Origin of the sequence: Streptomyces sp. SID5643 (assembly GCF_009872555.1) — a bacterium.
In the GTDB taxonomy this organism is placed as follows: Bacteria; Actinomycetota; Actinomycetes; order Streptomycetales; family Streptomycetaceae; genus Streptomyces; species Streptomyces iakyrus.
This window is the reverse complement of the sequence record NZ_WWIC01000356.1, coordinates 1-57,393: the sequence shown is the minus strand read 5'-3', so window position 1 is coordinate 57,393 and position 57,393 is coordinate 1. Positions and strand designations below refer to the sequence as shown.

General features: G+C 71.0%; 50 protein-coding genes and 1 tRNA gene (1 of these 51 only partly in view). 24 read left to right on the top strand and 27 right to left on the bottom strand.

Annotated features, from left to right (window positions below; all coding sequences use genetic code 11):
• Nucleotides 1-307: the 3' portion of an SsgA family sporulation/cell division regulator gene (locus GTY56_RS37890; protein WP_161369795.1), read on the top strand. Its footprint begins 59 nt before the window's first position; only the last 307 of its 366 coding nucleotides appear in the window; its start codon lies beyond the left edge, outside the window; its stop codon occupies nt 305-307.
• A gap of 18 nt (nt 308-325) precedes the next feature.
• On the opposite strand, the gene GTY56_RS37885 is transcribed toward GTY56_RS37890, so the two are convergent.
• The 4 genes from GTY56_RS37885 to GTY56_RS37870 form a co-directional block, all read right to left on the bottom strand.
• Nucleotides 326-1,993 (bottom strand): penicillin-binding transpeptidase domain-containing protein, encoded by a 1,668-nt coding sequence (locus GTY56_RS37885; protein ID WP_161369794.1) that lies wholly within the window; start codon nt 1,991-1,993, stop codon nt 326-328.
• Nucleotides 1,994-2,095: 102 nt separating this feature from the next.
• On the bottom strand, nt 2,096-3,724 hold the full coding sequence (locus GTY56_RS37880; RefSeq protein WP_161369793.1) for a penicillin-binding transpeptidase domain-containing protein: 1,629 nt from the start codon (nt 3,722-3,724) through the stop codon (nt 2,096-2,098).
• A gap of 604 nt (nt 3,725-4,328) precedes the next feature.
• Nucleotides 4,329-4,964: a DUF6313 family protein gene (locus GTY56_RS37875; protein WP_161369792.1), complete on the bottom strand. Its 636-nt coding sequence runs from the start codon at nt 4,962-4,964 to the stop codon at nt 4,329-4,331.
• 322 nt (nt 4,965-5,286) lie between these two features.
• A complete protein-coding gene (locus tag GTY56_RS37870; protein ID WP_161369791.1) occupies nt 5,287-7,035 on the bottom strand; it encodes a phospholipid carrier-dependent glycosyltransferase in 1,749 nt (582 codons plus the stop codon).
• Nucleotides 7,036-7,146: 111 nt separating this feature from the next.
• On the opposite strand from GTY56_RS37870, the gene rsmI reads away from it, so the two are divergent.
• The 11 genes from rsmI to GTY56_RS37815 all read left to right on the top strand — a co-directional run bounded on the left by rsmI (nt 7,147) and on the right by GTY56_RS37815 (nt 21,155).
• Nucleotides 7,147-7,995, top strand: coding sequence for a 16S rRNA (cytidine(1402)-2'-O)-methyltransferase (gene rsmI, locus GTY56_RS37865; RefSeq protein WP_161369790.1), 849 nt, complete (start codon nt 7,147-7,149; stop codon nt 7,993-7,995).
• Between the two features lie 282 nt (nt 7,996-8,277).
• Entirely contained in the window at nt 8,278-8,694 is a 417-nt protein-coding gene (locus GTY56_RS37860) for a hypothetical protein (RefSeq protein WP_161369789.1), read from the top strand.
• A gap of 79 nt (nt 8,695-8,773) precedes the next feature.
• On the top strand, nt 8,774-9,667 hold the full coding sequence (locus tag GTY56_RS37855) for a TatD family hydrolase (protein ID WP_161369788.1): 894 nt from the start codon (nt 8,774-8,776) through the stop codon (nt 9,665-9,667).
• Between the two features lie 119 nt (nt 9,668-9,786).
• The gene (locus GTY56_RS37850) at nt 9,787-11,262 is read left to right on the top strand and encodes a ubiquitin-like domain-containing protein (protein ID WP_161369787.1); all 1,476 of its coding nucleotides are present in this window, start codon (nt 9,787-9,789) and stop codon (nt 11,260-11,262) included.
• A gap of 128 nt (nt 11,263-11,390) precedes the next feature.
• A complete protein-coding gene (rsmA, locus tag GTY56_RS37845; RefSeq protein WP_161369786.1) occupies nt 11,391-12,281 on the top strand; it encodes a 16S rRNA (adenine(1518)-N(6)/adenine(1519)-N(6))-dimethyltransferase RsmA in 891 nt (296 codons plus the stop codon).
• Entirely contained in the window at nt 12,278-13,177 is a 900-nt protein-coding gene (locus GTY56_RS37840; RefSeq protein ID WP_161369785.1) for a 4-(cytidine 5'-diphospho)-2-C-methyl-D-erythritol kinase, read from the top strand. The genes rsmA and GTY56_RS37840 overlap by 4 nt, the downstream gene beginning before the upstream one ends.
• A gap of 67 nt (nt 13,178-13,244) precedes the next feature.
• The gene (locus GTY56_RS37835; protein WP_161369784.1) at nt 13,245-14,459 is read left to right on the top strand and encodes a HEAT repeat domain-containing protein; all 1,215 of its coding nucleotides are present in this window, start codon (nt 13,245-13,247) and stop codon (nt 14,457-14,459) included.
• 71 nt (nt 14,460-14,530) lie between these two features.
• Entirely contained in the window at nt 14,531-16,336 is a 1,806-nt protein-coding gene (locus GTY56_RS37830; protein ID WP_161369783.1) for an ABC-F family ATP-binding cassette domain-containing protein, read from the top strand.
• 191 nt (nt 16,337-16,527) lie between these two features.
• On the top strand, nt 16,528-18,288 hold the full coding sequence (locus GTY56_RS37825) for a BamB-related PQQ repeat family beta-propellar protein (RefSeq protein ID WP_161369782.1): 1,761 nt from the start codon (nt 16,528-16,530) through the stop codon (nt 18,286-18,288).
• A gap of 70 nt (nt 18,289-18,358) precedes the next feature.
• The gene (locus tag GTY56_RS37820; protein ID WP_161369781.1) at nt 18,359-20,248 is read left to right on the top strand and encodes a BamB-related PQQ repeat family beta-propellar protein; all 1,890 of its coding nucleotides are present in this window, start codon (nt 18,359-18,361) and stop codon (nt 20,246-20,248) included.
• 226 nt (nt 20,249-20,474) lie between these two features.
• Nucleotides 20,475-21,155: a helix-turn-helix transcriptional regulator gene (locus GTY56_RS37815; RefSeq protein WP_079128989.1), complete on the top strand. Its 681-nt coding sequence runs from the start codon at nt 20,475-20,477 to the stop codon at nt 21,153-21,155.
• A 277-nt stretch (nt 21,156-21,432) separates the two neighbouring features.
• On the opposite strand, the gene GTY56_RS37810 is transcribed toward GTY56_RS37815, so the two are convergent.
• Complete coding sequence (locus GTY56_RS37810) at nt 21,433-21,750, bottom strand: hypothetical protein (protein WP_161369780.1); 318 nt, start codon at nt 21,748-21,750, stop codon at nt 21,433-21,435.
• A gap of 18 nt (nt 21,751-21,768) precedes the next feature.
• A complete protein-coding gene (locus GTY56_RS37805; RefSeq protein WP_161369779.1) occupies nt 21,769-23,448 on the bottom strand; it encodes a sodium:solute symporter family protein in 1,680 nt (559 codons plus the stop codon).
• A 164-nt stretch (nt 23,449-23,612) separates the two neighbouring features.
• Here GTY56_RS37805 and galT point away from each other — a divergent pair, with 164 nt between their 5' ends.
• From galT to galK, 3 genes are read left to right on the top strand one after another with little or no spacing between them, the layout of a single operon-like run.
• On the top strand, nt 23,613-24,674 hold the full coding sequence (galT, locus tag GTY56_RS37800; protein ID WP_161369778.1) for a galactose-1-phosphate uridylyltransferase: 1,062 nt from the start codon (nt 23,613-23,615) through the stop codon (nt 24,672-24,674).
• Nucleotides 24,671-25,633 carry a UDP-glucose 4-epimerase GalE gene (gene galE / locus GTY56_RS37795; protein WP_161369777.1) on the top strand — a complete coding sequence of 321 codons (963 nt, stop codon included), beginning with the start codon at nt 24,671-24,673 and terminating at the stop codon, nt 25,631-25,633. Before galT ends, galE begins: the two co-directional genes overlap by 4 nt.
• 26 nt (nt 25,634-25,659) lie before the next feature.
• Nucleotides 25,660-26,823 carry a galactokinase gene (gene galK, locus GTY56_RS37790; RefSeq protein ID WP_161369776.1) on the top strand — a complete coding sequence of 388 codons (1,164 nt, stop codon included), beginning with the start codon at nt 25,660-25,662 and terminating at the stop codon, nt 26,821-26,823.
• Nucleotides 26,824-26,883: 60 nt separating this feature from the next.
• Here the strand turns inward: galK and GTY56_RS37785 are convergent, their stop codons facing one another.
• The 3 genes from GTY56_RS37785 to GTY56_RS37775 form a co-directional block, all read right to left on the bottom strand.
• Complete coding sequence (locus GTY56_RS37785; RefSeq protein ID WP_161369775.1) at nt 26,884-27,906, bottom strand: hypothetical protein; 1,023 nt, start codon at nt 27,904-27,906, stop codon at nt 26,884-26,886.
• Nucleotides 27,894-28,532, bottom strand: a complete 639-nt coding sequence (locus tag GTY56_RS37780) for a hypothetical protein (protein ID WP_161369774.1) — start codon at nt 28,530-28,532, stop codon at nt 27,894-27,896. Before GTY56_RS37780 ends, GTY56_RS37785 begins: the two co-directional genes overlap by 13 nt.
• 119 nt (nt 28,533-28,651) lie before the next feature.
• Nucleotides 28,652-29,110 (bottom strand): GNAT family N-acetyltransferase, encoded by a 459-nt coding sequence (locus GTY56_RS37775; protein ID WP_202511269.1) that lies wholly within the window; start codon nt 29,108-29,110, stop codon nt 28,652-28,654.
• 307 nt (nt 29,111-29,417) lie between these two features.
• On the opposite strand from GTY56_RS37775, the gene GTY56_RS37770 reads away from it, so the two are divergent.
• Nucleotides 29,418-30,185: a LuxR C-terminal-related transcriptional regulator gene (locus GTY56_RS37770; RefSeq protein WP_161369772.1), complete on the top strand. Its 768-nt coding sequence runs from the start codon at nt 29,418-29,420 to the stop codon at nt 30,183-30,185.
• Here GTY56_RS37770 and tamR read toward each other — a convergent pair.
• On the bottom strand, nt 30,144-30,641 hold the full coding sequence (gene tamR / locus GTY56_RS37765) for a MarR family transcriptional regulator TamR (RefSeq protein WP_161369771.1): 498 nt from the start codon (nt 30,639-30,641) through the stop codon (nt 30,144-30,146). The two genes, GTY56_RS37770 and tamR, sit on opposite strands and share 42 nt — an antisense overlap.
• A 127-nt stretch (nt 30,642-30,768) precedes the next feature.
• Here tamR and GTY56_RS37760 point away from each other — a divergent pair, with 127 nt between their 5' ends.
• Nucleotides 30,769-31,599 carry a trans-aconitate 2-methyltransferase gene (locus GTY56_RS37760; protein ID WP_161369770.1) on the top strand — a complete coding sequence of 277 codons (831 nt, stop codon included), beginning with the start codon at nt 30,769-30,771 and terminating at the stop codon, nt 31,597-31,599.
• Between the two features lie 55 nt (nt 31,600-31,654).
• Here GTY56_RS37760 and GTY56_RS37755 read toward each other — a convergent pair whose 3' ends face one another.
• On the bottom strand, nt 31,655-32,332 hold the full coding sequence (locus GTY56_RS37755) for a TetR/AcrR family transcriptional regulator (protein ID WP_033312080.1): 678 nt from the start codon (nt 32,330-32,332) through the stop codon (nt 31,655-31,657).
• The gene (locus GTY56_RS37750) at nt 32,329-33,342 is read right to left on the bottom strand and encodes an acyl-CoA desaturase (RefSeq protein WP_161369769.1); all 1,014 of its coding nucleotides are present in this window, start codon (nt 33,340-33,342) and stop codon (nt 32,329-32,331) included. The genes GTY56_RS37755 and GTY56_RS37750 overlap by 4 nt, the downstream gene beginning before the upstream one ends.
• Nucleotides 33,343-33,636: 294 nt before the next feature.
• Between GTY56_RS37750 and ppc the strand changes: the two genes are divergently transcribed.
• Complete coding sequence (gene ppc / locus GTY56_RS37745; protein WP_161369768.1) at nt 33,637-36,369, top strand: phosphoenolpyruvate carboxylase; 2,733 nt, start codon at nt 33,637-33,639, stop codon at nt 36,367-36,369.
• Between the two features lie 66 nt (nt 36,370-36,435).
• Here the strand turns inward: ppc and GTY56_RS37740 are convergent, their stop codons facing one another.
• From GTY56_RS37740 to GTY56_RS37705, 8 genes are all read right to left on the bottom strand, one after another.
• Nucleotides 36,436-37,128, bottom strand: a complete 693-nt coding sequence (locus GTY56_RS37740) for an LPXTG cell wall anchor domain-containing protein (RefSeq protein WP_161369767.1) — start codon at nt 37,126-37,128, stop codon at nt 36,436-36,438.
• 137 nt (nt 37,129-37,265) lie between these two features.
• On the bottom strand, nt 37,266-37,769 hold the full coding sequence (locus GTY56_RS37735; RefSeq protein WP_202511268.1) for a hypothetical protein: 504 nt from the start codon (nt 37,767-37,769) through the stop codon (nt 37,266-37,268).
• Nucleotides 37,770-37,811: 42 nt separating this feature from the next.
• A complete protein-coding gene (gene pth, locus GTY56_RS37730) occupies nt 37,812-38,414 on the bottom strand; it encodes an aminoacyl-tRNA hydrolase (RefSeq protein WP_033312077.1) in 603 nt (200 codons plus the stop codon).
• A 69-nt stretch (nt 38,415-38,483) separates the two neighbouring features.
• Nucleotides 38,484-39,080, bottom strand: coding sequence for a 50S ribosomal protein L25/general stress protein Ctc (locus GTY56_RS37725; protein ID WP_161369766.1), 597 nt, complete (start codon nt 39,078-39,080; stop codon nt 38,484-38,486).
• Between the two features lie 187 nt (nt 39,081-39,267).
• Nucleotides 39,268-40,248 carry a ribose-phosphate diphosphokinase gene (locus GTY56_RS37720; RefSeq protein ID WP_033312075.1) on the bottom strand — a complete coding sequence of 327 codons (981 nt, stop codon included), beginning with the start codon at nt 40,246-40,248 and terminating at the stop codon, nt 39,268-39,270.
• A 135-nt stretch (nt 40,249-40,383) separates the two neighbouring features.
• Nucleotides 40,384-41,832, bottom strand: a complete 1,449-nt coding sequence (gene glmU, locus GTY56_RS37715; RefSeq protein ID WP_161369765.1) for a bifunctional UDP-N-acetylglucosamine diphosphorylase/glucosamine-1-phosphate N-acetyltransferase GlmU — start codon at nt 41,830-41,832, stop codon at nt 40,384-40,386.
• Between the two features lie 134 nt (nt 41,833-41,966).
• Nucleotides 41,967-42,039, bottom strand: a tRNA-Gln gene (locus tag GTY56_RS37710).
• Nucleotides 42,040-42,053: 14 nt separating this feature from the next.
• Nucleotides 42,054-42,914 (bottom strand): hypothetical protein, encoded by an 861-nt coding sequence (locus GTY56_RS37705; protein ID WP_161369764.1) that lies wholly within the window; start codon nt 42,912-42,914, stop codon nt 42,054-42,056.
• A 168-nt stretch (nt 42,915-43,082) separates the two neighbouring features.
• Between GTY56_RS37705 and GTY56_RS37700 the strand changes: the two genes are divergently transcribed.
• Nucleotides 43,083-44,381, top strand: a complete 1,299-nt coding sequence (locus GTY56_RS37700; RefSeq protein ID WP_161369763.1) for a sensor histidine kinase — start codon at nt 43,083-43,085, stop codon at nt 44,379-44,381.
• Nucleotides 44,382-44,402: 21 nt separating this feature from the next.
• On the opposite strand, the gene GTY56_RS37695 is transcribed toward GTY56_RS37700, so the two are convergent.
• Nucleotides 44,403-44,897, bottom strand: a complete 495-nt coding sequence (locus tag GTY56_RS37695; RefSeq protein ID WP_161369762.1) for an SUKH-3 domain-containing protein — start codon at nt 44,895-44,897, stop codon at nt 44,403-44,405.
• 82 nt (nt 44,898-44,979) lie between these two features.
• Nucleotides 44,980-45,582: a YwqJ-related putative deaminase gene (locus tag GTY56_RS37690; RefSeq protein WP_161369761.1), complete on the bottom strand. Its 603-nt coding sequence runs from the start codon at nt 45,580-45,582 to the stop codon at nt 44,980-44,982.
• Nucleotides 45,583-45,979: 397 nt separating this feature from the next.
• On the opposite strand from GTY56_RS37690, the gene GTY56_RS37685 reads away from it, so the two are divergent.
• From GTY56_RS37685 to GTY56_RS37670, 4 genes are all read left to right on the top strand, one after another.
• A complete protein-coding gene (locus GTY56_RS37685; RefSeq protein ID WP_161369760.1) occupies nt 45,980-46,984 on the top strand; it encodes an SMI1/KNR4 family protein in 1,005 nt (334 codons plus the stop codon).
• Nucleotides 46,985-46,992: 8 nt separating this feature from the next.
• A complete protein-coding gene (locus GTY56_RS37680; RefSeq protein ID WP_161369759.1) occupies nt 46,993-50,010 on the top strand; it encodes an SUKH-4 family immunity protein in 3,018 nt (1,005 codons plus the stop codon).
• Between the two features lie 177 nt (nt 50,011-50,187).
• Nucleotides 50,188-50,649, top strand: coding sequence for a carboxymuconolactone decarboxylase family protein (locus GTY56_RS37675; protein WP_161369758.1), 462 nt, complete (start codon nt 50,188-50,190; stop codon nt 50,647-50,649).
• A 150-nt stretch (nt 50,650-50,799) separates the two neighbouring features.
• The gene (locus GTY56_RS37670) at nt 50,800-51,684 is read left to right on the top strand and encodes a cellulose-binding protein (protein WP_161369757.1); all 885 of its coding nucleotides are present in this window, start codon (nt 50,800-50,802) and stop codon (nt 51,682-51,684) included.
• A gap of 125 nt (nt 51,685-51,809) precedes the next feature.
• Here the strand turns inward: GTY56_RS37670 and GTY56_RS37665 are convergent, their stop codons facing one another.
• The 5 genes from GTY56_RS37665 to GTY56_RS37645 all read right to left on the bottom strand — a co-directional run bounded on the left by GTY56_RS37665 (nt 51,810) and on the right by GTY56_RS37645 (nt 56,576).
• On the bottom strand, nt 51,810-53,390 hold the full coding sequence (locus GTY56_RS37665; RefSeq protein ID WP_202511277.1) for a sodium/solute symporter: 1,581 nt from the start codon (nt 53,388-53,390) through the stop codon (nt 51,810-51,812).
• Between the two features lie 29 nt (nt 53,391-53,419).
• Nucleotides 53,420-53,869, bottom strand: coding sequence for a DUF485 domain-containing protein (locus GTY56_RS37660; protein ID WP_161369755.1), 450 nt, complete (start codon nt 53,867-53,869; stop codon nt 53,420-53,422).
• A 191-nt stretch (nt 53,870-54,060) separates the two neighbouring features.
• Nucleotides 54,061-54,363 (bottom strand): hypothetical protein, encoded by a 303-nt coding sequence (locus tag GTY56_RS37655; RefSeq protein ID WP_161369754.1) that lies wholly within the window; start codon nt 54,361-54,363, stop codon nt 54,061-54,063.
• A 187-nt stretch (nt 54,364-54,550) separates the two neighbouring features.
• On the bottom strand, nt 54,551-55,060 hold the full coding sequence (locus GTY56_RS37650; RefSeq protein ID WP_161369753.1) for a GNAT family N-acetyltransferase: 510 nt from the start codon (nt 55,058-55,060) through the stop codon (nt 54,551-54,553).
• 22 nt (nt 55,061-55,082) lie between these two features.
• Nucleotides 55,083-56,576 (bottom strand): MFS transporter, encoded by a 1,494-nt coding sequence (locus GTY56_RS37645; RefSeq protein WP_161369752.1) that lies wholly within the window; start codon nt 56,574-56,576, stop codon nt 55,083-55,085.
• 470 nt (nt 56,577-57,046) lie between these two features.
• On the opposite strand from GTY56_RS37645, the gene GTY56_RS37640 reads away from it, so the two are divergent.
• Nucleotides 57,047-57,393 (top strand): ATP-binding cassette domain-containing protein (locus tag GTY56_RS37640; protein WP_161369751.1); only part of this gene is annotated, 347 nt, incomplete at its 3' end.

Below are 57,393 nucleotides of genomic sequence, written 5' to 3'. Positions count from 1 at the left end.
CGTCGACGAGCTGGAGGCGGTTCCGGTCACCCTGCGGTACGACCCCGACCACGACCCCCGGAAGGTGCGCATGGCGCTGCCGGGAGCCGCGGGAGGCGAGTGGGTGTTCAGCCGCGATCTGCTGGAGCAGGGGTTGCGGGCCCCCGCCGGGAGCGGCGAGGTGCGGGTGTGGCCGTGCGGACGGGTGCAGGTCGTGGTGGAGTTCCACTCCGCGCAGGGAGTGTCGGTGGTGCAGTTCGAGCGGCAGGCGCTGCTGCGGTTCCTGCGGCGGACCTACATGGCCGCCGCGGAACCCGTGACGCACTGACCTCGGGGCCCGGGGGGTTCAGCCGCCCGCCTTCAGCAGGGCCGCCACGATCGGACCAGCCGTCGAACCGCCGTGCCCGCCCTGCTGGACCACGCCCGCGGCGGCCAGGTCGCCCCGGTAGGCCGTGAACCAGCCGTTCGGCTTCTTCTGCCCGTCGACCTCGGCGGACCCGGTCTTCGCACCGACGTCGCCGCCCACCCCGGACATCGCCTCCGCGGCCGTGCCGTACGCGGCGGTGTACGCCATCAGCTCACGCAGCTGGGACAGGGTGCTCGCCGGCATCGTCCGCGCGGCCTTCGCCAGCTTGCGCCCGTCCACGTCCGGGGAGACCAGGTACGGCTGGTGGAAGGTGCCGGCCTTGACCGTCGCCGACACCGACGCCATGTTCAGCGGGTTCATGCGGACCCCGCCCTGCCCGATCAGCGAGGCACCCATCTGGGCGGCCGACTGCACCGGCACCGCGCCGTCGAAGGACGGCACCCCGATGGCCCAGTTGTTCAGCCCCAGGCCGTAGACCTGCTGGGCTTCCTTGGTCAGGTCGTCGTTCTTCAGCTTCGGGGCCTGGCTGATGAAGGCCGTGTTGCAGGAGCGGGCGAAGCTCGCCTTGAACGTGCCGTTCTTGATCTGGAACTTGTCGTCGTTCTGGAACTTCCAGTGGCCGTACGTGAAGTACTTGGGGCACGGGTGCTTCTTGTCCGCCGAGGCCAGGCCCTTCTCGATCAGCAGCGAGGAGGTGATGACCTTCATCGTGGAGCCGGGGGCCAGGGAGCCCTGGAAGGCGGTGTTGAAGCCGGGGGAGGCGTTGGCGGCGGCCAGGATCTCGCCGGTCGACGCCCGCAGCAGGACCACGGACGACTTGGCCTTCTTGGCGACCTGCTGCTCGGCGGCCTTCTGGAGGGCCGGGTCCAGCGTGGTCTTCACCGTGCCGGGCGTGCCCTCGCTCAGCTCCAGCAGGGTCTTGTCGGAGAGGTCCTTCGCCTCGGCGGCCTTCCCGCGCACCACCCGCAGTTCGATGCCGGCCTTGCCGCCGGCCTCCTTGCCGTACTTCTCGCGCAGGCCGTCCAGGATGGGGCCGATCGAGGCGTACTTCTGCTTGGTCAGTTCGCCGCCGTCGCGGTCGAGCGCCTTGACCGGGGGCGTGCCCGCCGCGCCGGTGACCAGGGTGTCGCCGTCCCGCAGCTCCGGGTGGACGACCGCCGCGTGCCAGTCGACCAGCGGCTTTCCGTCGGAGGCGCGGCGTACGACGGTCAGGGCGCTCTTGTACGCCAGCGGCTTGTCGGTGCCCTTGTAGGACACGGTGCCCTTGACGGAGAAGGGCACCTTGTCACCGGTGGGCCTGCCCGGGGTGAGGGTGACGTCCTTGATGTGGGCGTCCTTGGTGTAGCCGGTGAGCAGCGACCGGGCCGCGGAGGTGTCGTCGGTGGCCGCGGCGGCCCGGTCGATCTTCTGGGACTGCCAGGCGGTGAGGAAGGCGCGGGCGGTGGTGGTGACCTCGGATGGGGACAACGGGCCGGTCTTCACCTCGGCCTTCTGGTCCGCCGCCCGGGTCCCGTCGTCGGCGGCGGCACCACCGCCGTACAACGCGTAGGCACCGGCTCCGGCGCCCACCACGACCACGGCGATCATCCCGCCGATCACGGCGGGACTGGTCTTCCGTCGCTCGGCGACGCGCCTTCTGTTGCCCACTGCTGTCCGTTCCTCCGAGATTCCCAGGGTCCCCGTCGCCCTCAGCCGTCCCATGTCCCAACGACGGCCACCACCCTAGAGTCCCGTGCGGCGGAGGTGAGATCAGCCACCTGTTCGTAGCACGGCTGCGACAATCGGCCCGGCCGCGTCGCCGCCGTGGCCGCCCTCCTCGGTCATGGCCGCCGCCGCGATGTCACCCCGGAATCCGGTGAACCAGCTGTTGGACCTGGCGTTGCCGTCGACCTCGGCGGAACCGGTCTTGGCGCCGATGTCGCCGCCAAGACCGGCCATGGCCTGCGCGGCGGTGCCCTGCGTGGCCGTGAGCCGCATCATCTGCTTGAGCTGGGCGGCGGTGCTCGCCCGCAGGCCCCGGGCCCGGGCCAGCTCCCGGCCGTCCAGCTCCGGCGACACCAGGTAGGGCTGGCGGAAGGCGCCGGTGATGGCGGTCGCGGTGACCGAGGCCATGTTCAGCGGGCTCATCTGCACCTGGCCCTGCCCGATGGCGCCCGCCGCCCGGTCCGGCCCGTCGACGGCGGGGACGCTGCCGTCGAAGGAGGCGATGCCGGTCTTCCAGTTGTCCTGCCCCAGCCCGAAGCGCTCCTCGGCCTCCTGGGTCAGCGAGGCGTCCGTGAGCGGCTTCTCGTCGATGAGTTTGATGAAGGCGGTGTTGCAGGACCGCATGAAGCTGTTGGAGAGCGTCGCGCTCTCGTCGGGCTTCATGTCGGTCAGGTTCTTGAACGTCTGGCTCTGCCACACGGCGGTGTCCGGGCAGGGCGCCGGGCCGTTCATGGAGGTGACGCCGTTGTCGATGAGCATCGCGGCGGTGATGATCTTCATGGTGGAGCCGGGTGCCGCCTCGCCCTGGAAGGCCGCGTTGAAGCCGTCCGTGCGGTTGTTGGCCACGGCCAGCACTTCGCCGGTGCTGGGCTTGACGGCCACCACCGACGACTGGGCGAACCGCTTGACCGCCATCTCGGCCGCCGTCTGTGCGCCCGGGCTGATCGTCGTCGTGAGCTTGCCCGGCCTGCCCTTGGCGAGGGTGAGCAGCGGAGTGTCGGGAGCACCGTTGCCGGTGTGCCGGACGACCAGCTCGACGCCGGGGGTGCCGCCGGCCTTCTCGCCGTACTTGTCGCGCAGGGCGTCCAGGATCGGTCCCAGGGAGGGGTACTTCTCCTTCGTCAGCTCGGAGCCGTCGCGGCCCACGGCCTCGATGGGCGGCGTGGCCGACTGCTCGGTGACGAGGGTGTCCTCCTTCTTCTTCAGCTCGGGGTGCACGACGGACGGCTGCCAGTCGACCAGCGCCCGCCCGGTGGTCAGCCCGCGCACGACCTTCAGCCGGCTCCGGTAGCTGAGCGGCTTGGACTTCCCGTCGTAGGCGACCTTCGCCCTCACCGTGTACGGCACGGTCGTGCCCCGGGCCGCGCCCGGCGTGATCTTCACGCCGGTGATGTGCGCGTCCTCGCCGAAGGCGGTGAACAGCTGCTCGGCGGCGCCGTCGTTGTTCGTGTACGAGGCCGCCGTGGCGGCCGCGCCCTTCTCCCAGGCCGAGAAGAACTTGGCCGTGGTCTCCTCGACCTCGTCCTTGTCGGGTGGCCCCGACTTCTTCTCCGCGGCCACCCCGCCCCCGTCACCGTCGAGCGCGCTCACGAGGTTGTAGGCGCCGTGTCCGGCCCCGCCCACCATCACCGCGAACACCCCGCCTATGACGGCGGCTTTGACCCCCTTGCCCATGGCTGGACCCCTCCCCGTTGAGCCTCACGCGGTCCTTTGAACGCGTTCAGAAGGCTCGGTGCCGGGGGCACTCTATGCGTAAGCGGTTACTGCCGGGGCAAGAGTTTCGATTCTTGACCGAACGCGGATCACACCCACGTATCCAGCCACATCCGCGCCCGCCAGTCGTCCAGGGGATCACCCCAGGCGGTGCGTTCGAGTCAACCGGATGGCCTCAGCCTCTTCGCGGACCGCGAGGTGGTCGGAATGGGTCGTCAGGGTTGCGAGGGCCGCTGGGTTCGTCTGGAGGCCTTGGCAGGAATGGCAGCGGTTCCATGCCCTCCGAGTGCGACCAGGTGCGATATCGGGCTGCAGCCTCCATGAGGGTGCCCACCCTCCAGTCTCGTTCTGCTGGCCGGAAGTGCTCGGGCTCCACCCCGGCGACCTCGAGCAGGTCGAGCAGCATCCGAGCGATCAATGGCTGATCAAGGTGTTCCTCAACATCCTCCGCGCCCCAGCGGATCAGCGTTTCCGCAGCTCGTGTAAGGCCCTCGGTGCTTGCTGCCGGGAAAGCCAGTGCCAGCGAAGCTCGCACGATCTCCACGGCGTCATCTGATCGCACGGCTCACCGCCTCCTCTCGCAGACAATGCAGACCCCGTAACTGCGAGCCAAGACGCGCAATGTCATCTTTGTCGTGTTCTGTACCTGGCGCAGGCACTCGTGACGGTCGAGATGGGCGTACTGCTGGGTCGACATGGCGTCCCGGACGAAGACTTCCCAGTGATCCTGTGCTCTAGACCAGTCGTTGCGATGAGCCACTCGCACCCAGGCATCAACGAAGTCCTGCTGTGCGACGGAACCGTGAAAATAGGCGGTCAGGTCATCGATGAGCCCGGGGAGGCGGAGGCGCTGGCGCACCTTACGCTGCCTGAAGAGGGTGTGCGTCGAGATCGACTTCGCCCGGCTGATGCGCTCGGCGATCACGTGCCCCGCGAATCCACCGATGATGGCCGGCACAAGGAGCCAGCCGATGAGCGACGCGAACCACAGCAGGACATGCTGCGGGGCGTCGATCAGGGCGAAGGCCCGGTATACCCCACTGGGGCTCTCCGCTCGGGCAGCGAAGACGTACAGCACGCTCAGGCAGGCGGCCATCGGGAGCCCCCAGTCCAGAACCCACTGGGTGACACCCTTGAGCGCCTTCCGTGAGCGCCAGGCTCGACGAAGCCGCCTGACAAAACGCTGGCGTCCGGGTGGCAACTTCAGGTGACTCGGAATCGGGATGGGTCCCCCCAGCGGCAACTGTTCCCCCCGTGGCCGTCATCACGCAGTGTCGGCCTCCCGGCCGCCTGTATTGAACTTGATGGATTCTGCCGCAGAGTGGGTCCGCCTACACGGTGGTTCCCGGAGGTCGTGAGGGTCCCGCATCAGCCGTCGCGCGGTCCGCGCATCTGTCGACGTCCGGCACGGGGCCGTCGTCAGCCGCCCGAGGGTGGCCCGCGCAACAGTGATCGACGACCAGCAGGCCACGGGCACGTGGCCGTCGAGGTCTGCTGCCGCGCCCCGGCGAGTGTCCGCCCCGCTAAACCCACGTATCCAGCCACATCCGCGACCGCCAGTCGTCGATCGGGATGGCCTGGCCCGTGTACAGCGGCCAGAAGTAGATGAAGTTCCAGGTGATCAGGAGGACGAGGACGCCCGCGGCGGTGGCGCCCGCGACGCGGCGGGTGTCGGTGGAGCGGGGTGGGCCGATGATCGCGCCGAGGAGCATCGCCACCGCCAGGCACAGGAACGGCAGGAAAACGACGGCGTAGAAGAAGAAGATCGTGCGCTCCTGGTACATGAACCAGGGCAGGTAGCCGGCCGCGATGCCGCAGGCGATGGCCCCCGCGCGCCAGTCACGGCGGAAGAACCAGCGCCAGAGCACGTAGAGGACCGCGAAACAGGCGACCCACCACAGCAGCGGCGTGCCGAGGGCGAGGACCTCGCGGGCGCACTTCTCACCGGCGTCGGCGGGGCAGCCGTCCTTGCCGGGGGCCGGGGACTCGTAGAAGTACGACACCGGGCGGCCGAGGACGAGCCAGCTCCACGGGTTGGACTGGTACGTGTGCGGCGAGGACAGTCCGACGTGGAACTCGTACACCTGGTGCTCGTAGTGCCACAGGCTGCGCAGCCAGTCGGGCAGGAACGTCCAGCTGCCGCCCTTGCCGCTGGTCGCGGCCCAGTTGCGGTAGTAGCCGCCGGAGCCGTTGGTGGCGGAGAGGATCCAGCCGGTCCAGGACAGCAGGTAGGTGACCAGGGCGACCGGGACCGTGGCGAGGAAGGCGAGGCCGGTGTCGCGCTTGAGGACCGCCGTGTACGGGTGCCGGGCACCGGCGACCCGCCGCGAACCGACGTCCCACAACACCGCCATCAGGCAGAACGCGGCCAGGATGTAGAGGCCGTTCCACTTCGTGCCGATGGCCAGGCCCAGCATCAGGCCCGCCGCCCAGCGCCAGGGGCGCAGTCCCAGGCGGGCCGTCTCGGCCGTGTGCCGGTCGGGCCGGGCCCGGCCGTCCTCGTCCAGCGGCAGCGCGGCGGCGAGTTTCGCGCGGGCCCGGTCGCGGTCGACGAGCAGACAGCCGAACGCGGCCAGCACGAAGAACATCAGCACGCCGTCGAGCAGCGCCGTGCGGCTCATCACGAAGTGCAGGCCGTCCACCGCCATCAGCGCGCCCGCCAGACACCCCAGGAAGGTGGAGCGGAACAGGCGGCGGCCGATCCGGCACAGCAGCAGCACGGACAGCGTGCCGAGCACGGCCGTCATGAAACGCCAGCCGAAGGGGTCGAACCCGAACATCAGCTCGCCGAGCCCGATGACGTACTTGCCGACCGGCGGGTGCACGACGTAGGCCGCGTCCGACGGGAGCGGGACGTGCCCGCCCGACGACAGGACCAGGTCGTTGGCCTTCTTGTCCCAGTTGAGCTCGAACCCGCGGTGGATCAGCGCCCACGCGTCCTTGGCGTAGTACGTCTCGTCGAATATCACCGCCCTGGGGCTGCCCAGGTTCCAGAACCGCAGCACCCCCGCCAGCAGCGTGACGAGCAGCGGGCCGATCCAGCCCGACCAGCGCACGAGCCGGCCCGCGAGCTTGTGCGGGACACCGAGCGCCGCCCACAGGCGCGTAGAGGGCTCGGTGTAGGGCGGCACCAGGCGGTCACGGACGTCGTGGGCGTCGCTGCTGGGCTGCCCCTGGTAGCCGAAGCGGCGCAGCCGCTGCTGCCAGGACGGCCGCTGGTCGAGCGGCGCCTGGCCCTGCCGGGTGTCCGTGGAGGACGCGGTACTGGTCACCGCGCCATCGTAGGGAACCGTTCTGTGTGAGTCCCGTGCATGGCCGGTATGCGTCCGCATCCTCCGCCCCTGGGAGGAGTCCGCCCCCGCCGCCCCTGGGAGGATGGAGGCGTGATCGGAACCCTCGTACTCGCAGGCACCCCCATCGGCGACATCGCGGACGCCCCGCCCCGGCTCGCCGAGGAACTGGCCGGAGCCGATGTGATCGCCGCCGAGGACACGCGGCGGCTGCGCCGGCTGACCCAGGCGCTCGGCGTCACGCCCCAGGGGCGGGTCGTGTCGTACTTCGAGGGCAACGAGTCCGCCCGGACGCCGGAGCTGGTCGAGGAGCTGGTGAGCGGGTCGCGGGTGCTGCTCGTCACGGACGCGGGAATGCCGTCCGTGTCCGATCCGGGCTACCGGCTGGTCGCCGCCGCGGTCGAGCGGGACGTGCGGGTCACCGCCGTGCCCGGGCCGTCCGCGGTGCTCACCGCGCTCGCGCTGTCCGGACTGCCGGTCGACCGGTTCTGCTTCGAGGGGTTCCTGCCGCGCAAGGCGGGGGAGCGGCTGGGGCGGCTGCGGGAGGTCGCCGGGGAGCGGCGGACGCTCGTCTACTTCGAGGCTCCCCACCGGCTCGACGACACGCTGGCGGCGATGGCCGAGGTGTTCGGGGCGGACCGGCGGGCCGCGGTGTGCCGTGAGCTGACCAAGACGTACGAGGAGGTGCGGCGGGGCGGGCTCGGGGAGCTGGCCGCGTGGGCCGCGGAGGGGGTGCGCGGGGAGATCACGGTCGTCGTGGAGGGCGCGCCGGAGAAGGGGCCCGAGGAGGTCGGTCCCGAGGAGCTGGTGCGGCGGGTCCGGGTGCGGGAGGAAGCGGGGGAGCGGCGCAAGGAGGCGATCGCCGCGGTGGCGGTGGAGGCCGGTGTGCCGAAGAGAGTTGTCTTCGATGCCGTGGTCGCCGCGAAGAACGCGGCTCCCTAGTCGGGTTCGGGGTGGGGGCCGGGGTGCTTGACGGGTGCGCGTTGTGTGGGTTCGATCGCGCAGTGCCCCGCGCCCCTTACGGGGCGCTCAAGCCCCTCTGAGCGGGGCGCATGCCGGATGAGCGTGCGCCCCATGGGTGGGCAAAGCGCAAGGGGTGCAACGGCAAGGGACCCCCAAAACAGGGCCAACAGTCGACAGGTCTGCTGCCATCGGTCCGGCCGAGGAGTCCACTGGGTTGCGGGGACGGAATCGTCCTCACGCCACAGCGGAACAGGAGCTGGCATGAGTGAGATCGCAGGGCGGACCGGGCTCCGCGCCGGTGCGAGCGCAGTCGTCAACGAGTCCTACTCGTTCGCCTGCATGCGGTGCGGCCACGGCTGGGAGCAGTCGTACGAGATAGAGCACCATACGGACGCCGCGGGCCACGAGTTCGTCCTCTATGTCGTGGACGGCAACGTGGTGCCCTCGCCGTTGAGCAAGCCCGAGTGCCACCACTGCGACAGCCACCTCGTGCGGATCATGCGGCCCGGGCGGGTCGCGTCGGCGCGCGACGCGGCGCACCGGCCCTCCCGCGTGCCGCCGCCCGCCGGGCCCGTGGACGTGCCCGCGGCGCCGGCCGGGGCCGCCGGCGAGGAGCGCGAGCACCACCACTGGCACCTGTCCGACCTGCTGCACCCCTTCCAGCGCAAGGCGAGCTGACCCGTCCGGCTGCCTTGTCCGACGCCCTCCCCGGTCCTCCCCCATCGGGGAGGGCGTACCTCTTTCGTAGGATCGGGGCATGCCTTCGAACGACTCCGGCCGCCAGGACAAGAACGCGGCCCCGCCCCTCCCGGAGCCCCTCCGGGTCCCGGTCGCCGACTCCCACACCCACCTGGACATGCAGTCCGGCACGGTCGAGGAGGCACTGGCGAAGGCGGCGTCGGTCGGAGTGACGACGGTCGTGCAGGTCGGCTGCGACCTCAAGGGCTCCCGGTGGGCGGCCGAGACGGCGGCGGCCCACGACGCCGTCCACGCCACGGTCGCCCTGCACCCGAACGAGGCACCCCGGATCGTGCACGGCGACCCTGGGGGAGGGTGGTCGCGGCAGGGTGCCCGCGAAGCCGGGGGCCGGGCCGCGCTGGACGAAGCGCTCGCCGAGATCGACCGGCTCGCCGCACTGCCCCAGGTCAAGGGCGTCGGTGAGACCGGCCTCGACTACTTCCGCACCGGGCCCGAGGGCAAGGACGCGCAGGAGCTGTCCTTCCGCGCCCACATCGAGATCGCCAAGCGGCACGGCAAGGCCCTGGTCATCCACGACCGCGAGGCCCACGCCGACGTCCTGCGCGTGCTGAAGGAGGAGGGCGCCCCCGAGCGGACCGTCTTCCACTGCTACTCCGGCGACGCCGGGATGGCGGAGATCTGCGCGAGCGCGGGTTACTTCATGTCCTTCGCCGGCAACGTCACCTTCAAGAACGCCCAGAACCTGCGGGACGCGGTGGCCGTGGCCCCGCTGGAGCTCCTCCTCGTCGAGACGGACGCGCCCTTCCTCACCCCGGCGCCCTACCGCGGGCGGCCCAACGCCCCGTACCTCGTGCCGGTCACCGTGCGGGCCATGGCGGAGGTGCGCGGCATCGACGAGGACGCCCTCGCCGCGGCGCTCGGCGCCAACACCGCACGCGCCTTCGGGTACTGACACCGGCCGTACTACTGTGCGTAGCCGCGTCGCTTTGGAGAGTGACGAACGCTCCGCTAGGTTCTGGGGGCCCGATCCGGACCCCTCTGGACCCCCTCCGGCCCCTGGAGCGTGTCGGCGTGAGCAACTCCCGATACGAAACGTACGAGTCATACGAGACGTACGAGACGTATGAGACGTATGAGACGCATGGCCCGGCCTACGCCGACCCGGTGTACGGCGGCTTCGACGCGCCGCCGGCCGATCTGCACAGCGCCGAGACGCTCGGCTGCGGGACGCCCGGGGCACCCGGCGTGTACGCGGACACCTACCGGCCCGCCTACGAGGTGCCGACCCTGCCCGGGCTGCCCCGGCAGGGTGCCCGGGACGACGGGCCGGCGCCCGGGTCCGCCGGGCAGCCGGGCCAGGGCCCGGGTGCGCACGCCGGATCACGTGCCGCGGCGCGCACCGGCGCGCACCGAAGATCCGCACGCCGGCGCAGGGCGCGCTTCGCCGAGCGCCCGGACAGCCCCATGCGGCGGCTCCTCCCGCAGGCGCTGGTCGTCGCCTTCCTGGCAGGCGGCACCACGGCGTTCGTCGCCAAGGACAAGGCGATCGAGCTGAACGTCGACGGCAAGACGCGCACCCTGCACACCTTCGCCGACGACGTCACCGAGCTGCTCGCGGAGGAGGGCGTCGAGGTGGGCGCCCATGACGTGGTCGCGCCCGGGCCCGGCACGGAGATCAGCAGCGGCGACGAGGTCGCCGTGCACTTCGCCCGCCCTGTGCGGCTCACCCTCGACGGGCACCGGCGCGAGGTCTGGACGACCGCCCACACGGTGGAGGGAGCGCTGCGGCAGCTGGGCGTGCGGCAGGAGGGCGCGTACGTGTCCGCGTCGCGCTCCCGGCGTATCGGGCGTGAAGGGCTCGCCCTGGACGTGCGGACCGAACGCACGGTCACGATCATGGCGGACGGCCGCGCCCGCACGGTGCGCACCAACGCCGCGACCGTACGGGAGGCCGTCGAGGAGGCCGGGATCACCCTCCAGGGCCAGGACACCATGTCGGTCCCGCAGGGCAGCTTCCCGCGCGACGGGCAGACCGTGACCGTGCTGCGGATCACCGGCGGCAAGGAGGTCCGCGAGGAGCCGATCCCGTTCCAGGTGCGGCGCACCGAGGACCCGGACCTGTTCCGGGGCACGGAGGTCGTGGAGCACGCCGGCGAACCGGGCCTGCGCCGGGTCACCTTCTCCCTGCGCACGGTCAACGGCGTCAGGCAGAAGCCACGCCGGATCAGGTCCGAGGTGGTGCGCGAGCCGCGCCCGCAGGTGGTCAAGGTCGGCACCAAACCGCGCCCCGCGTCCGTGCAGGGCGCCGACCACCTCGACTGGCAGGGCCTCGCGGCCTGCGAGTCCGGCGGCCGGCCCGACGCCGTCGACTCCTCGGGCACCTACGGCGGCCTCTACCAGTTCGACACCCGCACCTGGCAGGCCCTCGGCGGCAGCGGCCGCCCCCAGGACGCCCCGGCGGCGGAACAGACGTACCGGGCGAAGAAGCTGTACGTGCGGCGGGGGGCCAGCCCCTGGCCGCACTGCGGGGCACGGCTGGGCGGATGAGCGGGCGGACGAGGAAGAGGAGCGGAGGATGAGCGGGCGGACGAGGAAGACGAGCGGAGGATGAGCGGGCGGACCAGGAGGACGGGCGGGCGGACCAGGGGGGAACCGAACCCCCGTACCCTTGTCCCGTGACCAGCAGCCCCACCCCCGACGCCCTTCTGGGCCCCGCCGACGTCCGCGAGCTCGCGGCGGCCCTCGGCGTGCGCCCGACCAAGCAACGCGGACAGAACTTCGTGATCGACGCGAACACCGTCCGCCGGATCGTCCGCACCGCACAGGTCCGCCCCGACGACGTGGTCGTCGAGGTCGGCCCGGGGCTCGGGTCGCTCACCCTCGCGCTGCTGGAGGCCGCCGACCGGGTCACGGCCGTGGAGATCGACGACGTGCTCGCCGGTGCGCTGCCCGCGACCGTCACGGCCCGCATGCCCGAGCGCGCCGACCGGTTCGCGCTGGTCCACTCGGACGCCATGCACGTCACGGAGCTGCCCGGCCCCGCGCCGACCGCGCTGGTCGCCAACCTGCCCTACAACGTGGCCGTCCCGGTCCTGCTGCACATGCTCGACACCTTCCCGACCATCGAGCGCACCCTCGTCATGGTCCAGGCGGAGGTCGCCGACCGGCTCGCCGCACCGCCCGGCTCGAAGGTCTACGGCGTCCCCTCGGTCAAGGCCAACTGGTACGCCGAGGTCAAGCGCGCCGGTGCCATCGGGCGCAACGTGTTCTGGCCGGCGCCCAACGTCGACAGCGGCCTGGTTTCGCTGGTCCGCCGGAGCGAGCCGCTGAAGACGACGGCTTCCAGGCGCGAGGTGTTCGCCGTCGTCGACGCGGCGTTCGCCCAGCGCCGCAAGACGCTGCGGGCCGCGCTGGCCGGCTGGGCCGGGTCCGCCGCCGCGGCCGAGGAGGCCCTGGTCGCCGCCGGAGTCTCGCCGCAGGCCCGGGGCGAGTCGCTGACCGTGGAAGAGTTCGCGCGGATCGCCGAGCACAAGGCGAACCGGCACCAGGAGAAGGAGCCCGCGTGAGCGTCACGGTCCGCGTCCCGGCCAAGGTCAACGTCCAGCTGGCGGTCGGCGCCGCCCGCCCCGACGGCTTCCACGACCTGGCCAACGTCTTCCTCGCGGTCGGCCTCTACGACGAGATCACCGTCACCCCGGCCGACGAGCTCCGCGTCACCTGCGAGGGCCCGGACGCCGACCAGGTCCCCCTGGACCGCACGAACCTGGCGGCACGGGCCGCCGTGGCGCTCGCCGAACGGTACGGCCGCACGCCCGGCGTCCACATCCACATCACCAAGGACATCCCCGTCGCCGGCGGCATGGCGGGCGGCAGCGCGGACGGCGCCGGCGCCCTGGTCGCCTGCGACGCCCTGTGGGAGACCGGCGCATCCCGGGACGAACTCCTGGAGATCTGCGCCGAGCTGGGCAGCGACGTGCCGTTCAGCCTGGTCGGCGGGGCCGCCCTCGGCATCGGGCGGGGCGAGCAGCTGACGCCCCTGGAGGTCGGCGGCACCTTCCACTGGGTGTTCGCGATGGCCGGCCGGGGCCTGTCCACCCCGGCGGTCTTCCGCGAGTTCGACCGGCTCGGCGAGGGCACGGACATCCCCGAACCCGTCGCCTCCGGCGAACTCCTCGCCGCCCTCGCCAAGGGCGACCCGGACGCGCTCGCCGCCGCCGTCTCCAACGACCTCCAGCCCGCGGCCCTGTCCCTCTTCCCCGAACTCGCCGACACCCTGGCCGCGGGGCGGGCCGCCGGTGCCCTCACCGCCCTCGTCTCGGGCTCCGGCCCGACCACCGCGTTCCTCGCCCGCGACCCGGAGTCGGCCGCCACCGTGGCACGGGCCCTGCTCGCGTCCGGGACGTGCCGGACGGTGCGCACGGCCTCGGGCCCCGCCCCCGGGGCGACGATCGCCGGGCGTTAATCACGTGCCGCGGCCGTGGCCGAGGGCCTAGGCTCCCCCAGTTGTTTTCACGACGGGGGGCACAGGCGTGCGGGAACTGGTCGAGGCGGTACGGCGCGGAGATGCGGACGAGGTCACGGCACTGCTGGAGGCAGGGGCCGACCCCGACACCCTCGCCGACGGTCTCCCGGTCCTGTGCCTCGCCGTGGCGGCGTACGACGAACCCGTCGCCGAGGCGCTGCTCCAGGCCGGTGCCGACCCCCTGCGCACACTGCCCGACGGGACCACCCCGCTGACGCGGGCGGTGGACGGTGGGTCGCACCTCATGACCTACGAGCTGGCCACCAGCCGGATCCCGCTCCCGGCACCGGCGCGCGCCGAACTGCTGGAACGGGCCAGGCGCTGGTCGGAGGCGGGCGCCGAGGCCGGACTGCGCCGCCTCACCGGCCTCACCGGGCCCGTCGAGCGGATCCGGGTCGAGGACGACGAGGTCGGCTGGTGGTGCGAGCAGCTCACGCTCGGCCCCGTGACCGTGCGCGACGAGCACCGGGCCGTCCTCACGTCCATGGAGGCCCTCTACGGCATCCGCACCCCCTTCGACGAGCTGATCGCCCGGGCCATCGCCCACCCCGACCGGGACCACGTCGTGTGGTGCGACGTCGTGTTCACACTCGGCCGGCGGACCGACGAGGAGACCTGGCTGTGGAGCCGGGACCTGCTCAACCACCCCGACCGGACGCACCGTCTGCTCGCCGCCGACCTCCTGCTGTCCCTGATCCTCGGAGACATCGCCAAGGGAAGCCAGCCGTTCTGGGAACGGGGGCGGGAACTCGTGCCCTGGGCGGAGCAGGAGGAGGACCCGGAGGTACTGGCGGTGCTCCTGCACGCGATGACCCACGACAGCGCCCCGGAGATCGAGGCCGTCGGGCTGTCGTACCTCACTCACCCGGACCCGGGGGTGCGCGCACTGGTGCCGCAGACCGTGCACCGCCCCGAGAGCCTCACCGCCGTGCTCGCCCTGGCCCATGACGAGGACCCCGGCGTACGCGAGGCGGTGTGCCACTGGCTCGCCCACCAGCGGGGGAGCGAGCCTGAGGTGGGGGACGCGCTGGTCGCTCTCACCCACGACGAGCGGCAGGAGATCCGCATCGGCGCCGTCTCCGGCCTGGCTTACCGCGACGACCCGCGCTGTGTGGAGGCCGAGCACCGGATCGGGCCCGTGGCCGAGGAACTGCGCCACGACGAGCGGCTGCACGACGTGTGGCGCTACCAGCGCCGCCGGGAAGCCGCGGCCGGCGGCTGACCGCCCCGGCCGGAGCACCCCCGCGCGCGACTACCCTGGAGGGTCGATCCATCCCCCTTGGCAGGAGAGTAATGGCCGTCAACCTGGTCAATGTCGAGAACGTCAGCAAGGTGTACGGCACCCGTGCCCTGCTCGACGGCGTCTCCCTCGGCGTCTCCGAAGGGGACCGCGTCGGTGTCGTGGGCCGCAACGGCGACGGCAAGACGACGCTCATCCGCATGCTCGCCAAGCAGGAGAGCGCCGACACCGGACGGGTCACGCACTCCGGCGGGCTCCGCCTCGGCGTGCTCACCCAGCACGACTCCCTCGACCCCGGGGCCACCGTCCGCCACGAGGTCATCGGTGACATGGCCGACCACGAGTGGGCGGGCGACGCCAAGGTCAGGGACGTGCTGACGGGCCTGTTCGGCGGGCTCGACCTGCCGGGGTTCCCCAAGGGTCTGGACACCGTCATCGGCCCGCTCTCCGGCGGTGAGCGGCGCCGGATCGCCCTGGCCAAGCTGCTCATCGAGGAGCAGGACCTGCTCGTCCTGGACGAGCCCACCAACCACCTCGACGTCGAGGGCATCGCCTGGCTCGCCCGGCATCTGCAGAACCGCAGGTCGGCGCTGGTGTGCGTGACCCACGACCGGTGGTTCCTCGACCAGGTGTGCACGCGCATGTGGGACGTCCAGCGCGGCGCGGTCTACGAGTACGAGGGCGGCTACTCCGACTACGTCTTCGCCCGGGCCGAGCGTGAGCGCATCGCCGCCACCGAGGAGGCCAAGCGGCAGAACCTCGTCCGCAAGGAGCTGGCCTGGCTGCGCCGCGGGGCGCCCGCCCGGACGTCCAAGCCGCGGTTCCGCGTCGAGGCCGCCAACGAGCTCATCGCGGACGTGCCGCCGCCCCGGGACAGCAGCGAGCTGATGAAGTTCGCCTCCACCCGGCTGGGCAAGACCGTGTTCGACCTGGAGGACATCACCGTCCAGGCGGGCCCCAAGGTCCTCCTCAAGCACGTCACCTGGCAGCTCGGACCCGGCGACCGGATCGGCCTCGTCGGGGTCAACGGCGCCGGGAAGACGTCCCTGCTGCGGGCCATGGCCGAGGCCGCCCGGTCCGACGGCGAGACCCAGCCCGTCGGCGGGCGGGTCCGCGTCGGCAAGACGGTGAAGCTGGCCTACCTCTCCCAGGAGGTCGCCGAACTCGACCCGGCCACACGGGTGCTGGAAGCCGTGCAGCAGGTGCGCGAGCGCGTCGACCTCGGCAAGGGACGGGAGATGACCGCCGGGCAGCTGTGCGAGACGTTCGGCTTCGGCAAGGAGAAGCAGTGGACGCCCGTCGGCGACCTGTCCGGCGGTGAGCGCCGCCGGCTCCAGCTGCTGCGCCTGCTCATGGACGAGCCCAACGTCCTCTTCCTCGACGAGCCCACCAACGACCTCGACATCGAGACGCTGACGCAGCTGGAGGACGTCCTCGACGGCTGGCCCGGCTCGATGATCGTCATCTCCCACGACCGGTTCTTCATCGAGCGCACCACCGACCGGGTGTTCGCGCTGCTCGGCGACGGCGCCCTGCGGATGCTGCCGCGCGGCATCGACGAGTACCTGGAGCGCAGGCAGCGCATGGAGGAGGCCGCTGCCGCCTCGGCCCCCGTCGCGCAGCAGTCCGCCACCCCGGAGAAGAGCGCGGCCGACCAGCGCGCCGCCAAGAAGGAGCTCCAGAAGATCGAGCGGCAGCTCGACAAGGTCTCCGAGAAGGAGACCAAGCTTCACGCTCAAATCGCCGAAAACGCCACCGACTTCGCGAAGGTGGCCGAACTGGACGCCGAGTTGCGCGCGTTGGCCGGTCAGCGCGAGGAGCTGGAGATGCGCTGGCTGGAACTGGCCGAGGACGCGTGAAGGGTGCGTGAAGGCGCATAACGAGGGCATCACGGGCCGGTCCTCCCTTGGGAACAGGGGGTGATCGGCCCGCTGTGCTGTCGGAACCTGGTGATAGAAAGAGGCGTCTTAGAACTTTATGAAGCGACTCTGAGCCCATCGCGTACCTCAGGGCGTGGCTAAAAATCAGTGATCGAACGGGGGAGCCGCTGATGACTCAGCCGCCCAGTCAGCCACCGCACGGTGGCTTCGGAGCACCGCAGAACCAGCCGCCGCAGGGCGGTGGTTACGGGCCACCGCAGAATCCGCCGCCGCCCCAGGGCCCGCCCCAGACGCCGCCGCCCCCGCAGGGCCCACCGCAGCCTGGGTACGGCTACCCGCAGCAGCCCGGTCCGTACGGACAGCCGCCGCAGCCGGGGCCGTACAACCCCGGTCCCTACGGCCAGCCGCAGCAGCCGGGCCCGTACGGCCAGCCCGGCTACGGCTACCCGCCGCAGCCGCAGTACCCCGGTGCGCCCGGCACCCCTCCCGGGGGCGGCTCGGGCAACCCGTTCAAGGGCAAGCCCGCCATGATCATCGGCGCCGCGGTCGCCGCGCTGCTCGTGGTCGGCGGCACCGTGTGGGCCGTCACCGGCGGTGACGACGGCAAGGGCAAGAAGAAGCCGGTCGCCCAGAAGACCGACGACGCCAAGCCCGGCTCCTCCGCCCCGGTCAACCCCGGTGACGGCAGCGGCGACGGCGGCGAGGACCCGGAGAACCTCAACGAGGGCCGCCAGGCCGGCGAGGCCAAGGTCCTCTGGTACAAGGAGGCGCCCGACGCGCCCGGCTCCGGCGCAGACGCCGACGGCATGTGGATCACGGGCAAGACGGCGGTCAAGGCCGCGTACAAGCAGCTCTTCGCCTACAACGTCGGTGACGGCAAGCCCTCCTGGGACGCGATCACCTTCCCGCAGAAGATCTGCGCGACGACCCCGCAGAAGACGTCCGACAACAAGATCGTCGTCGCGTACATGAGCGGCAGCAGCGACCGCGCCAAGTGCAACCAGCTCCAGGAGATCGACCTGGTCACCGGCGAGAAGGGCTGGAAGGAAGAGGTCGCCGACGGCGCCCTGTTCGACTCCACGCTCTCCGTCGAACTGTCCATCACCGGCAAGACGCTGATGGTGGGCCGCTCCCAGTCCGGCACGGCCTACGACGTCACCAACGGCGACAAGCTCTTCGACAAGAAGAAGTACGGCAACGCCTGCTTCCCCGCCGCGTTCGCCGGCGGCGAGAAGCTGATCGCCGTCTCCTCCTGCGGCGCCGGGACCGACAAGGAGCACGACGAGGTCCAGGAGCTCGACCCCAAGACCGGCAAGGCCAGGTGGACCCAGCCGTTCGACAAGGGGTGGCGGGTCGCGCGCACCTACTCGGTCAGCCCGCTGGTCGTCTACAGCACCAACGAGGACAAGAAGGCCTGGAACATCTCCACCTTCACCTCCGGCGGCAAGTTCCGCTCGCAGGTCGGCTTCGACGAGGACTTCGCCCCCGAGTGCGGCTGGGCCATCCTCGAACGCGACCTCACGGGCTGCGAGGGCGTCGCCGTCGACGACACCACGCTCTACCTGCCGACCGAGGCCACCTCCGGCGCCAACGAGATCGTCGCGGTCAACCTCGCCGACGGCAAGGAGAAGTGGCGCGTGAAGTCCCCCTCCGACGAGTCGATGCTGCCGATCAAGACCGAGGGCGGCAAGCTCATCGCCTATGTGGAGCCGTCGTACGACGCGGGCGGGCAGATCGTGTCCATCCCGACCGGTGGCGGCAGCCACAAGCCGTCCAAGCTGTTGCAGAACCCGCAGGGTGCCGCGGACATCGAGGACAGCTTCTTCTCCAAGGACATCGACTGGGTCGACGGGCGCTTCTACATCTCGACCACCCGGCTGAGCGGAAACGACGACACGAAGGAGAAGTTGATGCTCGCCTACGGCAAGTGACTCTTCGCCTTCCGCGCTCTCCCTCCGCACTCCGCCAGTCGTCCGTCCCCTTCCCCGAGGTACCCACGCCATGACCCAGCCGCCGCCTCCGCCGCCCCAGCAGCCCCCGCAGGGGGGCGGCTTCGGGCCGCCCCAGGACCAGCCGCCGCAGACCCCGCCGCCCGCGGCCGGGCCGGACCTGGGCAAGTCCCCGCAGCCGGGGTACGGCTACCCGCAGGCACCCCAAGCGCCGCAGGCTCCGCAGACGCCTCCGCCGGCCGGCCCGCAGAACCCGCCCCAGCCTCCGGCGGGTTACGGGTACCCGCAGGCTCCGGCGCCCCAGCCTCCGCAGACCCCGCCCGGCTACGGCTATCCCGGTCAGCAGCCGGGGCCGTACGGGCAGCCGCAGCAGGCGCCCTACGGGCAGCCGGGATACGGGCAGCCGGGGTACGGGCAGCCGGGGTACGGGCAGCAGCCCGGTTACGGCTATCCGCAGCAGGCCATGCCGCACCCGCCGCAGGCCGGACAGCCGGGCGGCGGCAAGAAGCTCAACGCGCAGCTGCTGATCATCGTCGCCGCGGTCGTGGCGATCGCCCTGATCATCGGCGGCGGTGTCTGGTACGCCTCGTCCGGCAAGGACGACGGCAAGAAGGACGACACCGCTTCCTCCAGCGGCGGCACCGGCGGCACGGACGACGGCAACGGCGGCACCACCTCCGGCAAGGAGAAGGCGCCGTCCGACCCCAGCGCCAAGGTCCTCTTCCAGGTCCCGGCGCCCGAGGTGAAGAACGACAGCACGGTCGTCGTCTCCGGCTCGTGGCTCACCGACAAGGCGTACGTCAAGAGCGGCATCGCCCGGATCGTCGGCTACGACCGAGACAAGGGCGACGAGCTGTGGAAGATCCCGCTGGCCGGCCCGGTCTGCCAGGCCAGCCGTCATGTCACGGACGACAACCTCACGGCGGTCCTCTACCAGCCGGCGATGCCCACCAAGGCCGACCCCTCGCACGGATGCAGCCAGATCGCACTCATCGATCTCGACGCCGGCAAGAAGCTGTGGACCAAGACGGTCAAGACCGGTGACCAGCTGATCAACTTCGACAACATCACCCTCAGCGGGAAGACCGTCGCCGTCGGCAGCACCAGCGGCGGCGCCGCCTTCGACGTCTCCGGCAAGCTCCTGTGGAGCCCGAAGCCGGCCGACTCCTGCTACGACGCCGGGTACGGCGGCGGCGACAACCTGGTCGCGGTGCGCAAGTGCGGCTCTTACGACCAGCGGCAGCTGCACATCCAGACCATCGACCCGAAGTCCGGGAAGGTGATCTCGGAGTACAAGATGACCGAGGGCATCGAGTACGCGAGCATCGTGTCGACCAACCCGCTGGTCGTGGCCGCCGACGTCGGAGACTCCGCGGGTGACGGCAGCGGCATCTCCGACTTCTTCTCCATCGACGGCAAGACCGGCAAGCTGCGCACGCGCATCTCCGCGCCGGGCGAGCAGTTCGCGGCCCGGTGCGAGGGCATCACCCGCGTCGAGGCCTGCAACCTGCTGGCCGTCGGCAACGACCGGCTGTACCTGCCGACCGAGGAGCACGACGGCACCGGCAAGTACAGCCAGACCAACGAGATCGTCGCCTTCGACCTCGCCACCGGCAAGCAGACCGGGCAGCGGGCCGACGCGGGTGACGGCTACACGATCTCGCCGCTGCGCATGGACGGCGGCAACCTGATCGCGTACAAGCGTCCCCCGTACGACAAGGGCGGACAGGTCGTGAGCATCTCCGGCACCGGCTTCAAGGAGACGACGCTGCTCCAGAACCCCGCGACGGACGCCGTGCGCGACGTGGAGACCAGCATGTCGCCGGAGTACTCCGAGTTCCTGTACGCCGATGGGCACCTCTTCATGTCCAAGGTGTACGCGAGCAAGCGGTCGACGGTGCGGGACAAGGAGTACCTGGCGGTCGGCTTCGGAACGAAGTGATCGTCTGCTGATCGGTTGATGTCCGCTTCGGTCCCGTCCCTGCTCAGGGACGGGACCGTTCGCGTTTGGCGCGGTCAACCTGGAATGAGAGGGATTTCGGCGATCCGGGGCGATTCTCGCGGGTAGGGGGAGCGCAACGTCGAACAAGCGTGTAGCTTCCGGGGGCATGAAGGCGGGGGAGCCGGGGGGCTTCCATGGGGGGCTGGGGTGACTGGGGGGTTGCTCGATGGGAGTGCGGCTCATGGTGGTCGACGACCACCGATTGCTGGCCGAGGCGCTGGCTTCGGCGCTGAAGCTGCGGGGGCACCGGGTGCTCGCCGCGGCGGCACCGGCCGCGGGGGCGGCGGAGCTGGTGATCACGCGGGCGCCGGAGGTGTGCCTGCTGGGGACGGCGGCGCCGGCGGAGCCGGGGATCTTCGACCCGGTGGTGCGGATCAAGCGGGAGCGGCCACAGGTCGCGGTGCTGGTGCTGGGCCCGGTGCCGAGCCCGCGGGGCATCGCGGCGGCGTTCGCCGCGGGGGCCTCCGGCTACGTCCGGCACGATGAGCGCATAGAGGGTGTCGAGCGGGCGATCATGAAGGCGCGGGCGGGGGAGGCGGCGGTGGCGCCGCAGCTGCTCCAGGGAGCGTTCAGCGAGTTGCTGAACCCGGCGGCCCAACCGGACGACGAGGGCCAGCGGTTGTTGTCCATGCTCACGCCGAGGGAGGTCGAGGTCCTGGTCCGGGTCGCGGACGGCGAGGACACCCGCCTGATCGCGGCGGGCATGGGCATCGCCCCGTCGACGGCGCGTACGCACGTCCAGCGGGTTCTGATGAAACTGGGAGTCGGCTCCCGCCTGGAGGCGGCGGCACTGGCGGCGCGGACGGGGTTGCTGGACCGGGCGGGGCCGGTGTCCCGGGAGCCGTGAAGAGGGGGCGCGGGTGGCTTCGCCTTCCGCCGGGGGTGTGGGTCGGGGCCGCGCCGGGGGGTGTCCGTCCCCGGAACGGCGCGATGGACCTACTTACCGACTGACCGGCGTTGACGCGCCAAAGCCGCGGGCGGACACCCCCCGACACGTCCCCTTGCGTCGTGCGGCGGCCTCGCTGCTGGCATGCGTGCCGCTCAGGGCGGCACGGGTGGGCGCAGCGGCACCTCGTCGCGCCGAGTTGCGCACCCACCCCGGCCCCAGCACCGTCGCGGCCGGGTCACTCCACCCGCTCGTCGTCCTCCGGCTCGACCCCCGGAGGGGCCGGTGCCGCGGGCCTCAGCTTCAGCCACACCAGGAAGAACAAGCCCAGCAGCAGCATCCCCAGCCCGGTCCACAGGTTGATGTTGACGCCCTCCGCCTTGTCGAGGTCGGCGTCGGACGCCGTGAACCCCGCGATCGTGACGATGACGCCGTAGACCACGAACAGTCCGCCGATGATCCGCCGGATGTCGAACAGCCTCGCGGCGGTCGCCGACTTGGCCTCCAAGTCGGTGACTTCCCGCTGCACGTCCCTGTCGGAGTAGTGCTCGGACATCTGTCAATCCTCCCTCGGTCAGAACGAGAACGGGATGTAGCAGGCCGCGGCCAGGACGATCGCGCCCCAGCCCAGCAGCGCCGGCTTGCGGTACCAGGCCTCGTCCCCGGGCGCCGGCGGCTCCGCCATGCCGGGCGAGGTCGTGCCGTACACCAGTCCCTGCAACTCCTCCGCCGGCTTCGGCGAGGTGAACAGCGACACCGCCACCATCACCACCGCGCCCGCGACGAACCCGGCGATCGCGGAGACGAAGTTGGCCCCCTGGTCGGAGGGGATGTCGATGATGTCCTGCTTGTAGAGGACGAAGTAGTTGACCATCGCTGCGGTGGTGCCGGCGAGCAGCCCCCAGAAGCCGGACTTCATCGACGCCCGCTTCCAGAACATGCCGATGATGAAGACGACGAACATCGGCACGTTGAAGAAGGAGAACAGCGTCTGGAGGTAGGCCATGATGTTCGAGAAGGACCGCGCGAGGAACGCCGTGCCGATGGAGGCCAGGACACCGATCGCCGTGATGAGCCGGCCGAAGCGCACGTAGTACTCGTCCTCGCGGCCCCGCACGACGTACTTCGCCCAGATGTCCGTGGTGAACACGGTGTTGAAGGACGACACGTTCGCCGCCATGCCCGCCATGAACGCCGCGAGCAGGCCGGTGACGGCGATGCCCAGCACACCGTTCGGCAGCAACTGCTCCATCAGGTACGGGATGGCGTCGTTGTACTGGAGGTCGGAGCCGGGCGTGCCGATCTTCGGGACCAGGACCGCGGCGACCAGGCCCGGGATCATCACCAGGAACACGATGAAGATCTTCGGGAACGCGGCGATGAGCGGGGTGCGCTGGGCCGCCGAGAGGTTCTTCGCGGACAGCGCGCGCTGCACCTCGGCGAAGTTCGTCGTCCAGTAGCCGAAGGAGAGGACGAACCCGAGACCCAGGACGATCGTCAGCCAGTTCGCGCCGAGCGGGTTGTCGCTGCCGATGCCCGTGCCGCCCCAGGACGTCATGAAGTCGGCGCCGCGGCTCTCGGTGAGGGAGTCGGACAGGCCGTCCCAGCCGCCGACCTTCTTCAGGCCGAGGACGGAGATGGGGATGAGCGCCGCCAGGATCACGAAGAACTGGAGGACCTCGTTGTAGATCGCCGAGGACAGGCCGCCGAGGGTGATGTACGCCAGGACGAAGAACCCGGCGACCACGATCGCCACCCACTCGGGCCAGCCCAGCAGCGCCTCGACGACGATGGCCAGGGCGTAGAGGTTGACGCCGGCGATGAGGATCGCGGCGAAGGCGAAGAGGATCGAGCTGAGCAGGTGCGCCGCCCTGTCGAAGCGCAGCAGCAGGAACTCGGGGACCGAGCGCACCTTGGAGCCGTAGTAGAAGGGCATCATCACCAGGCCGAGGAAGACCATGGCCGGGATGGCGCCGATCCAGTACCAGTGCGTGGTGTAGACGCCGTACTGGGCGCTGTTGGCGGCCATGCCGAGGATCTCGGTGGCCCCGAGGTTGGCCGCGATGAACGCGAGCCCGGTGACCCAGGCGGGCAGGGAACGGCCGGAGAGGAAGAAGTCGAGGCTGGTCTTCACCGAGCGGCGGGCGGCGAAGCCGATGCCGAGGACGACGACGAAGTAGATGCCGAGGATCGTGTAGTCGAGCCAGTTGGTGGGGAGTCGCAGCTCGGCTGACAGATATGTGGGGGTTTGCATGAGCCCTCGCTTTGTTGCGGGAACCGACACCTCGCGGAATCCACTTCTCCGCATTCAGTAATTGAACACGCCCAGTGATGTTCTTTGTTTGATTGTGATGTTGACGATTGTGGTGAGTTGTGTTTTGATATGTTGGGTTCTGTTTGAAGGACAAGGAGTCCGGCGTGAAGAAGACCTCGACCCGGCTGGCCGACGGTCGCGAGCTCATCTACTACGACCTGCGTGACGACAGCGTGCGCGACGCGACCGACCGGCGCCCGCTGGACCGCACCGTCACCACGTCGGAGATCCGCCGCGACCCCCTCCTCGGTGACTCCGTCGCCATCGCCTCGCACCGCCAGGGCCGCACCTACCACCCCCCGGCCGACGAGTGCCCCCTGTGCCCCTCCGAGGGCGATCGCCTGAGCGAGATCCCGGACTCGTCGTACGACGTCGTCGTCTTCGAGAACCGCTTCCCCTCCCTCGCCGGCGACTCGGGCCGCTGCGAGGTCGTCTGCTTCACCTCCGACCACAACGCGTCCTTCGCCGACCTCACCGAGGAGCAGGCCGGGCTGGTGCTGGAGGCGTGGACGGACCGCACGTCGGAGCTGTCCCATCTCCCCGCCGTCGAGCAGGTGTTCTGCTTCGAGAACCGGGGCGCCGAGATCGGCGTGACCCTCGGGCACCCGCACGGCCAGATCTACGCCTACCCCTTCACCACCCCCCGCACGGCCCTGATGCTCCGCTCGGCCGCGACGCACAAGGAGATGACCGGCGGGGAGAACCTCTTCGACGCCGTCCTGGAGCGTGAACTCGCCGGTGAACGCGTCGTCCTGGAGGGTGAACACTGGGTCGCCTTCGTGCCGTACGCGGCACACTGGCCGTACGAGGTCCACCTGTACCCCAAGCGCCGCGTGCCCGACCTGCTCGGGCTGGACGAGGGCGCGCGCACAGAGTTCCCCAAGGTCTATCTGGAACTCTTGAGGCGCTTCGACCGGATCTTCGGTGAGAGTGAACCCCCGACGCCGTACATCGCGGCCTGGCACCAGGCCCCGTTCGGCGCGCTGGAGGAGTTCGACGGCGTCGCGCGTGAGGACTTCGCGCTCCACCTCGAGCTTTTCACCATCCGCCGCACTTCCGGCAAGCTGAAGTTTCTCGCGGGTTCCGAGTCCGGCATGAACGTGTTCATCAACGACGTGCCGCCGGAGCGCGCGGCCGAGCGACTGCGAGAGGTAGCGAGTTCATGAGCGGGAAGTACCTGGTGACGGGCGGCGCGGGATACGTCGGCAGCGTGGTCGCCCAGCACCTGCTGGAGGCCGGTCACGAGGTCGTCGTCCTCGACAACCTCTCCACGGGCTTCCGCGAGGGAGTCCCGGCGGGTGCCGCCTTCATCGAGGGCGACATCCGCGACGCCGCCAAGTGGCTGGACTCCTCTTTCGACGGCGTGCTCCACTTCGCGGCGTTCTCGCAGGTCGGCGAGTCGGTCGCGAAGCCCGAGAAGTACTGGGACAACAACGTCGGCGGCACCATGGCGCTGCTCGCCGCGATGCGCGAGGCGGGCGTCCGCACCCTGGTCTTCTCCTCCACGGCGGCGACGTACGGCGAGCCGGAGCAGGTCCCCATCGTCGAGTCGGCGCCCACGTCCCCGACCAACCCCTACGGCGCGTCGAAGCTCGCGGTCGACCACATGATCACGGGCGAGGCGGCGGCGCACGGTCTGGGCGCGGTCTCCCTGCGCTACTTCAACGTCGCGGGCGCGTACGGCGCGTACGGCGAGCGCCACGACCCCGAGTCCCACCTGATCCCGCTGGTCCTCCAGGTCGCGCAGGGCAGGCGCGAGGCGATCTCCGTCTTCGGCGACGACTACGCGACTCCGGACGGCACCTGCGTGCGCGACTACATCCACGTCGCGGACCTGGCCGAGGCCCACCTGCTGGCCCTGACGGCCGCCGCCCCCGGAGAACACCTGATCTGCAACCTCGGCAACGGCAACGGCTTCTCGGTCCGCGAGGTCATCGAAACGGTCCGCACGGTCACCGGCCACCCCATCCCGGAGGTGGTCGCCCCGCGCCGGGGCGGTGACCCGGCGGTCCTGGTGGCCTCGGCCGCCACGGCCCGCGAGAAGCTGGGCTGGAACCCGTCCCGCGCGGACCTCGCGGGAATCGTCGCGGACGCGTGGGACTTCGCGCAGCGGCGCGGCAACTGAAACGCACGGAAGGTCAGGGGTCAGGCATGAGCGAGGCTGTGACGGAGACGGTCGCCGCACGGTTCGGCGAGCTGTACGGAGCCGAGCCGGAGGGTGTGTGGGCAGCGCCGGGACGCGTCAACCTCATCGGCGAGCACACGGACTACAACGACGGCTTCGTCATGCCGTTCGCCCTGCCGCACACGGCCGTTGCAGCAGTGGCACGCCGTGCGGACGGCGTGCTGCGCCTGCACTCGGAGGACGTGGAGGGAGGAGTGGCCGAGCTCCGCCTCGACGACCTGTCCCCCGATTCGGACAAGAACTGGACGGCGTACCCGGCGGGCGTGGTCTGGGCCCTGCGCGAGGCCGGTCACGCCGTCACGGGCGCGGACATCCACCTCGCCTCCACGGTCCCGTCGGGCGCGGGCCTGTCGTCGTCGGCGGCCCTGGAGGTCGTCGTAGCCCTGGCCCTGAACGACCTGTTCGCCCTCGGCCTGCGCGGCTGGCAGCTGGCCCGCCTGTGCCAGCGCGCGGAGAACGTCTACGTCGGCGCCCCCGTCGGCATCATGGACCAGACGGCGTCGGCCTGCTGCGAGGCCGGCCACGCCCTGTTCCTCGACACGCGTGACCTCTCCCAGAAGCAGATCCCCTTCGACCTGGCGGCCGAGGGCATGCGCCTCCTCGTGGTGGACACGCAGGTCAAGCACTCCCACAGCGAGGGCGAGTACGGCAAGCGCCGGGCCGGCTGCGAGAAGGGCGCGGACCTGCTGGGCGTCAACGCGCTCCGGGACGTCCCCTACGCCGACCTGGACGCGGCGCTGGCCCGCCTGGGCGACGAGGAGGAGGTCCGCCGTCTGGTCCGCCACATCGTCACGGAGAACGAACGCGTCGAACGGGTCGTCTCCCTCCTGGAGTCGGGCGAGACCCGCGCGATCGGCCCGGTCCTCGTCGAGGGCCACGCCTCCCTCCGCGACGACTTCCGCATCTCCTGCCCGGAACTGGACCTGGTCGTCGACACGGCCCTGGCCTCCGGCGCCCTGGGCTCGCGCATGACGGGCGGCGGCTTCGGCGGCTCGGCGATCGTCCTCGCGGAGGAGCCGGACGTCGACGCCATCACCAAGGCGGTGACCGAGGCGTTCGCCGCGGCGGGCTTCACGACGCCGCGCGTCTTCGAAGCGGTCCCGTCGCCGGGAGCCCGCCGCCTTCGCTGACGGCCCCGCCGAAAGCGGCACCCTCGCCCTGTGAGGGCGCCGCTTCCACCGCGCCCCCGGTCAGCGATTGACGGACTGAATCTCCTGGACCGGCACCTGGGTGGTGGTGGCGAACGTGCCGTTGGGCAGGTCCCCGCCCGTGCCGCCCGCGCCTTCCCAGGTGATCTCCCAGGTGAGAGTCGCCTCCAGGCCGTAGGTGCCGTCTCCCGACGAGCGCAGGTACCGCACGCCGCACGGAGGCGTCAGCTCCCCCTTGCCCCGGGCGTACGGCTCTCCGATGGAGCCGTCGTCGTTGATCAGGCACTCACCGGACGCGGGGAGGGTTTCCGCATCCGCCGTTCCCGGTTCGAGGTGCAGGCTCACCGGCTTCGCCGTCGTCGTCGCCCACAGCCCGGTGCCGGGCAGACTGGCCGTGACGGAGACGGGCTCGAAGGCGCCCTTGTCCAGCCAGACCCAGGTGGGCGCGTTGACCGTCGACCGGGCGTTCGGTGCCAGGGAGATCCTGGTCGGCGGCACGACGGTGCGCTGGTGCGCCAGCCCGGCGAGGGTCTCGGTGTCGATGGCCTGGGGGACGCCGGGGTTCTCACCGTTGTCGACCCAGAAGGGGTCGCGCGTGCAGGTCTTTGCCGCCGGGTCGTCCTTCATCTCAGGGTTCTTGACGGCCACCCACCACATGCCCTCGTCGTTCTTGGCGACGTTGAAGTCCTTGTAGGGACGGCCCTTCTTATAGCGCGCCTGGACGTCCGCGATGCCCTCCGGCTCGCCACCGGCGGACTCGTACATCGACCACTTGGCCTCGTTGAAGGTCTTGAAGTCCTTGGCCTTCCAGTACGGCTCATACCAGCAGGCCGGAGGATCCCAGTCCACGGCCGTGGACGTGATCGGCCCGCTGCCCTTCGCCTTGGAGCCCTTGACGGTGATGCTGACCCGGGACTCAAGGGCCGGGCCGGAGGTGCCACCGGATGTCTTCTTCTGCTGGGAACCGACAGTGTCGAACCCCCCTGCCGCAGCCGGAGACGTCCCGAGTGCGGTCAGCGTCGCGGTCAGGGCCGCCAGTCCCAGGCGCCGCGTCAGGGCCGGCACTTCTGCGACCCCCGGTCCTCGGTGAGATCCCAGGTCTGCCAGACGCCTTCCTTGTTCTTCTTCAGGCCGAGGTTGTAGAAGACGTAACTGTTGGGCGTGGTCTTGGTGCCCTGCAGCTTGTTCGTCTCGCGATCCTTGAGGTCTGCTTTGCTCTCGTCGACGCAGTACGTCAAAGCCGCCGACTTCTTGTCGAACACCGTCACCTGGCGGTCGAAGTAACGAAGTGTGCCGGCCCAACTGGTCTTCTTGTCGACGGCACCCTTCGCATACTCGTAGATGCCGACCAGCGCGTTGTCCGTGTAGTAGAAGGCCATGCCCGACTTCTTCAGGTCGCCGTACGCCATGGCTTGCCACACAGTGCTGACGGTCCGTTCGTTGTCCGCCAGGATCGCGTCCTTCGTGGCATCCCCGGTCTGCCGCTCCTCGAAAACCAGCTTCATATCCGATGGCAGCTTGATCTCCGGCCGGTCGATCCCGTCCGCAGGGGCCGAAGCCGAGGGCGAAGCAGAGGACTTGTCGCCCGCATCCGCTCCGGCGATCTTGTCGGACGACGAGGAACCGTCACCTCCCCCCGAGCCACAGGCGGTCAGCAGAAGGGCCGCGGATGCGGTGAGCGCGGCTGTCACGAGCCGAGCGGGGCGGTTCACTGTGTCTCCCATTGATCATGTGTGGGGGGATAACTCAAGCGAACCAACGCTATCGGTGGGTGATCGCGACGCCTCAGCGAGGGCTTGTGCCCCGCAGCTCAGCCCAGCCTCTTCGTCAACGCGTACTCCGTGATCCCCGGCGGATAGTCCGGGATCACGCTGACCACCTCGTAGCCCTGCTTCTCGTAGAACCTCGGGGCCTGGAAGTCCCAGGTCTCCAGGCGGGCCGCGCGGCAGCCGCGGGACGTCGTCGCGATGTGTTCCGCCTGCGCGAGCAACCGCGCTCCCAGGCCCCTGCCGCGATGGCGCTCGTCGACCCAGAGGTACGTCACGTGCAGCCAGGTCGCCCAGGTGTGGCCGACCAGGCCGCCGGCGAGGTCGTCGTCGCCGTCGTTCACAGCCCACACATGCAAGGGGGTGTCCCTTTCGTCCGGAGTCCCGCGCAGGGCGCGCAGGACCGGAGAGGCGGCCGTGTTCGTGTCCCGCAGGCGTGTGCGGAGCAGATCACGTCGGGCCTTGTCGACTTCTGTCTCAAGACGGAACATGCGGCACACCATAAACGCGTCGGACAGTCAGTTCTGCAAATAACCTTCCGCTCCGGGCCCCCGTCCGTACCCTGATGAACAGCACCGGTGGGGGCCGGTGCCGATCAGGGGGCGAGACAGCCGGGTACGACGCCCGGGGTGGGGGTAGCGGTTACTGCACGGCGGCGGCCGTGCGGCTGCGGCGACCCGAACAGGCTGCTGCGGCAACGACGGACGGTCGGCGCGGCAGTTCCGGACACTCCGGCGTCGTACCCGCGCGGTGTCATCCTCCGGTGATGGGGTAGCCCCTGCTCTTCGGGAGCTCGGGGAAGGGGGTTTCGTGGTTCGCATCCGAGTCCTGGTCGTCGACGACCATCGCATCTTCGCGGAGTCACTCGCGGCGGCTCTGGCCGCCGAGCCCGATGTCGACGTGTCGGCGGCCGGCAGCGGTCCGGCCGCGCTGCGCAGCCTGGAGCGCGCGGTCGCCGAGGGGCGGCGCTTCGACGTGCTGCTCGTGGACGCCGATCTGGGCGGCAAGGTGCCGGGCGCCCGCCCGGCCGTACCCGTGCAGGAGGGCAACGAGGACGGGCTCGTCGACGGGATCTCCCTCGTCACGGGAGTGCGCTCGGCGCAGCCGAACGTACGGATCGTCGTGCTCGCCGAGAAGGACGATCCGCGGCGGGCCGCGCTCGCCCTTCAGGCCGGCGCCTCGGGGTGGGTCGCCAAGGACTGCTCGCTGTCCCGGCTGCTCACGGTCATCCGGGGCGTGCTGCGGGAGGAGACCCATCTGCCTCCCGCCCTGCTGACGGGCGTACTGCGGGAGCTCACCGCCGCCCGCAAGCACCGCACCGAGAGCGAGCAGCTCGTCGAGTCCCTCACTCCGCGTGAGCGGGAAGTGCTGCGGTGCATGGTGGCGGGTCTGGGGCGCAAGGCCGTCGCCGAGCGCCTGTACCTGTCGCCGCACACCGTGCGGACCCACATGCAGAACGTGCTCGGCAAGCTCGGCGTGCACTCCACTCTCGCTGCCGTCGCCCTCGCGCGGCGGGCCGGGGTCGGGCCCGTGGACCTAGCCGGGGATGTTGTCGAACGGGGCGGTCAGCTGGCGTAGCAGCCCCGCCAGGTCGCCGCGCTGGGCCCGGGACAGCTCCGCGAGGATCGCGCGCTCCTGATCCAGCAGGCCCGCCAGGGCCTGGTCCGCGCGGTCCCGGCCCTCGTCCGTCAGCCGGACCAGGACGCCTCGGCGGTCACTGGGGTCGGGGAGCCGCTCCACCAGGCCCTTCTTGGCCAGGCGGTCGATGCGGTTCGTCATCGTGCCCGAGGTGACCAGGGTCTGGGTGAGGAGCTGTCCCGGCGAGAGCTGGTACGGCGTGCCCGCACGGCGCAGCGCCGTCAGCACGTCGAACTCCCACGGCTCCAGGTTGTGCTCCGCGAACGCCAGCCGCCGGGCCCGGTCCAGATGGCGGGCCAGTCTGCTGACACGGCTGAGCACCTCGAGCGGTTCCACGTCGAGGTCCGGGCGCTCCCGGCGCCACGCTGCGACCAGCCGATCGACCTCGTCCTCCATGACGATCAGTGTAGTGGTTGTGTCGACGTAGAGTCTCTTGACGTCCAGTTTCTTGACATCGAGGTAGATGCTCGATCACGCTGGGTGTGCGTCCCGTACGGTCACCGCCAGGACACCAGGAGGACCCATGCCCGCAGCCGCCCCCACCTGGGACCCCGCCCAGTACCTCCGGCACGCCGGTCACCGCGCGCGCCCCTTCGCCGATCTCCTCGCCCGCCTCCCCGACCCGCCCACCCGGCCGCCCGAGGGCCGTCCCCGCATCGCCGACCTCGGCTGCGGCCCCGGCAACGTCACCGCACTGCTCGCCGCCCGCTGGCCCACCGCCCTGATCACCGGCTACGACAACTCGCCCGAGATGCTCGACAAGGCCCACGTCGACCACGAGGGGCCGACCGCGGGCGGCGGGCGCCTCGACTTCGCCCACGCCGACGTGCGGATGTGGACGCCGGAGGAGCCGTTCGACCTGATCGTCAGCAACGCCACGTTGCAGTGGGTGCCCGGGCACGCCGAACGGTTCGCCGACTGGACGGCCGGTCTGAAACCCGGCGGCACCCTCGCCTTCCAGGTGCCGGGCAACTTCGACGCCCCCAGCCACCGGCTCATGCGCGACCTCGCCGCCTCCCCGCGCCGGCGCGACCGGCTCGACGGTGTCCTGCGCCACGCCGACGCCGTCCTCGATCCCGAGGCCTATCTGGAGCGGCTGACGTCCCTCGGCTGCGCGGCCGACGTGTGGGAGACGACGTACATCCACCTGCTCCAGGGCGAGGACCCGGTGCTCGACTGGGTGAAGGGGACCGGCCTGCGGCCCGTGCTGACCGCCCTCGCCGACGAGCCCGAGGCGCGGGAGGAGTTCGTCGCCGAGTACCGGGCGGCCCTGCGCGAGGCGTATCCGGCCGGCCCGCACGGCACACCGTTCCCGTTCCGCCGGGTCTTCGCCGTCGCCCGCAAGCCGGGCTGACGCGCACCACCCCCGCGCTCACGCAGGCGGGGTGGTGCGACAACACAAGGGAGGGTCAGGCCTTGCGGCGTCCTATCAGGTGCGGCTTGGCCTCTATCCCGTCCAGGCCGTGCCACGCCAGGTTCACCAGGTGCGCGGCCACCTCGGCCTTCTTCGGCCTGCGCACGTCCAGCCACCACTGGCCGGTCAGGGCGACCATGCCGACCAGTGCCTGGGCGTACAGCGGCGCCAGCTTGGGGTCGAAGCCGCGGCTCTTGAACTCGCGGCCCAGGATGTCCTCCACCTGGGTGGCGATGTCCGAGATCAGCGAGGCGAAGGTACCCGTCGACTGGGGGATGGGAGAGTCCCGGACCAGGATGCGGAACCCGTCCGTGTACTCCTCGATGTAGTCCAGCAGGGCGAAAGCCGCCTGTTCGCACAGTTCGCGGGGGTGACCGGCCGTGAGCGAGCTGGTCACCATGTCCAGCAGGCGCCGCATCTCCCGGTCCACGACGACCGCGTACAGCCCTTCCTTGCCGCCGAAGTGCTCGTACACCACCGGCTTCGAGACCCCGGCCTTCGCCGCGATCTCCTCCACCGACGTGCCCTCGAACCCCTTCGCCGCGAAGAGCGTGCGACCGATCTCCAGCAACTGCTGACGGCGCTCGGCACCGGTCATCCGGGTGCGACGCGCTCGCCGCGGCTTGTCATTGCCTGGGGTGCTGCTCGAGTCGGTCGCCACAGCGACCATCATGCCGCCTCGACGGGCTCCTTCCCGCGCGGGGAGCCGCCTTCCCCGGTGTTACGGCGCGAATCGATACGGGAGCGTGACGGCCAGCGCACGTCGTACGCCCAGCCCGCCCTCTCGAACCAGCGGATCAGCCGGGCGGACGAGTCCAGCTGGCCGCGCATCACGCCGTGCCGCGCCGAGGTCGGGTCGGCGTGGTGCAGGTTGTGCCAGGACTCGCCGCACGACAGGACCGCCAGCCACCACACGTTGCCCGAACGGTCGCGCGACTTGAAGGGCCGCTTGCCCACCGCGTGGCAGATCGAGTTGATCGACCAGGTCACGTGGTGCAGCAGGGCCACCCGGACGAGCGAACCCCAGAAGAACCCGGTGAACGCGCCCCACCAGGACATCGTGACCAGACCGCCGATCAGCGGCGGCAGCGCCAGTGACAGCACCGTCCACCAGACGAACTGACGGGAGATGGCGCGGAGCGTCTTGTCCTTGATCAGATCCGGCGCGTACTTCTCCTGCGACGTCTGCTCCTCATCGAACATCCATCCGATGTGCGCCCACCACAGGCCCTTCATCAGTGCCGGAAGGGTCTCCCCGAACCGCCACGGCGAGTGCGGGTCACCTTCCGCGTCGGAGAACTTGTGGTGCTTGCGGTGATCGGCCACCCAGCGCACCAGCGGACCCTCGACCGCCATCGACCCCGCGATCGCCAACGCGATCTTCAGCGGCCGCTTGGCCTTGAAGGACCCGTGGGTGAAGTGACGGTGGAAGCCGATCGTGATGCCGTGGCACCCCAGGTAGTAGAAGAAGACCAGCAGACCCAGGTCCAGCCAGCTCACCCCCCAGCCCCACGCCAGCGGAACCGCCGCCAGCAGGGCGACGAACGGGACGGTGATGAAGAGGAGCAGGGCGATCTGCTCGATGGACCGCTTCTTCTCGCCGCCCAGCGTGGCGGATGCGGCGTCGGTGGCCTGACCGGGCGCCTCTGCGGCGGTGTCGATCACGTCGGAGCTACTGGTCATACGCGTCCCCTGGGGGGTATGTGGACGAAGAGGGAGTGGCCGGGGCACGCGAACCGTGACGTGCTTCCTACGGGTCCGTAACCTACGGCATCGTAAGTATGGCAGTGCGTCGCCCGGCGGCAAGAGCCCAAGAACCTGCGCGTCCCGGCCGACACCTATCCTGGAGTCGGTCGGACAGCGCGGTCCGCTCTGATTTCCTCCCGGATGTCCGGACCGTATGCGGCGCCCCGCCGCGCGAGACGCCGTCCGGGTTCCCCTCCCAGACGAGCTTCAACACTGCAAGGAGCCGCACCTGTGAGCAGTGCCGACGACCAGACCACGACGACGAGCAGCGAGCTGCGTGCCGACATCCGCCGCTTGGGCGACCTCCTCGGCGAGACCCTCGTCCGCCAGGAGGGCCCCGAGCTGCTGGAACTCGTCGAAAAGGTCCGCCGCCTCACCCGAGAGGACGGCGAGGCCGCCGCCGAGCTGCTGCGCGGCACCGAACTCGACACCGCGGCCAAGCTGGTCCGCGCCTTCTCCACCTACTTCCACCTCGCCAACGTCACCGAGCAGGTCCACCGCGGCCGCGAGCTGCGCGCCCGCCGCGCCGCCGAGGGCGGACTCCTCGCCCGTACGGCCGACCGGCTCAAGGACGCCGACCCCGAACACCTGCGCGAGACGGTCCGCAACCTCAACGTCCGCCCCGTCTTCACGGCCCACCCCACCGAGGCCGCCCGCCGCTCCGTCCTCAACAAGCTCCGGCGCATCGCCGCGCTCCTGGAGACCCCGGTCATCGAATCCGACCGGCGCCGCCTGGACACCCGCCTCGCCGAGAACATCGACCTCGTCTGGCAGACCGACGAACTGCGCGTGGTGCGCCCCGAACCCGCCGACGAGGCCCGCAACGCCATCTACTACCTCGACGAGCTGCACGCGGGCGCCGTCGGCGACGTCCTGGAAGACCTCACCGCCGAGCTGGAGCGCGCCGGCGTCAAGCTCCCCGACGACACCCGACCCCTCACCTTCGGCACCTGGATCGGCGGCGACCGCGACGGCAACCCCAACGTCACCCCCCAGGTGACCTGGGACGTCCTGATCCTCCAGCACGAACACGGCATCAACGACGCCCTGGAGACCATCGACGAGCTCCGCGGCTTCCTCTCCAACTCCATCCGCTACGCCGGTGCCACCGAGGAACTGCTGACCTCCCTCCAGGCCGACCTGGAGAACCTCCCCGAGATCAGCCCCCGCTACAAGCGCCTCAACGCCGAAGAGCCCTACCGGCTCAAGGCCACCTGCATCCGGCAGAAGCTGGAGAACACCAAGAAGCGCCTCGCCAAGGGCACCGCCCACCGCGAGGGCCGCGACTACCTCGGCACCAGCGAACTCCTCGACGACCTGCGGATCATCCAGCGCTCCCTGCGCGAGCACCGCGGCGGCCTCTTCGCCGACGGCCGCCTCGCCCGCACCATCCGCACCCTCGCCGCCTTCGGCCTCCAGCTCGCCACCATGGACGTCCGCGAACACGCCGACGCCCACCACCACGCCCTCGGCCAGCTCTTCGACCGGCTCGGCGAGGAATCCTGGCGCTACGCCGACATGCCCCGCGACTACCGCGCCAAGCTCCTCGCCAAGGAGCTCAGGTCCCGCAGGCCGCTCGCGCCCACCCCGGCCCCCGTCGACGCACCCGGCGAGAAGACCTTCGGCGTCTTCGGCACCGTCAAGCGCGCCCTGGAGGTCTTCGGACCCGAGGTCATCGAGTCCTACATCATCTCCATGTGCCAGGGCGCCGACGACGTCTTCGCCGCCGCCGTCCTCGCCCGCGAAGCCGGCCTCATCGACCTGCACGCCGGCTGGGCCAAGATCGGCATCGTCCCGCTGCTGGAGACCACGGACGAACTCAAGGCCGCCGACACCATCCTCGAAGACATGCTCTCCGACCCCTCCTACCGGCGCCTCGTCGCCCTGCGCGGGGACGTCCAGGAGGTCATGCTCGGCTACTCCGACTCCTCCAAGTTCGGCGGCATCACCACCAGCCAGTGGGAGATCCACCGCGCCCAGCGCCGCCTGCGCGACGTCGCCCACCGCTACGGCGTACGCCTGCGCCTCTTCCACGGCCGCGGCGGCACCGTCGGCCGCGGCGGCGGCCCCACCCACGACGCCATCCTCGCCCAGCCCTGGGGCACCCTGGAGGGCGAGATCAAGGTCACCGAGCAGGGCGAGGTCATCTCCGACAAGTACCTCATCCCCTCCCTGGCCCGGGAAAACCTGGAGCTGACCGTCGCGGCCACCCTCCAGGCGTCCGCCCTGCACACCGCACCCCGCCAGTCCGACGAGGCCCTCGCCCGCTGGGACGCCGCGATGGACGTCGTCTCCGACGCCGCCCACGCCGCCTACCGCCGCCTCGTCGAGGACCCCGACCTGCCGACGTACTTCCTCGCGTCGACACCGGTGGACCAGCTCGCCGACCTGCACCTGGGCTCCCGGCCCTCCCGCCGCCCCGGCTCCGGCGTCTCGCTCGACGGCCTGCGCGCCATCCCCTGGGTCTTCGGCTGGACCCAGTCCCGGCAGATCGTCCCCGGCTGGTTCGGCGTCGGATCCGGCCTCAAGGCCCTGCGCGAGGCCGGCCTCGACACCGTCCTCGACGAGATGCACCAGCAGTGGCACTTCTTCCGCAACTTCATCTCCAACGTCGAGATGACCCTGGCCAAGACCGACCTGCGGATCGCCCAGCACTACGTCGACACCCTCGTCCCCGACGAGCTCAAGCACGTCTTCGACACCATCAAGGCCGAACACGAACTGACCATCCGCGAGGTCCTGCGCGTCACCGGCGAAACCGAACTCCTCGACGCCGCACCCGTACTGAAGCAGACCTTCACCATCCGCGACGCCTACCTCGACCCCATCTCCTACCTCCAGGTCGCCCTGCTCAAGCGGCAGCGCGACGCGGCCGCCGCCGGCGAACAGCCCGACCCGCTCCTCGCCCGTGCCCTGCTCCTCACCGTCAACGGCGTGGCGGCCGGCCTGCGCAACACCGGCTGAACCGGCCCCGCACACGACCGTGCCCCCGAACCTCGCACAGGTTCGGGGGCACGCTCATGCCGTACGTCAGCCGCGGCCGGCCCGCCGGCGCCGGACCACCAGGAAACCGCCCGCCGCCAGCAGCGCCGCCGCGACACCCGACAGCACACCCACCGGGGCCCCATTGCCCGTCTCGGCGAGGTCACCGTCCGTACCACCCTGCGGAGACGGTGACGCGGACGCCGGCACACCCCCGCCCACCGACGAACTCGGCGACGCCGACCCACCCGGCTCACCCGACGGCGCCTCGGACGCCCCCGGCGAGGACGACGGCGAAGCCGACCCGGACGGCGTCGCACCACCCGGCTCCTGCTCGTCCTCACAGTCCGTCCAGAACACCTTGTGCTTGGCCGAACCCTTCTCGCCCTCGAAGGTCCAGAACAGCTTGTAGTGCCCGTCGGGCAGCGACAGGTCCGCACTGCGGCCGTGCCCCTCGGCGTCCAGCGTCAGCGCACCGGACTTCACCGTCTCCCCCTTGTTCTCGCTCGGAGGGATCGCATCGATGCGCCAGTCGACCTCCTGACCACCGTCGAAACCGAAGGCATCCAGGTAGAACGTGCACACGTGCGGCTCGTTACGGCGCAGCTCCTCACCCGTCGAGGCGTCATGGATCTTCACCGTCCCGTTGTCACCGGGAGGACTGGCCTGAGCGGCCGGAGCGAGCACGAGGACCGCGGAAGCAGCGGCGCACACAGCGCCGAGACGAGAGAGGGTTCGCATGGGGAGGTAGTCCATCTTCGAGAAGTGACCGGGAAGATGTGGAGGGGGCGGCTCAGCTTCCAGCGTCGTCCGCCGACACGTCAATCACGAACACACAACGCTCGTCCCTCCACAGAAGGAGAGAACGCCCCAACCCCTCAGACGGTCACGAACGCCGCCGTCAACAACGCCACCCCCGACAACGCCAGCACCCACGCCGCCCGCGTCCGCAACAGACCACCCGCCACCACGACGGACGCCAGCAACAGCGCACCACCCAGCGGCACCCACGCGTGCAACACCCCCGCCGGGCCCGAACGCACCGCTTCGCCACCGCCCGGCTTCACGACCACCGTGTAGGTCCGGCCGCTCTCCACCGCGACCGACTTCTCCAGCACCACCCGCGACCGCGGCTGCGCACCCGCCGACGACGGCGTGAACCGCCCCCAGCACGCATCGGACCCGCACCGCGCCACCTCGACCGTGCCCCGCTCCCGGCCCTTCGTCAGCATCACGTGCTGCGCCGTACCCCACGACGCCCACACACCCGCGATCAGGATCAGCACCGCCACCGCACCCATCGCCGCGAACCGCCCGAACCGCAACACGACGGCCGAAGCCGGAGACGAAGGGGTGGCATGGGCAGGCATGGCCGGGATCATTGGCCATGCCTGAACGACCCGTCAACCTCGCCGGGGGACAAGTCAGGAGTTGTACGTGCTTTGCGCCCGCTCCAACCCCTCGATCACCAGACACTCCACCGCGTCCGCAGCGCGGTCCACGAAGTAGTCCAGCTCCTTGCGCTCCGCCGACGAGAAGTCCTTCAGCACGAAATCCGCCACCGGCATCCGCCCCGGCGGCCGCCCGATCCCGAACCGCACCCGGTGATAATCCGCCCCGAACGCCTTCGTCATCGACTTCAACCCGTTGTGCCCGTTGTCGCCACCACCGAGCTTCAGCCGCAGCACCCCGTAATCGATGTCCAACTCATCATGAATCGCCACCACATGAGCCACCGGCACCTTGTAGAAATCCCGCAGCGCGTTCACCGGCCCACCCGACAGATTCATGAACGACATCGGCTTCGCCAGCACCACCCGCCGGTTCAACGGCCCCGGCGGCCCGATCCGGCCCTCCACGACCTGCGCCTGCGCCCGCCCGGCCCGCTTGAACCTCCCCCCGACCCGGTCCGCCAGCAGATCGGCCACCATGAAACCCACGTTGTGCCGGTTCCCCGCGTACTCCGGCCCCGGATTGCCCAGCCCCACGATCAACCAGGGAGCGGCGGCATCGGTCGTCACGTCCATGTCTCCTTCATACGCGTCGGCCGCTGCCCCGCACGGGAACAGCGGCCGACGAAACGACGACGCAGAGGATCAGGCCTCGGCGGCCTCTTCCTCAGCGGCCTCCTCGCCCTCCGGGGCCTCCTCGGCCTGCGCGGCCAGCACCTGAAGGACGACGGCGTCCTCCTCGACGTTCAGCTTCGTGCCCTTCGGCAGCTTGATGTCCTTCGCCAGGATGGAGTCACCCGCCGCCAGACCCTCGACGGAGACGGTCACCGACTCCGGGATGTGGGTCGCCTCGGCCTCGACCGGCAGCGCGTTCAGCACGTGCTCCAGCAGGAAGCCACCCGGGGCCAGCTCGCCCTCGGTGTGCACCGGGATCTCGACGGTGACCTGCTCGCCACGCTTCACCAGCAGCAGGTCCACGTGCTCCAGGAAGCCCTTCAGCGGGTCACGCTGCACCGACTTCGGAATCGCCAGCTCGTTCGACTTGCCGTCGATGTCCAGCGCGATCAGCACGTTCGGCGTACGCAGCGCCATCAGCAGGTCGTGACCCGGCAGCGTCAGGTGGATCGGGTCCGAACCGTGCCCGTACAGGACACCCGGAACCTTGTCTTCACGACGGATACGGCGCGCGGCACCCTTGCCGAACTCGGTGCGCGTCGCGGCGGAGATCTTCACCTCGGACATAGTCACTCCTCGAAGTCAGAAACGGACGTGGTCACCCGGCCACGAACGGCCTGCTACGAAGAGCGCGTCGATAACGGACCACCGCATCCCCAAACGGGAACGGCCTCCCTCGCCGAGCAACTTCAGCAGTCTACTCGGAAGGGGAGGCCGCACCCAAAAGGATCTACGCAAGCACCACCACAGGCGCCTACTGCTCGTCGAACAGGCTCGTCACCGAACCGTCCTCGAACACCTCACGCACCGCACTCGCGATCGTCGGCGCGATCGACAGCACCGAGATCTTCTCCAGATCCCGGCTCAGCTCACCCGGCGTCGGCAGCGTGTCCGTGAACACGAACTCACTCACCCGCGAGTTCTTCAGCCGGTCCGCAGCCGGACCCGACAGCACACCGTGCGTCGCCGTCACGATCACGTCCTCCGCACCATGCGCGAACAACGCGTCCGCCGCGGCACAGATCGTCCCACCCGTGTCGATCATGTCGTCCACCAGGACACACACGCGACCCTTCACCTCACCCACGACCTCGTGGACGGTGACCTGATTCGCCACATCCTTGTCACGCCGCTTGTGCACGATCGCCAGCGGCGCACCCAGCCGGTCACACCAGCGGTCCGCGACCCGCACCCGGCCCGCGTCCGGCGACACGACCGTCAGCTTCTCCCGGTCCACCTTCCGGCCCACGTAGTCCGCCAGCAGCGGCAGCGCGAACAGGTGATCCACCGGACCGTCGAAGAAACCCTGGATCTGGTCCGTGTGCAGATCCACGGTCAGGATCCGGTCCGCACCCGCGGTCTTCATCATGTCCGCGATCAGACGCGCCGAAATCGGTTCACGCCCACGGTGCTTCTTGTCCTGCCGCGCGTAACCGTAGAACGGCACGATGACCGTGATGGAACGGGCCGACGCACGCTTCAACGCATCGATCATGATCAACTGCTCCATGATCCACTTGTTGATCGGAGCCGTGTGGCTCTGAATCAGGAAACAGTCGGCACCACGCGCCGACTCCTGATAACGCACATAGATCTCACCATTGGCGAAGTCGAAGGCCTTCGTCGGGACGACCCCGACACCCAGCTGTTGGGCGACCTCCTCCGCAAGCTCGGGGTGGGCGCGGCCGGAGAAGAACATCAACTTCTTCTCGCCGGTCGTCTTGATCCCGGTCACAGCACTGTCTCCTCAGAGGTGTCGCAGCTGGGTGGCGAGAGACCTCGCAGCCGGCTTGCCGGAGGCCGTCTCAGCTGGTGGGGGTGCGGGTGTGCACTTATCACCGTACGCCGTGTTTGAGGCATCGGTTTCCGGTCAGCCCTCGCCGGCCGACTCCCGGGAAGCCGCCTCCGCCGCCTTCGCGGCAGCGCTCCCCGGACGCTTACGAGCCACCCAACCCTCGATATTCCGCTGCTGACCACGGGCCACGGCCAGCGAACCGGGCGGCACATCCTTCGTGATCACCGACCCCGCAGCGGTGTACGCACCGTCCCCCACCGTGACAGGCGCCACAAACATGTTGTCCGAACCCGTCCGGCAGTGCGAACCGATCGTCGTGTGGTGCTTGTCCTGCCCGTCATAGTTCACGAACACGCTCGCCGCACCGATGTTGGTCTGCTCACCGATCGTCGCGTCACCCACGTACGACAGGTGCGGCACCTTCGTACCCTCCCCGATCGACGCGTTCTTCGTCTCCACGTACGTACCGATCTTGCCCTTCGCGCCCAGCCGCGTCCCCGGACGCAGATACGCGTACGGCCCCACGGTCGCCTGCGGGCCGACCTCGGCGCCCATGGCCACGGTGTTGTCGACCCGCGCACCCGCACCCACACGGGTGTCCGTCAGCCGCGAGTTGGGCCCGACCTCCGCGCCCTCGCCGAGATGCGTCGCGCCGAGCAACTGGGTGCCCGGGTGAACGACGGCGTCCTGCTCGAACGTGACGGTGACGTCCACGAACGTCGTCGCGGGATCGATGACGGTCACACCGGCGAGCATCGCCTCGGTCAGCAACCGGTCGTTGAGGATCCGCCGGGCCTCCGAGAGCTGCACACGATTGTTGATCCCGGCGATCTCACGATGATCACCGGCCACCGACGCCCCCACCCGGTGCCCCGCCTCACGCAGGATCCCGAGCACATCGGTCAGGTACTCCTCGCCCTGGCTGTTGTCCGTCCGCACCTTCTTCAGCGCGTCGGCGAGCAGCGGGCCGTCGAAGGCGAACACACCCGAGTTGATCTCACGGATCGACCGCTGCGCGTCGGTGGCGTCCTTGTGCTCCACGATGGCCGTGACGGCACCGGTGGCCTCGTCCCGGACGATCCGCCCGTACCCCGTCGCGTCCGGCACCTCGGCGGTCAGCACGGTGACCGCGTTGCCGTCGGCGGAGTGGGTGTCGGCGAGGGCCCGCAGGGTGGCGCCGGTCAGCAGGGGAGTGTCCCCGCACACGACCACGACGGTCCCGTCGACGGACCCGCCGAGCTCCTCCAGGCCCATCCGCACGGCGTGCCCGGTGCCGTTCTGCTCGGCCTGCACGGCGGTACGGACGTCGGGGGCGATCTCGCCGAGGTGGGCGGTGACCTTCTCACGGGCGTGGCCGACCACGACGACCAGGTGCTCGGGCTGGAGCTCGCCGGCGGAGGCGAGCACATGACCCACGAGACTGCGGCCGCAGAGCTCGTGCAGGACCTTGGGTGTGGCCGACTTCATACGGGTGCCCTCACCCGCTGCGAGAACGACGACGGCTGCCGGGCGGTTGGCGCTCACGGGATGCCCTTCGGCTGTGGATGGGGTGGGGTGACATCCGCAGGATACCGGGGGGTTTTGTGGGGGGCATGGGTGCGGGTCCTGACCGAGGGGTGATCGGCCAGGACCCGAACTGAGGTGAGCGGTTCTGTGGGCTCCCCCGCAAGGATTCGAACCTTGTCCTGCTGGTACCAAAAACCAGTGTGCTGCCAGTTACACCACGGGGGACAGCGCCTCAGACCTTACCGGAGACGTGCTTCGGCATGGGCAACGATGCCGCTCCACCAGCCCTCGATGCGGTTGTACAGCTCGGCACTTCGGGCCACGGCGACGACCAGGCACCCGTGGTAGTCGTCACCGGTGTTCTTGCGGACCGTCTTTGGGTTGTGCTTCTTGAGGGTCGGCTTGGCGAAGGCTGACGCTTCGGCGCCCGCGATGTCGGCCCAATGGCGATGGGCTGCGTCCACATCCGCCGATTCGTGGATGAGTACCCGGAAGCGCAGGCGCTCCCGGCTCACCCCGAGCAGGTCCAGCCAGGCCAGGTAGACCCGGATCACGCCGGGATCACTGTTGACGAAGATGGCTCGCTCGCGCCTGTCGTAGGGCTTGCTCTTGGAACCCTCGGCCCAGTACAGCGCGACTCCCGTCAGAAACAGCTCCCGATCCGTGAGCGTGCCTGCTTCCTGCCGTGCGCTCTCCCTGGTTCGTCGGCGCTCCTCGTCCTGTGTGGCACGGAGGCGTGCGAGGCCCGCCTGCATCAGCGCGCGTTGCTCCTCCGGCGTGTAACGGGGCTCCGGCTTCGGCAGATCCCGCACCCAAAGCGACACCGAACTCCTCGAACACCCCAGCTCCACTTCGATCTGGTCGTAGGTCCACCCCTGGAGTCGCAGCTCCCTCGCCTTCTCCCTCAGGTCGTCCTTCGCCCGGGGACGCTTCGTCCAGGCCGGGGGCGGTTCTCCCTTCACCAGCTGGTTGAGGATGTCGTTGTTGTAGATCTTCAGCTCGTCGCGGATCTGGCGGAGGCTGAGGCCCTGTCGGCGTAGCGCCACCGCCCTCTCCCGCAGTCCTTCGAAGTCCGCGTACTTGCCGGGTGCATGTGTCATACGCATACCGTCCGGGCGGAATGACGGGTTCCATGGTCGAACGGTGAGCGATTCAGCAGTTCGAGGGATATCGGGTGGTTTCGCAGCCGAACGGTCACCCTGTGTGGTGTAGGCCAGTCCGGGAAACTCACCGGAAAACCGGCGGTGGCCGCCCGTAGGCTGGGAGGCATGACCGCGACGGGGGAAGAGCATGTGACGGCCCGGGGAGGGCCTTGGTGGTGGGCCAGGCGGCGTAGTGCCGTGTTCGATGTGAGCCTGGCGGTGGTGTCCGCGCTGGAGTGTGCGCTGGAGGGGATTCCGTTCGCGCGGGACGCGGGGATCCCGGTGGCGGCGGGGGTCGTGTTCGGGTTGCTGGCTGGTTCCGTGCTGGTCGTGCGGCGGCGGTGGCCGATCGCGGTCGTGCTGGTGTCGATCGCCATCACGCCCGCCGAGATGGGCTTCCTGATGGGCGTCGTCGGTCTGTACACGCTGGCAGCGGCCGAGCTGCCCCGGCGGATCATCGCGTCGCTGGCGGGGATGTCGCTGGTGGGGACGCTGATCGTGACGTTCGTGAAGACGCGGCAGGACATGTCGCGGGGGGACCTGGACATAGGGGACTGGTTCGTGCCCTTCGCGGCGATCACGATGTCGCTGGGCTTCACGGCGCCTCCGGTGCTGCTCGGGCTGTACGTGGGGGCGCGGCGGCGGTTGATGGAGAGCTTGCGGGAGCGGGCGGACAGCTTGGAGCGGGAGCTTCAGTTGCTCGCGGAGCGGGCGGAGGAGCGGGCGGAGTGGGCCCGGAACGAGGAGCGGACGCGGATCGCGCGGGAGATGCACGACGTGGTCGCGCATCGGGTGAGTCTGATGGTGGTGCATGCCGCCGCGCTTCAGGCCGTTGCCCGGAAGGATCCGGAGAAGGCCGTCCGGAATGCCGCGCTGGTGGGGGACATGGGGCGGCAGGCGCTGACGGAGCTGCGGGAGATGCTCGGGGTGCTGCGCAGTGGCGGGGAGGGGCGGCGGGAGTCTGCCGCGTCGGTGCCGTTGGTGGCGGTGGGGGTGGCTGCCGCGGCGGCGGCTTCGCGGGCGGCGGATGACGAGGGGCCGTCTCTGGCGGAGATCGAGGAGCTGGTGGGGCAGTCGGCTGCCGCGGGGATGGTGGTGGCGCTGTCGGTGGAGGGGGATGTCCGGTCGTATGCGCCGTTGGTGGAGCAGACGGCGTATCGGGTGGTGCAGGAGGCGTTGACGAACGTCCACAAGCACGCGGCCGGGGCGAAGACGTATGTGCGGTTGGCGCATCGGGTGTCGGAGATCGCGATGCAGGTGGAGAACGAGCCGCCGGAGGAGGCGGCGTCGTCGGCGCGGTTGCCGTCGGGGGGGAACGGTCTGGTGGGGATGAAGGAGCGGGTGTCGGCGCTGGGTGGGGTGTTCGTGTCGGGGCCGACGGATGCGGGGGGTTTCCGGGTGTCGGCGGTGATTCCGGCGTCGTAGCCCGATCTGGGCGGGGCTCGGTCAGGTTGTGGTGAGGCGGGCGGGTTCGGCGCCGGTGATGAGGGTGGCCAGGGCGTGGTCGATGTCGGGGCCGAGGTACCAGTCGCCGGTGTGGTCGAGGGTGTAGGCGCGGCCGTCGGTGTCGATGGCGAGGAGGGCCTGGCTGTCGGTTTCGGTGCCGAGGGGGCAGACGTCGGTGCCGAGGGCGCGGCCGAGGTCGGCGAGGGTGCGGGCCATGTGGAGGCCGTGCAGCGGGTCGAGGTGGAGGTTGGCGGGGGCGACTTGGCGGCCGGGGCCGGTGGGGGTGATGTGGAGTCCGCCGAATTCGGCCCAGGCCTCGACGGCGGCGGGGAAGACGGTGTGGCGGTGGCCTGCGGGTGAGGCGTGGTCGCGCAGGGTGTCGGCCCAGATTTCGGCTTGTTTGATGTCCCAGCGTCCGGGTTGCCAGCCGGCGGCGCGCAGCGCGGCGTCGACGGGTACGGCGAAGCGGGTGGTGGAGGTGCGGTCGGTGTGCATCTGCCCTTCGTCTCGTCGAGGTCTTGGGGCGCGCGTGGGGGTGCGCCGTGCTGCGTGGTGCGGGGGTGGGGGGGGGTGGGCGTCAGCCGTTCTGGGACGCCGGGTCGACTATGCGGACCCCGAAGTGGGCGCTGAGCGCGGTGCAGGCGCGGCAGGGGGTGGCGAAGCTGCCGTGGAGGGGGTCGCCGTCCTCGCGGATGCGTCGGGCGGTGAGTTTGGCCTGCTTGAGGGCTTTGCGTGCCTCGCCGTTGGTCATGGGTTTGCGCGCGGCGCGTTTGCTGCGGGCGGTGTCGGCGGCGGCGATGTGGCGGGAGATGAGGATGGTTTCGGCGCAGCGGCCGGTGAAGCGGTCGCGTTGGGCGCTGGTGAGGGTGTCGAGGAAGTCCTGGACGAGGGGGTGCAGGGCGGGGGGTGTGTCGCCGCGGGCTGCGGTGCCGGTGAGGGTGGCGCCGCGGACGGAGAGGGCGGCGGCGACGGTGGGGAGGATGCCGTCGCGGCGGTGCCGCAGGGCGGGGGTGTGGGCTGATGCGGTGGTGCTCCAGCCGATGCGGGGGTCGCCGCCCAGGGGGTCGGCGGTCCGTGGGTCGCCGGCCAGGGGGCCGGTGTCGCGGGTTGCGCCTCTGGGGTCGCTGTTTCGTGGGTCGGCTGGCCGGCCGGTGTGTGGTCCCGTCTGCGTGGCGTTCATGATCGTCTTCCCCTCCGTGCATCCCCCCGGGGGTCACAGACTGCCAAATGCCGTGGCTGGTGCGGAAGCTGGGGCGCGGCGACACGCCCGGAGCGGGGTGTGCCGTCACGGTGGGGTGACGGCTGGTCACGGAAGCGGAGGGGGCGCTGACCGGTGCCGGTGACCGGTGTCGTCGTACCGCATAGGCTGTCGGCACCGCGGGCGATGCGGTGATCCGTTCGGGGTTCGATGCAGTGAACCGGAGGGTGATCCGCGGGGTCGGGGTGTGCAGTGAGGTGCGGTGAAGTGCGCCGAGGTGCAGTGGAGTCGAGAAACAAGACGTGACAGTCGATACGGGTCGTAGTGCGCCAAGGGTGGTCAATACGGGTCGTACAGAGTGCCGCAGGGGGCAACCGCCATGACGACAGGTCGGCTCGGGCAGCAAGCCGCGCCGCCGAACGCGGCCTACGCCGGGCAGGTCGTGCATTTCCCGGATCCGGTCCGGGCGGCCCGTCACCCGAGAGGGGTACGGGTCGACGAGCATGGTTACCCCGACTTCTCGGCTTACGCGCGCGCGGCCGCGGAGATCGCGGAGCCGCCGGAGGGTTTCGGTGTCGACGAGTTGCGGCTGACGGACTACGTGTCGGCGAACACGGCGTTGTCGGCGTCGGGGCACGAGCTGTGGGACACGGTGCCGGCGGTGGCGACGCCGCACGGCTGGACGTGGCACCACGTCGTGGGGTCGCGGCGGCTGGAGCTGGTGCCGGTCGAGGTGAAGGCGCTGCTGCGGCATCACGGGGGTGTGGCGACGTCGGGTGTCGACCACTCCAAGCGGGGGACGCGGCCGTTGCAGGAGACGCGTCCGGCGCATTTCGGGCTGCCGAAGTCGGGCGTGGCGGTGACGGAGTCGCAGGTGCAGGGCGTCGAGGAGGACCTGGGCTACCGGCTGCCGGGGGCGTACCGGTCGTTCCTGAAGGCGGCGGGCGGCTGTGCGCCGGTGGGTGCCGCGCTGGACGCGGAGCTGGGGCTGCTCGTGGACCAGCCGTTCTTCACGGTGCGGGACGAGGCGGCGGTCAATGACCTGGTGTACGTCAACAAGTGTCTGCGTGACCATCTGACCAAGGACTATCTGGGGGTCGCCTTCGTCCAGGGCGGGCTGCTGGCCGTGAAGGTGAAGGGCGAGCGCATCGGGTCCGTGTGGTTCTGCGCGTACGACGACGTGCGGGATGTGGATCCCTCGGTTCCGCCGGCGGAGCGGGTGGAGCGGCTGCTGCTGCCGTGCGGGGACGACTTCGATGTCTTCCTGTCGCGGCTGGCCGGCAACCCGCCGGAGTTGGAGACGGTGGCGAACCTGATGGTGGACGGCGGGTTCGCACGTGTGGTGGCGGTGGGCGCGGCGTCGTCCTCGGCCGTGGGGGAGTGAGGTCGGCGATGGTGACCTTCGCGCAGGCGCAGGAGCGCGCGGAAGAGTGGATCAACGGGGATCTCCCGGCGTACCAGCATCGTGAGGTGCGGGTGCGGGAGTTCGACCTCGGGTTCGTGGTGTGGGCCGAGGACCGGGCGGACGGGCCGCGGTCGGACGGCGGAGCGCAGCGGCTGGTGATCGCGCGGGACAGCGGTGAGGCGACGTTGTGGCCCGGGCTGCCGGTGGGTGAGGTGATCCGCCGGTACGAGGAGGAGTACGGCCGTCCGGACGCGGCGGAGGAGCCGGCACCGGCGCCTGCCGCGCGGGTGGATCTGAATCAGACGTCGTTTCTGCTGACTCCGCCGGAGTGGTTGCAGGATGCGGCGGACAAGCTGGGGATTCCGGATCGGCGGGGTGCGGGGGACGGTGACGCGGGTTCGGTTCCTGCGGCTCCTGCGTCTCCTTCGGTTCCTGCGTCTCCTTCGGTTCCTGCTTCTCCCGCGGCTTCCGGTGGTCATGCCGGTGGTCCGGTTTCTTCCGGTGGGTCGGCTTCCGATTCCGGGTCCGCCTCTGGCGCCTCGGCCGGGGGCGGTGCGACTCCCGCCCAGGGGGCTCCCGTCGCCCCGGGGAGCGGTACGGCGTGGCCGGCCGCCGGGGGGAGTGATCCGGAGGCGGGCGAGGGCTCGGCCGCCGGTCCGGGTGCTTCCGCCGCGCCGGGCGTGCCGGAGGGGGCGACGCCCTGGGCCGGTACGGACACCAACGGCGATGCCGGTGACGACCGTTCCGTACCGCTGCCCGCGACGGTCTTCGCGCCGCCGCTGAGCGAGACCGACGGTGCCACGCAGCCGCCCTCGTCGACGCCCGACGCGCACACGGCCCTGATGTCGGGCGGCAGTCAGCTTCCGCCGACCGCGGTGACGCCGGCGGTGGACGGTCCGGACGTTCCGGGCTCCGGCCCCGCGGGCGGCCCGGGTCACGGCTTTCCCCCGGGTCCGGCCGCCGCGCCCGGTGTACCGGGAACGCCGCCCGGCGGGGTGCCGCAGGGCAGTACGCCTCCGCCGGTGCCGCGCGGGCAGCCGTACGGCTATCCGCAGGGAGCGGGTGCCGGTGCTGCCGGTCCCGCCGGGCCGGGTGCGTCGGAGCGGCCGCTCGCGCCCAACGCCGGGGACATCGCCGACGCCGCGACCAGCAAGGCGGCTCCGCCGCCGGGGCGTGGGCGGGGCACGGGTCCGACCACGCCGCCTCCGCCGGGTGCTCCGGGTGCGCCGGGAGCGCGGCCGGGCAGCACGCCCCCGCCGCCGTCGGGGCCCGGGGCTCCGGGTACTCCGGCGGGCGGTTACGTGCCTACGCAGCTCGTGTCGGCGCTGGGTCCTGACGGGCCGGGAGGGCCGGGAGGGCCCGGTGCCCAGGGCCCCGGTGCGCCGGGCGGCCCGAGCGGCACGGGCAGTTCTGCGGGGGCCGGGTCTCCGCAGGGGCCGGGCACGCCGCCGCCTCCGCAGCAGCCGACGGGTGCTCCACGGGCGCCCGGCGCGCCGCAGCCGCCCGGTCCCCCCGGTGCGCCGCAGCCGCCCGGTGCCCCTGGTGGCACGCCTGCGGGGGGCGTCCACCATGCCGCCACGATGTTTGCCGACCCCGGCCGGTCGGGCCCGGGTGCGCCTCAGCCCCCGCAGCCGCCCGGTCCTCCGGGAGCGCCGGGCGCTCCTCACCCTCCCGGCGCGCCGCAGCCGCCCGGTGCCCCTGGTGCTCCGGGTGCTCCCGGCGTCCCGGGTCCCGTGCATCACGCGGAGACCATGCTGGCCACGCCTCCGGCGGGTGGCCCCGGCGTGCCTCCGCCGCCGCAGGCACCCGGTGCGCCGCCCGGTGCCCCGGGAGCACCTGGCGTGCCTGGTGGCCCGCCGCCCGTGCCGCACGGCGGGGTGCCGGGGGCGGTGCCTCCGGGTATGCCGCCCGGTGCGATGCCCCCGGGTGCCATGCCTCCGGGGGCGATGCCCCCGGGCGCGATGCCGCCGCCCGGTGGGCCCGCCCCCGGGCAGCCGCCGGCGTACGGCTATCCGCAGCAGCCCACCGGGCAGCCGACCGTGGGCCCCGGTTACCAGGCCGTGCTGCGCTACCGCGCGCAGGACGGTTCCGAGCAGCAGCTGATCCGGCGTTCGGCGCCGGGCACGCCGCACCCGGAGTGGCAGATCTTCCACGAGCTGCGGGCCATGAACGTGCCCCCGGACCAGGTGCTGGAGCTGCACACCGAGCTGGAGTCGTGCGAGCTGCCGGGCGCGTACTGCGCGCGGATGATCCGGGAGCAGTGGCCGCAGGCGCGCATCACGAGCATCGCGCCGTACGGCACCGACCACGCGAGCCGGCAGCAGGGCATGCAGCAGCTGCTGGCCCACCAGGGCGAGTTGCACCAGGTGGCGGACGGCCCGGCGCGTCCGGCTCCGGTGCGGGCGCCGCTGCCGCCGGTGCAGCCGGTGCCTCCGATCCCGCCGGAGGCCATCGGGCAGGAGCTGGGTGCCGCGTTCGGGCCGGGAGTGTTCCGGTTCGAACAGGCCGCCGTGTCACGGCAGGGCGTGCCGCCGGTGGTGGCGCACACGCTGGTGGCGGCCGGGCTGCCGATGGACATGGGCCCGTTCTTCTGGGCGCAGGCCCAGCCGGGGCGGCCCGTTCCGACGCTGGCGGAGCTGGCGGCCGAGCGCGGTGTGCAGCCGGCCTCGGACGCCGGTTCCTACCTGGTGATGGGCAGCGACTTCGGCAAGGCGATCTGCGTGCAGTACGGCACGGCGAACATCGTCGCCGTGCCGGTGGAGGCGGGGCCGGGCGGGGCGCCCGTGCCGCCGCAGTTCGTGAACACCGGGCTGCCGGAGTTCGCCCGCTGCCTGGCGCTGCTCGGGCGGATGTGGCGGCTGCGGTTCGGGCTGAACCAGGAGCAGGCGGGCCGCTGGACCGTCGACTTCCAGGCCCAGCTGGCCGCGCTCGACCCGGCGGCGCTGGGCTCGCCGGAGAGCTGGTGGTCGGTGCTGCTGGAGCAGATGTGGGACGGACTGCTGTGAGCCGTCGCCGCTGAGGTGCCGCAAGGAGCCGGGTCCGGTCGTTCGTACGACCGGGCCCGGCTCTTTCATGCCCGTGCCGGAACGTTCTTGGCGTCGGGCTGTCACATCTCCCTGCGCCGCTCCGTCAGTGCAGTGACAGCGACGCACGACGCACCGCCGACCCAGGAGGCAGAGATCATGCAGGCACGGATGACGAACCCGGCGTATGTCCTTTCCGGCGCGATGAAGGGCATCGGCACCCTCTTCCAGGCGATCGGGCAAAGCGGCCTGGCGCAGGACGTGGCGGAGATCGTCGGGCTGCGCGCCAGCCAGATCAACGGCTGCGGTGCCTGCGTGCACGGGCACGTGGCCAATCTCCGCAAGGCCGGGGTGAGCGAGGAGCGCATCGCGGCCGTCGCCGCCTGGCGGCACGCGCCCTTCTTCTCGGACGCCGAGCGCGCGGCTCTGAAGCTGACGGAGGCGATGACGCGGCTCTCCGACCTCTCGGGGGAGTCGGTATCGGACGCGCTGTGGGACGAGGTGGCCGACCACTTCGACGAGAAGGAGCTCTCCGCGCTGATCCTCACCGTCTCGGTCACGAACATGTTCAACCGCATCAACACGACCATCCAGGAGCCCGCGGGCGCCACCTGGGGCTGACGGCCGCCGCCCTTTCCCCCGCGGGCGCCGGGCGCCGGGCTCCGAGCGGAGTGTCGCGTTACGAACACTTCCGTCTGATCCACCAAGATGTGCGCTGAATCATCCCATTTCTGGCGCGACTTCACGTCGATGTGGTGGAGAGGGGTCCGGATGAGCAGCGCGACGGCGTCACCGCACGGCTTCACGGCCGTGCGGGGGCGCGGCTACCGTCCCGAGCAGGTCGACGAGTACGCCGGGGCCCTCTGCGCGGACCGGGACGCGGCCTGGGAGCGAGCAGCCCGCCTGACGGTGCTCGCCCGGCGGATGGACGAGGAACTGGCGCGGCTGCGCGAGGCCGTGGCCCGGCCGGCCCAGCAGAACTACGAGACGCTCGGCGACCGGGCACGCCGGCTCTTCGAACTCGGCGAGCAGGAGGCGGCGGCCGTACGGGAGGGGGCGCGGGAAGAGGCGCGCGAACTCGTGGACGGGGCGCGGGTGTCCGCAGCAGGCGTGCGCGAGTCCGCACGGACGCATGCCGGGAGCGTGCGCGCCGACGCCGACGAGCGTGCCCGGCAGCGGCTGCTCGGCGCGCACGCCGAGGCCGACGAGACCCTGGGCACGGCCCGGCGCGAGGCGCAGGAGGACCGGGGTGAGGCCCTGGCCGCCTTGCAGGAGATGCGGCAGCGCACCTCCGGGATGCTGGCCGAGCAGGACAAGGAACGTGCCGAGCGGTGGGCGCAGGCGGAGCGGGAGGAGGCCGCCCGCGAAGCGGCCCTCGACGCGCACCACGACGAGGCGGTGACGCGCGCCGAGGCGGAACTGGCGGAGGCCGAACAGGCCTTCGCCGACGCCGAGGACTCCGCCCGTGACCTGGAGGAAGAGGCGCACGCCCGTGCGGCGGAGCTGGTCGCCCGGGCGCGGGAGCACGTGGAGGCCGCGGAGGCGGAGACGGACCGTCTCCTGCGCGTGCACGCCGGGCAGCGGGACGACGCCCTCGCCCACATCGACCGCGTCCACGCCGGCCTGACGGCGTGGGCGGAACGAGCGGCGGAGTGACACTGCCCGCGGCCTGCCGCCCGTCACGAGTGCCGCCCCTTTCGGCTGTCCGTGCCGGGGGCGGCACTCGGCGTGCGTGTGTGCGGGCATGCGTGGCGGGCCGGCCTGCCCGCCCGGGGTTCCCGTCAGGTGTCCCTGCGTACCGCGCCCGCCAGGATCCAGCCCTCCACCGCCTCGTACTGGTGGCGCTGCTCCTCCGACTTCCGGCGGCCGGAGGCGATCGTGCCCAGCCAGCCGCAGGCGAAGCCCAGGGGTATCGAGAGCAGGCCCGTCGTGGTGAACGGGAACCAGTTGAAGTCGGCTTCCGGGAAGGCCGAGACGGGTGAGCCGGAGACCAGGTTGGTGCCCGGCATCAGCACCAGGACGGCGAGGGAGCCGCCGATGAGGGTGCTGAGCAGGCCCGTTCGCGTGTAGCGGCGCCAGAAGAGGCTGTAGACCAGCGCGGGCGCGATGGCCGAGGCACCCAGGCAGAAGGACAGCGTGACCAGTGGTTGCAGACTGCGGTGCTGGACCTGGGTGGCCAGGAGGATCGCCGGGATGCCCACGGCCAGCGCCGACAGCCGGGCCACGGTCATCTCGCGCCGCGGCGACATCTCCTGCACCCGGGCCGCGAACACGTCGTGCGCGAGGGAGTTGGCGCAGGCCAGGATCATGCCGGCGACCGAGGCGAGCAGCGTGAGGAAGACCGCCGTGGTGACGGTGGTGAATAGGAACGTCTCCGCCGACGACACGTCCCGCCCGAACGCGGCCTGCGATCCCAGCAGATAGGCCGTGTTGCCCTGCGGGTCGACCTGCGCGATCAGCTCCCGCCCGATCAGCGCGGTCGCGCCGAAGCCGACGACCGTGATGACCAGTACGAACAGGGCCACACCCGACACCGCCCAGGACATCGAGCGCCGCACTTGCCGGGCACTGGAGGCCGTGTACATGCGCATCGTGACGTGGGGCAGGACGCCGCCGCCGAGGACCACCGTCAGCTGTGCGGTGATCATGTCCAGGTCGGGGCTGGGGCCGCCCGCGAACTGCAGGCCCGAGGAGAGGAACGCCGAGCCCACCCCGCTGTTCCGGGCGGCCGCGTCGAACAGGGCTCCCGGGTCCCAGTCGAACCGGTTGAGGATCAGTACCGCGACCACCATGCCGGAGCCGAGCAGCATCACGATCTTCAGGATCTGGATGAGGGCGGTGCCCTTCATCCCGCCGATCGCCGCGTAGCTGATCATCAGCGCGCCCACGCCGATGATGCAGCCCGTCTGTAGCGACTCGCCCGAAAAGCCGAGGATGAACGCCATCAGCTGCCCGGTCCCCGCCAGCTGGACGAGCATCAGCGGCACCAGCGCCGCCAGGGTCACCGCACAGGCCGCGATACGGACGGCGCGTCCCGGCATCCGGCGGGTCAGGGCGTCGCCCATGGTGAACCGGCCCGCGTTGCGCAGCGGTTCGGCCAGCAGGAACATCAGCAGCATGAGGGACAGGGCCGTGCTCAGCGCCAGCACGATCCCGTCGTAGCCGAACAGGGCGATGACCCCGCCGGTGCCGAGGACGGTCGCGGCGGAGATGTAGTCACCGGCGATCGCCAGGCCGTTGCGCATGGGGGACAGGGAGCTGTAGCCGGTGTAGAACTCGTCCAGGTCGTCCCGGTCCGGGCCGGTCATCACGCACAGCAGCAGCGTGATCGTGGCGACGGCGGAGAAGCCGACGAGGGACATCGCCTGGGCGTTGCCGCTGAAGACGGTGTTCACCGTGCACCCTCCCGCTTCGCGTCCAGTTCGGCGTGCCTGCGTATCCGGTCCGCGATCGGGTCGACGCGACGGCGGGCCGTCTGCTCGTACAGGGCGACCGCGAGCCAGGTCACGGGGACCTGGACGAGCGCCAGCAGCAGGCCGGTGGGCACGCCGTCGGTGACGGTGCTCGTCATGAACGAGGGTGCGAACGCCGACAGGATGAGGAACAGGACGAAGTAGCCCAGCGCCGTGAGCGTGGCCACGCGCCGCTGCCAGCGGTAGGCGCTGCGCAACACCCGCAGGTCGCTGTGGTGTCCGAGCGCGGCGTGGCGCTGGGGACGCCGTCCGGCCGGCTCGGGTGCCTCCTGAGGGGCCCAGGGATAGGTGTCGTACGTGTACGGGTCGTGGGACGGGCGTGGTTCGGGTGGTCGGTACGGGTAGGACGGGGACGGGTCGTAGGACATCCCGGTACTCCTTGCGAGGGTGGGATCCGGTGCGGCGGGCCGCAGGGAGGTGGGGGGCGGGAGCCACGCACGCTACTTCGGAGTAGGGGTCCAGCGCGAGGGTTTCTGCAAACTGATCGGTCGGTATGCGCTTACCTTTCCGACCTCGGGTGTTACCCGCGTTAACCCGTCTTTCCGGGGTCCGCGGCGCGTCAGCCGCGGTGGATCAGCGCCACGGTCGCGGGTACTTCGGCGTGGTCGTCGGCCGTCGCCCCGAAGGCCGGTCGCCGGTCGATCCGGCGCGGAAGCGAACTGCCCGCGAGGATGGTGAAGTTGACCCCGGCCCTCCCGCCGGCCCTCCCGCCGGCCGGCACGCGTGTGCATGTCCGGCCCTGCCCTTGGCCGGCCCGCACGGTGCTGGTGCCGTCCCGCAGTTCGACCGTCCCCACGTCCAGCCGGGACAGGTCGCCCCGGACGGGCTGCGATTCGTACCGGTGCGGCTGCGAGCGCGTCACCCTGCACCGTCACCGTCATGGGCGCGGCCGCCCGTGCCGTGCCGCCGCTGCCCGCGACCAACGCCCAGAGTCCCGCTGCCATCGCCGTGCGCCTGTTGAAGTCCATGCCACCAGCAGACACGCACGGCCCGTCACTCCGTGTCACCCGCAAGAGTGTCCGAACCCGGAAACGGGTGGGGGGCGTGCCCTAGGGGGTGTCGGGGGCGGCGTCGAGGTGCCGGCGCTCGTGGCGGACCCCCGGGCGTCCGTCCACCGTGATGTTCTCCACCCGGACGAAGCCGCTGCGGGCGAGGACCTTCAGGGAAGCCGGGTTGTCCAGGGTCGTGACCGCGGTCAGGGACGTCAGACCGTAGTCGGTCGCAGCCAGCCGGCACACCTGTGCCACGGCCGCCGTCGCCACGCCCCGTCCGGCGGCCTGTTCGCCGACGCGGTAGCCGAGTTCGGCGCTGCCGTCCACCAGGTCCATCAGGTTCACCCGGCCGATCAGCTCGCCGTCCTCTCCGAGGACTACGTGGAAGCGGCACACGCGCGCGTGCTGCTCGTCGAGGAGCGCCCGAAGCCGTGCAGCGAACCCGGCCGCCGTGAAGAAGGCGTCCCCGCGGTCCGGCACCGTGCGGGCGAAGTACGCCCGGTTCTCCCGCTCGAAGGCCAGCAGCGCGTCCGCGTGTTCCGCCCGCAGGGGCTCCAGGGTCACCATGGGCGCGAGGATACGGACACGCTCAGTCCTTCAGTACGGGGAATTTCCGGGGCGCGAGGAACAGCAGCACCAGGAACGCCAGGGCCGCCGCGCACGCCGCCCCCAGATAGACCGCGTGCACCGCGTCGGCGATGGCCCGCCGGGTCGCCTCCGGCGCGCTGCCCGAGTCGAGTGCCCGCGTCACCGAGTCGAGGTCGCCCGCCCCGCCCAGCCGCGCGGCCAGCACCCCGTTGGCGACCGCGCCGAACACCGCCGCGCCGATCGTCTGGCCGGTCTGGCGGCAGAACAACACGGACGCGGTCGTCGTACCGCGCTCCGCCCATCCCACCGTCGACTGCACACCGACGATGAGCGGCAGCTGGAACAGGCCCAGCGCGGCGCCGAGCAGCAGCATCAGCACGGCCGGCTGCCAGGCCTGCCCGGGGTAGGGCAGGAAGGGGAACGCGAACAGGATCAGTGAGGCCGTGCCGATGCCCAGCATCGCCGTGTTGCGGAAACCGATCCTGCGGTACACGTGCTGGCTCAGCGCCGCCGACACCGGCCAGCTCAACGTCCAGACGGACAGCACGAATCCGGCGGCCACGGGCGCGAGGCCCAGCACCGACTGGGCGTAGGTGGGCAGGAAGACCGACGGCGCGACCATCAGCAGGCCCAGCGCGCCCAGGGCCAGATTGACCGCGGCGATCGTACGGCGCCGCCACACCCAGCCCGGGATGATCGGCTCCGCAGCCCGGCGCTCCACCAGCACCACCACCGCGACCAGGGCGAGTCCCGCACCGAACAGGGCCAGCGAGGGCGCCGAGAGCCACGGCCACGCCACCCCGCCCTGCACCAGGGCCGTGAGGAAAGCGCCGCCGCAGGCGAACACCGCGAGGGCCCCCGCCCAGTCCACGCGCGCGTGCGGGGCGGCTTCCCGCTCCGGCTCGTGGAGGTGACGCACGATCAGCCACAGCGCGAGCGCGCCGATCGGCAGGTTGATCAGGAAGATCCAGCGCCAGTCCGCATACGCGGCGAGCACCCCGCCGAGACCGGGTCCGGCGACCGCGGAGAGCGCCCACACCGTCGACAGCTTCGACTGGATCTTCGGCCGGTCCTTCAGCGGATACAGGTCGGCGGCGAGTGTCTGCACCGTGCCCTGGAGCGCGCCGCCGCCCAGGCCCTGCACGACGCGGAAGGCGATGAGCGCCCCCATGTTCCAGGCCAGCGCGCACAGCAGTGACCCGAGGAGGAAGAGCGCCGATCCCGCTATGAGGACCGGCTTGCGGCCGAAGGTGTCGGAGAGCTTGCCGTAGAGGGGCAGGGTGACGGTCACGGCCAGGAGGTAGCCGGAGAACAGCCAGGAGAAGACGGAGAAACCGCCGAGGTCCCCGACGATCTGCGGGACGGCGGTCGAGACGATGGTCGCGTCCAGCGCCGCCAGGGCCATCGACAGCATCAGCGCCGCGACGACGGCTCCGCGCCGGCCGGCCGCGGCGGGTCGTGCGGCCTCACGTTCCGCGGAACTGGTGCTGCCCACCCGGGTCCTCCCCCTCGCCCGGCCGCACCCTCGCCCCGGGCCCGTCGCTCATGCCTGTCCCTTGCACCTACCTGCCGCGGACAGCTTCCCACTTGACCCTGACGCAGCGGGAGGGTGGAGCCTGAGTGAGCCCACGGGTGGAGCCGACCCTGAGACGGACTCCGCCCTTCGGTGGACTGCCCCTAGGGGTACCTCCGTACTACGACCTGGGGAGGGTTCGTACCGGCGGAGGACGAGACGCGCAGGGGCCCGTCCTTAACCTGGCTTTACGCCGCCGGGGGGGGCGCTTGGCACACCGGCGGGGGTGGGGTTTTCCACAGCAAAAGACTGCGCTGAACACCAGGGCGCGGGACCCCTCCCCGCCGCGAGACTGAAACACGTCGGACCGGTTCCAGGTCCGGCACCGCGCACAGCGGCTGCCGGCCGGGCGACCGCCTTCACCATTTGCTGACCGATATAGGAGACATACCGTGACTTCGGCTGTGACCATTCCCAGGCACGGGGGTACTGGAGGGCGTACGGCCGTTGCCGCGCGGGCGCGGCAGGTCGTGAAGGCGTACGGATCCGGTGAGACCCGCGTCGTCGCCCTCGACCACGTCGACGTGGACATCGCACGCGGCCAGTTCACCGCGATCATGGGTCCCTCGGGATCCGGCAAGTCCACCCTCATGCACTGCCTGGCCGGGCTCGACACCGTGACGGGCGGCCAGATCTACCTCGACGAGACCGAGATCACCGGTCTGAAGGACAAGAAGCTCACGCGGCTGCGCCGGGACCGGATCGGGTTCATCTTCCAGGCGTTCAACCTGCTGCCGAC

Coding starts and splice junctions, on each gene's coding strand:
- GTY56_RS37760 (WP_161369770.1), top strand. CDS start 30,769: ATGCCCGCAGCCGCCCCCACCTGGGACCCCGCCCAGTACCTCCGGCAC.
- GTY56_RS37805 (WP_161369779.1), bottom strand. CDS start 23,448: ATGCAAACCCCCACATATCTGTCAGCCGAGCTGCGACTCCCCACCAAC.
- GTY56_RS37650 (WP_161369753.1), bottom strand. CDS start 55,060: ATGGTGACCCTGGAGCCCCTGCGGGCGGAACACGCGGACGCGCTGCTG.
- galK (WP_161369776.1), top strand. CDS start 25,660: ATGAGCGAGGCTGTGACGGAGACGGTCGCCGCACGGTTCGGCGAGCTG.
- GTY56_RS37740 (WP_161369767.1), bottom strand. CDS start 37,128: ATGCGAACCCTCTCTCGTCTCGGCGCTGTGTGCGCCGCTGCTTCCGCG.
- GTY56_RS37750 (WP_161369769.1), bottom strand. CDS start 33,342: ATGACCAGTAGCTCCGACGTGATCGACACCGCCGCAGAGGCGCCCGGT.
- GTY56_RS37665 (WP_202511277.1), bottom strand. CDS start 53,390: ATGTCCCTCGTCGGCTTCTCCGCCGTCGCCACGATCACGCTGCTGCTG.
- pth (WP_033312077.1), bottom strand. CDS start 38,414: ATGGACGTGACGACCGATGCCGCCGCTCCCTGGTTGATCGTGGGGCTG.
- GTY56_RS37825 (WP_161369782.1), top strand. CDS start 16,528: ATGACTCAGCCGCCCAGTCAGCCACCGCACGGTGGCTTCGGAGCACCG.
- GTY56_RS37700 (WP_161369763.1), top strand. CDS start 43,083: ATGACCGCGACGGGGGAAGAGCATGTGACGGCCCGGGGAGGGCCTTGG.
- galE (WP_161369777.1), top strand. CDS start 24,671: ATGAGCGGGAAGTACCTGGTGACGGGCGGCGCGGGATACGTCGGCAGC.
- GTY56_RS37725 (WP_161369766.1), bottom strand. CDS start 39,080: ATGTCCGAGGTGAAGATCTCCGCCGCGACGCGCACCGAGTTCGGCAAG.
- GTY56_RS37675 (WP_161369758.1), top strand. CDS start 50,188: ATGCAGGCACGGATGACGAACCCGGCGTATGTCCTTTCCGGCGCGATG.
- GTY56_RS37670 (WP_161369757.1), top strand. CDS start 50,800: ATGAGCAGCGCGACGGCGTCACCGCACGGCTTCACGGCCGTGCGGGGG.
- GTY56_RS37815 (WP_079128989.1), top strand. CDS start 20,475: ATGGGAGTGCGGCTCATGGTGGTCGACGACCACCGATTGCTGGCCGAG.
- GTY56_RS37705 (WP_161369764.1), bottom strand. CDS start 42,914: ATGACACATGCACCCGGCAAGTACGCGGACTTCGAAGGACTGCGGGAG.
- GTY56_RS37685 (WP_161369760.1), top strand. CDS start 45,980: ATGACGACAGGTCGGCTCGGGCAGCAAGCCGCGCCGCCGAACGCGGCC.
- GTY56_RS37820 (WP_161369781.1), top strand. CDS start 18,359: ATGACCCAGCCGCCGCCTCCGCCGCCCCAGCAGCCCCCGCAGGGGGGC.
- tamR (WP_161369771.1), bottom strand. CDS start 30,641: ATGGAGGACGAGGTCGATCGGCTGGTCGCAGCGTGGCGCCGGGAGCGC.
- GTY56_RS37755 (WP_033312080.1), bottom strand. CDS start 32,332: ATGATGGTCGCTGTGGCGACCGACTCGAGCAGCACCCCAGGCAATGAC.
- GTY56_RS37775 (WP_202511269.1), bottom strand. CDS start 29,110: ATGGTGTGCCGCATGTTCCGTCTTGAGACAGAAGTCGACAAGGCCCGA.
- GTY56_RS37735 (WP_202511268.1), bottom strand. CDS start 37,769: ATGATCCCGGCCATGCCTGCCCATGCCACCCCTTCGTCTCCGGCTTCG.
- GTY56_RS37660 (WP_161369755.1), bottom strand. CDS start 53,869: ATGTCCTACGACCCGTCCCCGTCCTACCCGTACCGACCACCCGAACCA.
- GTY56_RS37855 (WP_161369788.1), top strand. CDS start 8,774: ATGCCTTCGAACGACTCCGGCCGCCAGGACAAGAACGCGGCCCCGCCC.
- GTY56_RS37880 (WP_161369793.1), bottom strand. CDS start 3,724: ATGGGCAAGGGGGTCAAAGCCGCCGTCATAGGCGGGGTGTTCGCGGTG.
- GTY56_RS37830 (WP_161369783.1), top strand. CDS start 14,531: ATGGCCGTCAACCTGGTCAATGTCGAGAACGTCAGCAAGGTGTACGGC.
- GTY56_RS37695 (WP_161369762.1), bottom strand. CDS start 44,897: ATGCACACCGACCGCACCTCCACCACCCGCTTCGCCGTACCCGTCGAC.
- GTY56_RS37680 (WP_161369759.1), top strand. CDS start 46,993: ATGGTGACCTTCGCGCAGGCGCAGGAGCGCGCGGAAGAGTGGATCAAC.
- GTY56_RS37860 (WP_161369789.1), top strand. CDS start 8,278: ATGAGTGAGATCGCAGGGCGGACCGGGCTCCGCGCCGGTGCGAGCGCA.
- GTY56_RS37810 (WP_161369780.1), bottom strand. CDS start 21,750: ATGTCCGAGCACTACTCCGACAGGGACGTGCAGCGGGAAGTCACCGAC.
- GTY56_RS37690 (WP_161369761.1), bottom strand. CDS start 45,582: ATGAACGCCACGCAGACGGGACCACACACCGGCCGGCCAGCCGACCCA.